The 57,671-nt window shown below is 68.0% G+C and carries 45 protein-coding genes, 1 pseudogene and 1 riboswitch; of the genes and pseudogenes, 10 read left to right on the top strand and 36 right to left on the bottom strand.

The genetic code is table 11. The features are described from left to right. Nucleotides 1-256: 256 nt before the first annotated feature. The 3 genes from ACFFGN_RS13660 to recA all read right to left on the bottom strand — a co-directional run bounded on the left by ACFFGN_RS13660 (nucleotide 257) and on the right by recA (nucleotide 3,411). Nucleotides 257-1,675, bottom strand: coding sequence for a MerR family transcriptional regulator (locus ACFFGN_RS13660; RefSeq protein WP_380047204.1), 1,419 nt, complete (start codon nucleotides 1,673-1,675; stop codon nucleotides 257-259). Nucleotides 1,676-1,742: 67 nt separating this feature from the next. Continuing rightward, complete coding sequence (locus ACFFGN_RS13655; protein WP_380047202.1) at nucleotides 1,743-2,237, bottom strand: regulatory protein RecX; 495 nt, start codon at nucleotides 2,235-2,237, stop codon at nucleotides 1,743-1,745. 106 nt (nucleotides 2,238-2,343) lie between these two features. Beyond that, nucleotides 2,344-3,411, bottom strand: a complete 1,068-nt coding sequence (recA, locus tag ACFFGN_RS13650; protein ID WP_380047200.1) for a recombinase RecA — start codon at nucleotides 3,409-3,411, stop codon at nucleotides 2,344-2,346. 304 nt (nucleotides 3,412-3,715) lie between these two features. On the opposite strand from recA, the gene ACFFGN_RS13645 reads away from it, so the two are divergent. Next, the gene (locus ACFFGN_RS13645) at nucleotides 3,716-4,540 is read left to right on the top strand and encodes a hypothetical protein (protein WP_380047198.1); all 825 of its coding nucleotides are present in this window, start codon (nucleotides 3,716-3,718) and stop codon (nucleotides 4,538-4,540) included. A 65-nt stretch (nucleotides 4,541-4,605) separates the two neighbouring features. Here ACFFGN_RS13645 and ACFFGN_RS13640 read toward each other — a convergent pair whose 3' ends face one another. Genes ACFFGN_RS13640 through ACFFGN_RS13630 form a run of 3 tightly spaced genes read right to left on the bottom strand, consistent with a single transcriptional unit; the run spans nucleotide 4,606 to nucleotide 6,909 of the window. After that, the gene (locus tag ACFFGN_RS13640; RefSeq protein ID WP_380047196.1) at nucleotides 4,606-4,800 is read right to left on the bottom strand and encodes a DUF3046 domain-containing protein; all 195 of its coding nucleotides are present in this window, start codon (nucleotides 4,798-4,800) and stop codon (nucleotides 4,606-4,608) included. A 7-nt stretch (nucleotides 4,801-4,807) separates the two neighbouring features. After that, on the bottom strand, nucleotides 4,808-5,791 hold the full coding sequence (gene rfbB / locus ACFFGN_RS13635) for a dTDP-glucose 4,6-dehydratase (protein WP_380047194.1): 984 nt from the start codon (nucleotides 5,789-5,791) through the stop codon (nucleotides 4,808-4,810). Nucleotides 5,792-5,799: 8 nt separating this feature from the next. Further along, a complete protein-coding gene (locus ACFFGN_RS13630; protein WP_380047191.1) occupies nucleotides 5,800-6,909 on the bottom strand; it encodes an LppM family (lipo)protein in 1,110 nt (369 codons plus the stop codon). Between the two features lie 77 nt (nucleotides 6,910-6,986). Here ACFFGN_RS13630 and ACFFGN_RS13625 point away from each other — a divergent pair, with 77 nt between their 5' ends. The 3 genes from ACFFGN_RS13625 (at nucleotide 6,987) to ACFFGN_RS13615 (ending at nucleotide 13,382) form a co-directional block, all read left to right on the top strand. After that, nucleotides 6,987-11,699, top strand: a complete 4,713-nt coding sequence (locus tag ACFFGN_RS13625) for an ATP-dependent helicase (protein WP_380047189.1) — start codon at nucleotides 6,987-6,989, stop codon at nucleotides 11,697-11,699. 204 nt (nucleotides 11,700-11,903) lie between these two features. Further along, on the top strand, nucleotides 11,904-12,692 hold the full coding sequence (locus ACFFGN_RS13620) for an Fpg/Nei family DNA glycosylase (RefSeq protein ID WP_380047187.1): 789 nt from the start codon (nucleotides 11,904-11,906) through the stop codon (nucleotides 12,690-12,692). Between the two features lie 240 nt (nucleotides 12,693-12,932). Continuing rightward, nucleotides 12,933-13,382 carry a DUF4262 domain-containing protein gene (locus ACFFGN_RS13615; RefSeq protein ID WP_380047185.1) on the top strand — a complete coding sequence of 150 codons (450 nt, stop codon included), beginning with the start codon at nucleotides 12,933-12,935 and terminating at the stop codon, nucleotides 13,380-13,382. Between the two features lie 359 nt (nucleotides 13,383-13,741). On the opposite strand, the gene ACFFGN_RS13610 is transcribed toward ACFFGN_RS13615, so the two are convergent. The 8 genes and pseudogenes from ACFFGN_RS13610 to ACFFGN_RS13575 all read right to left on the bottom strand — a co-directional run bounded on the left by ACFFGN_RS13610 (nucleotide 13,742) and on the right by ACFFGN_RS13575 (nucleotide 25,579). Then, entirely contained in the window at nucleotides 13,742-14,032 is a 291-nt protein-coding gene (locus tag ACFFGN_RS13610; RefSeq protein WP_380047183.1) for a helix-turn-helix domain-containing protein, read from the bottom strand. 151 nt (nucleotides 14,033-14,183) lie between these two features. After that, on the bottom strand, nucleotides 14,184-14,651 hold the full coding sequence (locus tag ACFFGN_RS13605) for a CinA family protein (RefSeq protein ID WP_380047181.1): 468 nt from the start codon (nucleotides 14,649-14,651) through the stop codon (nucleotides 14,184-14,186). 408 nt (nucleotides 14,652-15,059) lie between these two features. Next, the gene (gene pgsA, locus ACFFGN_RS13600) at nucleotides 15,060-15,680 is read right to left on the bottom strand and encodes a CDP-diacylglycerol--glycerol-3-phosphate 3-phosphatidyltransferase (RefSeq protein ID WP_380048726.1); all 621 of its coding nucleotides are present in this window, start codon (nucleotides 15,678-15,680) and stop codon (nucleotides 15,060-15,062) included. Nucleotides 15,681-15,916: 236 nt separating this feature from the next. After that, nucleotides 15,917-17,551, bottom strand: a pseudogene (locus ACFFGN_RS13595) (MiaB/RimO family radical SAM methylthiotransferase); the annotation flags it as partial. A gap of 550 nt (nucleotides 17,552-18,101) precedes the next feature. Further along, nucleotides 18,102-18,854 (bottom strand): helix-turn-helix domain-containing protein, encoded by a 753-nt coding sequence (locus tag ACFFGN_RS13590; protein ID WP_380047179.1) that lies wholly within the window; start codon nucleotides 18,852-18,854, stop codon nucleotides 18,102-18,104. 42 nt (nucleotides 18,855-18,896) lie between these two features. Next, the gene (locus tag ACFFGN_RS13585; protein ID WP_380047177.1) at nucleotides 18,897-19,424 is read right to left on the bottom strand and encodes a hypothetical protein; all 528 of its coding nucleotides are present in this window, start codon (nucleotides 19,422-19,424) and stop codon (nucleotides 18,897-18,899) included. Between the two features lie 58 nt (nucleotides 19,425-19,482). Continuing rightward, nucleotides 19,483-22,149 carry an FtsK/SpoIIIE family DNA translocase gene (locus ACFFGN_RS13580; protein WP_380047175.1) on the bottom strand — a complete coding sequence of 889 codons (2,667 nt, stop codon included), beginning with the start codon at nucleotides 22,147-22,149 and terminating at the stop codon, nucleotides 19,483-19,485. Nucleotides 22,150-22,222: 73 nt separating this feature from the next. Then, nucleotides 22,223-25,579 (bottom strand): glycoside hydrolase domain-containing protein, encoded by a 3,357-nt coding sequence (locus ACFFGN_RS13575; RefSeq protein ID WP_380047173.1) that lies wholly within the window; start codon nucleotides 25,577-25,579, stop codon nucleotides 22,223-22,225. A gap of 190 nt (nucleotides 25,580-25,769) precedes the next feature. Between ACFFGN_RS13575 and ACFFGN_RS13570 the strand changes: the two genes are divergently transcribed. After that, a complete protein-coding gene (locus tag ACFFGN_RS13570; protein WP_380047171.1) occupies nucleotides 25,770-26,552 on the top strand; it encodes an AraC family transcriptional regulator in 783 nt (260 codons plus the stop codon). Nucleotides 26,553-26,561: 9 nt separating this feature from the next. On the opposite strand, the gene ACFFGN_RS13565 is transcribed toward ACFFGN_RS13570, so the two are convergent. Continuing rightward, nucleotides 26,562-27,074, bottom strand: coding sequence for a MarR family winged helix-turn-helix transcriptional regulator (locus tag ACFFGN_RS13565; protein WP_380047169.1), 513 nt, complete (start codon nucleotides 27,072-27,074; stop codon nucleotides 26,562-26,564). A gap of 95 nt (nucleotides 27,075-27,169) precedes the next feature. Between ACFFGN_RS13565 and ACFFGN_RS13560 the strand changes: the two genes are divergently transcribed. Continuing rightward, nucleotides 27,170-28,102, top strand: coding sequence for an NADP-dependent oxidoreductase (locus ACFFGN_RS13560; protein ID WP_380047167.1), 933 nt, complete (start codon nucleotides 27,170-27,172; stop codon nucleotides 28,100-28,102). 12 nt (nucleotides 28,103-28,114) lie between these two features. Here ACFFGN_RS13560 and ACFFGN_RS13555 read toward each other — a convergent pair whose 3' ends face one another. After that, on the bottom strand, nucleotides 28,115-28,639 hold the full coding sequence (locus ACFFGN_RS13555; protein ID WP_380047165.1) for a DinB family protein: 525 nt from the start codon (nucleotides 28,637-28,639) through the stop codon (nucleotides 28,115-28,117). A gap of 140 nt (nucleotides 28,640-28,779) precedes the next feature. Next, nucleotides 28,780-28,893, top strand: a riboswitch (SAM riboswitch). 14 nt (nucleotides 28,894-28,907) lie between these two features. Here ACFFGN_RS13555 and ACFFGN_RS13550 point away from each other — a divergent pair. Next, entirely contained in the window at nucleotides 28,908-30,272 is a 1,365-nt protein-coding gene (locus ACFFGN_RS13550; protein ID WP_380047163.1) for an aminotransferase class V-fold PLP-dependent enzyme, read from the top strand. Nucleotides 30,273-30,342: 70 nt separating this feature from the next. Here the strand turns inward: ACFFGN_RS13550 and ACFFGN_RS13545 are convergent, their stop codons facing one another. Beyond that, nucleotides 30,343-32,430 carry a prolyl oligopeptidase family serine peptidase gene (locus ACFFGN_RS13545; protein ID WP_380047161.1) on the bottom strand — a complete coding sequence of 696 codons (2,088 nt, stop codon included), beginning with the start codon at nucleotides 32,428-32,430 and terminating at the stop codon, nucleotides 30,343-30,345. A gap of 60 nt (nucleotides 32,431-32,490) precedes the next feature. Next, nucleotides 32,491-34,023, bottom strand: a complete 1,533-nt coding sequence (locus ACFFGN_RS13540) for an alkaline phosphatase D family protein (protein ID WP_380047159.1) — start codon at nucleotides 34,021-34,023, stop codon at nucleotides 32,491-32,493. A gap of 131 nt (nucleotides 34,024-34,154) precedes the next feature. Here ACFFGN_RS13540 and ACFFGN_RS13535 point away from each other — a divergent pair, with 131 nt between their 5' ends. Beyond that, nucleotides 34,155-34,703, top strand: a complete 549-nt coding sequence (locus tag ACFFGN_RS13535; protein ID WP_380047157.1) for a hypothetical protein — start codon at nucleotides 34,155-34,157, stop codon at nucleotides 34,701-34,703. 24 nt (nucleotides 34,704-34,727) lie between these two features. Here ACFFGN_RS13535 and ACFFGN_RS13530 read toward each other — a convergent pair whose 3' ends face one another. From ACFFGN_RS13530 to paaA, 8 genes are all read right to left on the bottom strand, one after another. Beyond that, on the bottom strand, nucleotides 34,728-35,714 hold the full coding sequence (locus ACFFGN_RS13530; RefSeq protein WP_380047155.1) for a LacI family DNA-binding transcriptional regulator: 987 nt from the start codon (nucleotides 35,712-35,714) through the stop codon (nucleotides 34,728-34,730). 55 nt (nucleotides 35,715-35,769) lie between these two features. Next, the gene (locus ACFFGN_RS13525) at nucleotides 35,770-37,464 is read right to left on the bottom strand and encodes a ribonuclease J (RefSeq protein ID WP_380047153.1); all 1,695 of its coding nucleotides are present in this window, start codon (nucleotides 37,462-37,464) and stop codon (nucleotides 35,770-35,772) included. After that, nucleotides 37,461-38,375, bottom strand: a complete 915-nt coding sequence (dapA, locus tag ACFFGN_RS13520) for a 4-hydroxy-tetrahydrodipicolinate synthase (RefSeq protein WP_380047151.1) — start codon at nucleotides 38,373-38,375, stop codon at nucleotides 37,461-37,463. Before dapA ends, ACFFGN_RS13525 begins: the two co-directional genes overlap by 4 nt. A gap of 417 nt (nucleotides 38,376-38,792) precedes the next feature. Next, nucleotides 38,793-39,884, bottom strand: coding sequence for a 1,2-phenylacetyl-CoA epoxidase subunit PaaE (gene paaE, locus ACFFGN_RS13515; protein ID WP_380047149.1), 1,092 nt, complete (start codon nucleotides 39,882-39,884; stop codon nucleotides 38,793-38,795). Continuing rightward, nucleotides 39,884-40,375 (bottom strand): 1,2-phenylacetyl-CoA epoxidase subunit PaaD, encoded by a 492-nt coding sequence (gene paaD, locus ACFFGN_RS13510; RefSeq protein ID WP_380047147.1) that lies wholly within the window; start codon nucleotides 40,373-40,375, stop codon nucleotides 39,884-39,886. Before paaD ends, paaE begins: the two co-directional genes overlap by 1 nt. Continuing rightward, the gene (paaC, locus tag ACFFGN_RS13505; protein ID WP_380047145.1) at nucleotides 40,375-41,109 is read right to left on the bottom strand and encodes a 1,2-phenylacetyl-CoA epoxidase subunit PaaC; all 735 of its coding nucleotides are present in this window, start codon (nucleotides 41,107-41,109) and stop codon (nucleotides 40,375-40,377) included. Before paaC ends, paaD begins: the two co-directional genes overlap by 1 nt. Further along, on the bottom strand, nucleotides 41,106-41,384 hold the full coding sequence (gene paaB / locus ACFFGN_RS13500; protein WP_380047142.1) for a 1,2-phenylacetyl-CoA epoxidase subunit PaaB: 279 nt from the start codon (nucleotides 41,382-41,384) through the stop codon (nucleotides 41,106-41,108). The genes paaC and paaB overlap by 4 nt, the downstream gene beginning before the upstream one ends. Then, the gene (gene paaA, locus ACFFGN_RS13495) at nucleotides 41,381-42,349 is read right to left on the bottom strand and encodes a 1,2-phenylacetyl-CoA epoxidase subunit PaaA (protein ID WP_380047140.1); all 969 of its coding nucleotides are present in this window, start codon (nucleotides 42,347-42,349) and stop codon (nucleotides 41,381-41,383) included. The genes paaB and paaA overlap by 4 nt, the downstream gene beginning before the upstream one ends. A 182-nt stretch (nucleotides 42,350-42,531) precedes the next feature. Here paaA and ACFFGN_RS13490 point away from each other — a divergent pair, with 182 nt between their 5' ends. Further along, nucleotides 42,532-43,146 carry a GNAT family N-acetyltransferase gene (locus tag ACFFGN_RS13490; RefSeq protein WP_380047138.1) on the top strand — a complete coding sequence of 205 codons (615 nt, stop codon included), beginning with the start codon at nucleotides 42,532-42,534 and terminating at the stop codon, nucleotides 43,144-43,146. A gap of 317 nt (nucleotides 43,147-43,463) precedes the next feature. Next, nucleotides 43,464-45,188 (top strand): alpha/beta hydrolase, encoded by a 1,725-nt coding sequence (locus tag ACFFGN_RS13485; RefSeq protein WP_380047135.1) that lies wholly within the window; start codon nucleotides 43,464-43,466, stop codon nucleotides 45,186-45,188. Nucleotides 45,189-45,234: 46 nt separating this feature from the next. Here the strand turns inward: ACFFGN_RS13485 and ACFFGN_RS13480 are convergent, their stop codons facing one another. The 10 genes from ACFFGN_RS13480 to ACFFGN_RS13435 all read right to left on the bottom strand — a co-directional run bounded on the left by ACFFGN_RS13480 (nucleotide 45,235) and on the right by ACFFGN_RS13435 (nucleotide 56,711). Further along, entirely contained in the window at nucleotides 45,235-46,269 is a 1,035-nt protein-coding gene (locus ACFFGN_RS13480) for an acyltransferase family protein (protein ID WP_380047133.1), read from the bottom strand. A 427-nt stretch (nucleotides 46,270-46,696) separates the two neighbouring features. After that, nucleotides 46,697-49,159, bottom strand: coding sequence for an ATP-binding protein (locus ACFFGN_RS13475; protein WP_380047131.1), 2,463 nt, complete (start codon nucleotides 49,157-49,159; stop codon nucleotides 46,697-46,699). A gap of 123 nt (nucleotides 49,160-49,282) precedes the next feature. Continuing rightward, nucleotides 49,283-49,717, bottom strand: coding sequence for a tetratricopeptide repeat protein (locus ACFFGN_RS13470; RefSeq protein ID WP_380047129.1), 435 nt, complete (start codon nucleotides 49,715-49,717; stop codon nucleotides 49,283-49,285). 1 nt (nucleotide 49,718) lies between these two features. Continuing rightward, the gene (dapB, locus tag ACFFGN_RS13465; RefSeq protein ID WP_380047127.1) at nucleotides 49,719-50,477 is read right to left on the bottom strand and encodes a 4-hydroxy-tetrahydrodipicolinate reductase; all 759 of its coding nucleotides are present in this window, start codon (nucleotides 50,475-50,477) and stop codon (nucleotides 49,719-49,721) included. 252 nt (nucleotides 50,478-50,729) lie between these two features. Beyond that, entirely contained in the window at nucleotides 50,730-51,221 is a 492-nt protein-coding gene (locus tag ACFFGN_RS13460) for an NUDIX domain-containing protein (protein WP_380047125.1), read from the bottom strand. A gap of 83 nt (nucleotides 51,222-51,304) precedes the next feature. Further along, nucleotides 51,305-52,312, bottom strand: a complete 1,008-nt coding sequence (locus tag ACFFGN_RS13455; RefSeq protein ID WP_380047123.1) for an ABC transporter ATP-binding protein — start codon at nucleotides 52,310-52,312, stop codon at nucleotides 51,305-51,307. After that, nucleotides 52,309-53,325, bottom strand: coding sequence for an ABC transporter ATP-binding protein (locus ACFFGN_RS13450; protein WP_380047120.1), 1,017 nt, complete (start codon nucleotides 53,323-53,325; stop codon nucleotides 52,309-52,311). The genes ACFFGN_RS13455 and ACFFGN_RS13450 overlap by 4 nt, the downstream gene beginning before the upstream one ends. Further along, on the bottom strand, nucleotides 53,322-54,212 hold the full coding sequence (locus ACFFGN_RS13445) for an ABC transporter permease (protein WP_380047118.1): 891 nt from the start codon (nucleotides 54,210-54,212) through the stop codon (nucleotides 53,322-53,324). The genes ACFFGN_RS13450 and ACFFGN_RS13445 overlap by 4 nt, the downstream gene beginning before the upstream one ends. Then, nucleotides 54,205-55,131 (bottom strand): ABC transporter permease, encoded by a 927-nt coding sequence (locus tag ACFFGN_RS13440; RefSeq protein WP_380047115.1) that lies wholly within the window; start codon nucleotides 55,129-55,131, stop codon nucleotides 54,205-54,207. Before ACFFGN_RS13440 ends, ACFFGN_RS13445 begins: the two co-directional genes overlap by 8 nt. Further along, nucleotides 55,128-56,711, bottom strand: coding sequence for a peptide ABC transporter substrate-binding protein (locus ACFFGN_RS13435; RefSeq protein ID WP_380047113.1), 1,584 nt, complete (start codon nucleotides 56,709-56,711; stop codon nucleotides 55,128-55,130). The genes ACFFGN_RS13440 and ACFFGN_RS13435 overlap by 4 nt, the downstream gene beginning before the upstream one ends. Nucleotides 56,712-57,671 lie beyond the last annotated feature (960 nt).

Raw genomic sequence — 57,671 nt, 5'->3', positions numbered from 1 at the left:
CCTTACTCATCACCCACCACCACTCACCCCGCAGTGGCTCCGAGGCGCAGCCCGACGACTCGAATACCACTACCCGCGCCGGAACCGCCGCGATGCCTTTGGCCTCCGCGGGACGCCGATCGCCCCTCAGGGCGGACACCCCGGTACGCCCAGGGCGGTTTCGCAGTCCGCGACTTCACCGACTCCGCATGGCGAGAACCATGGGCACGACCTGCAGCGCAGCCGTCGGCCGCAATTCACTGCCCGCTGCTTCGAACTACAAACGGGCGCGAATGCCGTCGATAGCCCAATTCAGTGTCGGCGCGAGAGATTCCGGCGGAGACCAGCCGTTCACGACGGCGAGCAATTCGAGATAACGCTCGCGCCGTGGATCTCTCGCCGCCAGCAGGCGATCCACCAGCGCATTCGCTTGATCCCGCTGAACCTTTCGTCCTCGCGGATCCTCGCCCTCGACCGCCAGAACGTCTCCACCGTGCATGGCGGACGGTCCGCCGTTCGTGGCGGACAGCCCAGCGTTCGTGGCGGAAGGTCCGAGACTCTTGGCGGACGGTGCCGGGTTCTTGGCAAACGGTCCGGCGTTGCTGGCGGAAGAACCGGCGTTGCTCGAGGACAAACCGTCGTTGTTGGCGGACGAACCGGCGCTCGTGAACGAACCGGCGTTATCGGTGGGCCGCCCGGCGAAGTCGCGCTCGTACGCGGTCAACAACGTCGCCACGACACCATCAGCAGCAGGCGAGGCGGGATCCATGCCGTCCTGCAACGCCGGCCGAACCAGATCGCGCACCGTCGCGACGAGGTCCCGCCGGATCCAGGACTTCAGTCCACCTCCACGCCCTCGAAGTCGCACACCACCGAGACCGAGACCGACGTCGTTGCCGCCGTCGCTGTGACTGTGGCTATCGCTGTCAGGCTCGGACGCCGATTCATGCTTGGAGTCAGCCTGGTACTGGCGGGCCAGCTCCTGCAGGGAGGCCCGAAAGTCCAAGTCGAACGTGAGCTCGGCAAGTTCGATCCAGGCTTCGACCTGCTCCGGTGAAGGGTCATCCGGCAGCTCAGGCGTCATCGAACGCCGAGCCGCCGCCCACTCCAACTCAGGAGCCCCGGGACCGGAAGCCGACCCTCCGAAGCTGGAGCCGTCACCGGAGTCGGTGCTGGAGTCGGTGCCGGAGTCGGTGCCGAAGCCGGCGTGCGAGAAGGAGCCCCGCTCGGTGTCGGAGAACGTGAGAGGGTCCGTGTCGGACTGGCCGAAGATGCTGTCGAGGAAGTTCTCGATCAGGCGGTGGCGGTCTTGTTCGGAGAGCTTGGCGAACTTGTGCATCAGGTCCATCTCCTCTGGGGTAGACCCGCGCTTGGCCACTGCCGTGAGCACCGCGCGTCGTCTCGCCAGGATGCGGAGCTGCACCGCGAGCGCCTCGGCGTGCGCGGTGGCGACCTCGGCCAGCGAAAGCTCGCGGTCGAGCACCTTTTGAATGGTGGCGAGGTCGAGTCCGAGTTCGCGCAACGTACGCACGAGGTCGAGGCGAGCGACGGCGTCGGTGCCGTAGCGGCGGTAGCCGGCCGGGCTGCGGTCGAGCGGTTCCACGATGCCTCGATCGGAGTAGAACCGCACGGTCTTCACCGTCAGCCCGGTACGCCGAGCCAGTTCACCGATCGAGTAGAGCGTGTCGCCGTTCATGCCCTCACCTTCACGTCTCCCCCAACTGGAGACTCAAGCCCGGCGCGCGTACGACGTACAGGACCAGCTATTCGGCTTCGAGGCCGGAGTCGTTGAGGAGAGGTAGTTCCTCGTCGGAGGCGGCCATCTCCTCCTTGATGATCGACATCGCCAGACCACCGGGATATCCCTTGCGAGCGAGCATGCCGAGTAGGCGGCGCATCGCGACCTGGCGCTCCAGGTTCCGCATCGACGGCAGCTTGCGCCGAACCAGCGCCCGGGCGGTATCGGCCTCTTGCTCCGGCTCCAACTCACCCAGCGCATCACGAGCGAGATCGTCGTCGACACCCTTGCGGCGAAGTTCCTGCGCCAAAGCCCGACGGGCCAACCCACGGCCACGGTGGCGGGATTCGACCCAGGCGCTGGCGAACGCGGCATCGTCGATCAGGCCGACCTCCCCGAAACGGTCCAGCACCTTGGCGGCAACCTCGTCCGGGATGTCCCGCGCCGCGAGGAAGTCCGCAAGCTCCGCCCGCGTGCGTGGCTGGGCGGAGAGCTTGTCGAGCAGGATTGTGCGGGCCACCGACTCCGGATCCGAAGGTCCGTCGAGGGCCGGATCCACTGGCTCGCGCCGGGGAGCCGGGCCGGACCCGAACCGGCGTTGCCGCCGGCCCGAGCCCCTCAGGCCGTCAGAAGTCGACATCGACCGGCTCAGCGGCGGCGGCCGGCTGGTCCACCACCGGCCCGATGCCCATCTTCTCCTTGATCTTCTTCTCCAGCTCGTTGGCCAGATCGGGGTTGTCGCGCAGGAAGTTCCGCGCGTTCTCCCGGCCCTGGCCGAGCTGGTCGCTGTCATACGTGAACCAGGCACCGGCCTTGCGCACGAAGCCCTGCTCGACACCGAGGTCCAGCAGGCTGCCCTCGCGGCTGATGCCCTGGCCGTAGATGATGTCGAACTCGGCCTGCTTGAACGGCGGGGCCACCTTGTTCTTCACGACCTTCACCCGGGTCCGGTTGCCAACGAAGTCGGTACCGTCCTTGAGCGACTCGATACGGCGCACGTCCAGCCGGACCGACGCGTAGAACTTCAGCGCCTTACCACCGGTGGTGGTCTCCGGCGAACCGAACATCACGCCGATCTTCTCGCGCAGCTGGTTGATGAAGATCGCGGTCGTGTTGGTCCCGCTGACCGCACCGGTCATCTTTCGCAGCGCCTGGCTCATCAGCCGGGCCTGCAGACCGACGTGGCTGTCACCCATCTCGCCCTCGATCTCGGCGCGGGGCACCAGCGCGGCCACCGAGTCGATCACGACGATGTCGATCGCGCCGGAGCGGATCAGCATGTCGGCGATCTCCAGCGCCTGCTCACCGGAGTCCGGCTGCGAGACCAGCAGGGCGTCGGTGTCGACACCCAGCTTCTGCGCGTAGTCGGGGTCGAGCGCGTGCTCCGCGTCGATGAACGCGGCGATACCGCCGGCCCGCTGGGCGTTGGCGACCGCGTGCAACGCGACCGTTGTCTTACCGGAGGATTCCGGCCCGTAGATCTCGACCACCCGGCCGCGGGGCAGACCGCCGATACCGAGCGCCACGTCCAGGGCGATCGAACCGGTCGGGATCACGTCGATCGGTGCGCGGCCGTGCTCGCCGAGCCGCATGACCGCGCCCTTGCCGCACTGACGCTCGATCTGCGTCAGCGCCGTCGCCAGAGCCTTCTCGCGGTCCGCGGCCGCCCGCTCCGCCTTCGCTGCACCAGCCATCTGACTGCCACCTAACCCATCTGAATCGGGGCCACCGTCGCAGCGACCCGGAGGAATTCTTTGTCACCGGAGAGGTTATGAGCCCGCACCGACATTTTCCGGCTCGGTGGCGAATCTGTGGAGAACCGGACCGAGTGGGACCTGAACCTCTGACTCACAAACTATCCCGAACACCTGTTCGAATCACAAATGACACGCCGGGATCAGCCGAATCCGGATCCAGGTCCGGCGGAGCAGGCTCACGCCATCACCCGTACCGCGCCGCGAGGGCCGCTGGGACCCCGGACACAATACGCTGACGCCCGTGACCGACCGTCCTGACATTCCCGATTCCGCCGTCGTACTGGCGCTCAGCAAGGTGGAGTTCGGCCTCGACGCCGTACTCGACTCGCTGCGAACGCAAGACCCGTTCGGCATCCGCACCACCCTCGCCGAGTACTCCGCCCAGGAGCGGCCCAATCTGGCCGAGAAGGGCCTGATCCTCGCGATCGACCGGTTGCTGCGGATGCGGGTCCCCGGCCACGCCGAATGGCCGACGCTGCCGCTGGCTGAGCGCTGCGACTGGTGGGTCGACCGGCTGGGTGGATTCGCCGCGGTGATCGCCGGCCTGCCGCGGATCAGCGGTGCCGCCGCGGACCGGCTGCCGATTCAGGACACCCTGGGCGCCACCGTCCAGGCGATGGTGATCGGCGCGATCTGCCGGGAGTACGGCGTGGAGGCGCACGCCGATCGCACGGCCGTGATCGCCCGCGTACTGACCAACCGGCCCATCACCCCGGACATCGTGCTCGAGTTCGACGACCCGACCGCCGCCGGCAAGAACGTCGCCAAGGAACTCGGCCTCGGTCAGAAGACCGACGACGAGGGCGGCCTACGGCACGGCATCAAGTTGATCTGGCGGATCAGCAAGATGTTCGGCGGGATCAGCGAGCTGTTCGAGGACCGCCCCCGCGGCAGCCTGGGCGCCCGCGCGCTCGGCAAACTCCCTGGCGTCGGGATGGTGGGTGGCTTCTTCGACGAACGCAAGGGCATCCGTAAGGCCGCCTACGCCGCCGCGGACCTGCTCACCACCGGGGCTTTCCGAGGCCCTCAGCCGCCAGTGACGGGTACGCCGCCGCAGACGGTCTGACCAGTACGACGATGCGCCCGGGCCTTCCAGCGAAGGCCCGGGCGCATCGTCGTACAGAGATCAGGTCAGCGGTCGCGCGGCGGTAGTTGCAGATGTGCCCAGACGGCTCGCCAAACCGTTTTGGCGTGCTCGCCGGAAGCGAGCGCCTCCTGGACCGTCTGGCCGTTCAACTCGGGCAGTGCCTGGGTCTCCGCCCAGGTGCGCGAGTAGGCCGGACCGAGGTGACGGTCCATTCGGTCCCAGAATTCGGTGAGCCTCATACCTTCCTCAGGATTGCGGGTACTTCAGGGGGCGCCACCAGTCCTCGTTCGCACGGAACCAGGCGATGGTGTCGGCCAGACCCGACTCGAAGTCGTGGCGCGGCTGGTAGCCCAGTTCGTCGCGGATCTTGCTCCAGTCCACCGAGTAGCGCCGATCATGGCCCTTGCGGTCCTCGACGTAGCGAATGCTCTCCTCGCCCTTGCCGAAGGCCCCGACCAGGCGGTCCGTCAGCTCGCGGTTGGTGAGTTCGGTACCACCGCCGATGTTGTAGACCTCACCCGCACGTCCACCGCGCAGGACCTTCTCGATGCCCTGGCAGTGGTCGTCGACGTGCAGCCAGTCGCGCACGTTCAGGCCGTCGCCGTACAGCGGGACCTGCTCGCCCTCGACCAGGTTGGTGACGAAGAGCGGGATGACCTTCTCCGGGTACTGGTACGGCCCGTAATTGTTCGAGCAGCGCGTGACCCGCACGTCCAGCCCGTGGGTCCGGTGGTACGACAGCGCCACCAGATCGCTCGAGGCCTTCGAGGCAGCGTACGGCGAGTTGGGCTGCAGAGGATCCGTCTCGGGCCAGGAGCCTTCGGCGATCGAACCGTAGACCTCATCGGTCGAGACGTGCACAAACGGCCCGACGCCGTGCCGCAGCGCGGCCTCGAGCAGCACCTGGGTACCGAGCACGTTCGTCACCACGAACTGGGTGGCGCCCGAGATCGAGCGGTCCACGTGGGACTCGGCCGCGAAGTGCACGACCGCGTCGTGGCCCGCCATCGTGGCGTTGACCTGGTCCAGATCGGTGATGTCGCCCTTGACGAACTCGAAGCCCGGCTGGTCCTTCACCGGGTCGAGGTTCGCCAGATTACCCGCGTACGTGAGCGAGTCGAACACCGTGACGGCCACGTCCGCGCCCAGCTCGGGATCCCCCCCGGACAGCGCCGTACGGACGAAGTGGGAGCCGATGAAACCGGCACCACCGGTGACGAAGATCTTCACACCGCTCCTCAGGACTGCTGGCCGGGACCGTCAGAGCCGGGACCCTGCGGCGGCTGGGTCCACTGACCGGGCTGGCCCTGCGGCGGCTGACCGGGCTGACCGTACTGCCCCGGCTGACCTTGCGGCGGCTGACCCCACTGGCCGGGCTGCGGCTGGCCGGACTGGCCGGGACCGGGCTGACCCCACTGACCAGGCTGGCCCTGCGGCGGCTGGCCCTGGCCGGGCTGACCGTACTGCCCCGGCTGACCCGGGTACGGCTGGCCGGGCTGGCCCTGCTGCCCCGGACCGGGCTGACCCCACTGGCCGGGCTGACCCTGCTGCGGCTGGCCCTGCTGGCCCGGGTACTGACCAGGGCCCTGCTGACCCGGACCCGGCTGACCCGGGTACTGCCCAGGCTGACCGTACTGACCGGGCCCAGGCTGTCCGTACTGCTGCTGGCCCCACTGGCCCTGCGGGTACTGCTGGCCCGGGAACGGCTGGTTGCCACCGCTGCGACGGCCCTTGAGCAGGAAGAACGCAACCGCGCCGATGGCCGCGAGAACCACCAGGACCAGCAGGATGATCAGCCAGACCGGGAAGCCGCCGTCGGCGGTGGAGACCAGACGCACGGAGTTCAGCTTGGAGGCGTCGGTGTAGGTCGCCGTCCGGCCGCTCACCTCGGCGCCGTCGTCGTGCTCGGTGATCTTGCCCGGCATGGTGATCTTGAACTTCACGTCCGGCGTGCTGCCCGGCGGGATCTGAGTGTCCTTGCCGCTCGAGGTGACGACGAAGTTCTCGCCCTCTTTCTTGAACTCCACGCCACCGACGGAGCTGCTCGACATCTTGTCGAACGGCACGTTGTCCAGGCTGCACTCGGTGCCGATGTACTTGTCGTCGTCATAGGCCTTGCACTCGACGCCCTCGGTCGCCGTCTGTTTCAGCGACTTCTCGATCTCTTTCCGGGCCGTTTCCAGCGACTGACCGGTGGATTGCAGTAGCTGTTTGTCGACACCCAGCAACATCTTGCCGGAGATCGTCTCGTTCGAATTGACCTTGAGGTCGGCATCGACCTTCATGCAGCCGGTCAGGGCGACTACGCAAGCGACCACCAAGAGGGTGGCCCGGGCACGGATCTTCATGCCGCAGATCATCGCAGACGGTGGGGACCAAAATCGCTTCGCCTCACTTTGTCGGTGGCGACGTGCAAGATGGATCCGTGACCAGATCCAGCGCGCTCGACCGATTCTCGCCCGCCGCCCGGGCGTGGTTCGGCGACGTCTTCGACTCCGCGACCCCGGCTCAGCTCGGCGCCTGGGACGCGATCAGCGCCGGCCGGGACGCGCTCGTGGTCGCCCCGACCGGCTCCGGCAAGACGCTGGCGGCGTTCCTGTGGGCGCTGGACCGGCTGGCCACGACACCACCGCCCGACGACCCGAAACTGCGCTGCCGGGTGCTGTACGTGTCGCCGCTGAAGGCGCTCGCGGTCGACGTCGAGCGCAACCTGCGCGCGCCGCTGATCGGGATCCGCGAGACCGCCCGGCGGCTGGGTGAGGCGCCGATGGACGTGGAGGTGGCCGTTCGCTCGGGCGACACGCCGGCTGCGGAGCGGCGGCGGTTCGCGACCAAACCGGCCGATGTGCTGATCACCACGCCCGAGTCGTTGTTCCTGCTGCTCACCTCGCAGGCGCGCGACTCGCTGCGCGGGGTGGAGACCGTGATCGTGGACGAGGTGCACGCCGTCGCCGGGACCAAGCGTGGCGCCCATCTCGCCCTGACGCTCGAGCGGCTGGACGCGCTGCTGCCCAAACCGGCGCAACGAATCGGCCTGTCCGCGACCGTGCGGCCGGTGGAGGAGGTCGCGCGCTTCCTCGGCGGCGAGCACCCGGTCGACGTGGTTCAGCCCGCGTTCGAGAAGCAGTGGGATTTGAGCGTTGTCGTGCCGGTGGAGGACATGGCCGCGCTCGGCGATACCGAGATCCAGGTTTCCGGCTCGGCCGCGGGCCCACCTCGGCACGCGTCGATCTGGCCGCATGTCGAGGAGCACGTCGCCGATCTCATCGCGGCGCACAACTCCACCATCGTGTTCGCCAACTCGCGCCGCCTGGCCGAGCGCCTCACCGCCCGGCTGAACGAGATCGCCGCCGAGCGGGCCGGCCTCGACCTGCCCGACGAGGGCTCACCCGCACAGGTGATGGCTCAGTCCGGCGCCTCCCTGGCCGCTCCCCCGCTGGTCGCGAAGGCGCACCACGGCTCGGTCAGCAAGGAGCAACGCGCCCTGATCGAGGCCGACCTGAAGTCCGGGCGGCTGCCGTGCGTCGTGGCGACCAGCAGCCTTGAGCTCGGCATCGACATGGGCGCGGTCGACCTGGTCATCCAGGTGGAGGCGCCGCCCTCGGTGGCGAGCGGCCTGCAACGGGTTGGCCGCGCCGGGCACCAGGTCGGCGCGATCTCGAGAGGTGTGCTGTTCCCGAAGTTCCGGGGCGACCTGATCGACACGGCCGTGGTCGTGCAGCGGATGCGCGACGGCCAGATCGAGAGCCTGCACATCCCGGCCAACCCGCTGGACGTGCTGGCCCAGCAGATCGTCTCGATCGTGAGCCTCGAGGCGATCGACGTCGAGCAGCTCTTCACGTTGGTACGGCGTGCCGCGCCGTTCACCGCCTTGCCGCGATCGGCCTTCGACGGGGTGCTCGACATGCTGTCCGGGCGGTATCCGTCCGACGAGTTCGCCGAGCTCCGGCCGCGGATCGTGTTCGACCGGGTCAGCGGCGAGATCACAGGTCGGCCCGGAGCCCAGCGCCTCGCCGTGACAAGCGGCGGCACGATCCCCGACCGAGGCCTGTTCGGCGTGTTCCTGGTGGGCGAATCGACCAATCACCGAGTCGGCGAGCTGGACGAGGAGATGGTCTACGAATCACGCGTCGGTGACGTTTTCACACTCGGCGCCTCCAGCTGGCGGATCGAGGACATCACCCACGACCGAGTGCTCGTCTCCCCCGCTCCCGGCCAGCCCGGGCGGCTACCGTTCTGGAAGGGCGACGCCGTCGGCAGACCGGCCGAGCTCGGCGCGGCGACCGGCGCCTTCGTGCGCACGATGGCCGCGCTGCCGAAAGCGAAGGCGATCAAACGCGCGCGCGACGGCGGTCTGGACGAGTTCGCCGCCGACAACCTGGTTTCGTATCTGGCCGAGCAACGTGAAGCCACCGGGCGCGTGCCGGACGACGTCACCATCGTGGTCGAGCGCTTCCGCGACGAACTCGGCGACTGGCGCGTCTGCGTGCACTCGCCGTACGGCGGCCAGGTGCACGGGCCATGGGCCCTCGCGATCGCGGCGCGCCTACGCGAGCGGTATGGCATGGACGCCCAATCCGTCTCGGGTGATGACGGCATCGTGCTGCGCCTGCCCGAGACCGATGAGGCGCCACCCGGGGCCGAGCTGGTGTTGTTCGACCCGGCGGAGATCGAGGACCTGATCACCACGGAGGTGGGTGGTTCGGCCTTGTTCGCCTCGCGTTTCCGGGAGTGCGCGGCGCGGGCGTTGCTACTGCCACGGCGTAACCCGGGCCGACGTTCACCCTTGTGGCAGCAACGGCAACGATCCGCCCAGCTGCTCAGTGTCGCCTCGAAGTACGGGTCCTTCCCGATCGTGCTGGAGGCGTTGCGGGAGTGCCTGCAGGACGTCTACGACATCAACGCGCTGAAGGACCTGCTCACCGGGATCGGCGAGCGCCGGATCTCCGTGGTCGAGGTCGAAACCCCGGAGGCGTCGCCGTTCGCGAAGTCCCTGCTGTTCGGATATGTCGGCGCCTTTATGTACGAAGGCGATACGCCGTTGGCGGAGAAGCGCGCGGCGGCCTTGTCTTTGGACCAGTCGTTGCTCGCGGAACTGCTCGGCCGGACGGAACTGCGCGAACTGCTCGACGCAGAGGTGGTGCTGCGGACCGAGGCCGAGCTGCAACGGCTTGCGGAGGACCGTCGCGCCCGCGACGCGGAAGGCCTGTTCGACGTACTGCGCCTGGTGGGGCCTTTGTCCGTGGAAGCAGCGTCGCAGCGATCGGTGGACGGTTCGGACGCGGAGGCGTGGCTGACGGAACTGGCCGCGGCGCGTCGGGTGGTCCGGATACGGATGGCCGGCGAGCACCGATGGGCCGTCGTCGAGGATGTCGCGCGGTTGCGGGACGGCCTTGGCGTTCCGGTTCCACCAGGGGTGGCGGAGGCCCACGCGGAGCCGGTGGCCGATCCGCTCGGCGACCTCGTCTCGCGGTATGCCCGCACGCATGGCCCGTTCCGCGCGGCGGATCTCGCCACGCATCTCGGTACGGGTGTCGCGGTGGTTTCGGAGACCCTGCGCCGGCTGGCTGCCGCGGGGCGTGTGGTCGAGGGCGAGTTCCTGCCTGGCGGTGTGGCGATGGAGTGGTGCGACAGCGAGGTGCTGCGCCTGCTGCGACGCCGTTCGCTCGCGGCGCTGCGCAAGGAGGTCGAGCCGGTCGACCCGAGCGCGCTGGCGAGGTTCCTGCCCGCGTGGCAAGGGATTACCAGCAGCCGCGGCCGGGGGTACGACGTACTGCTCGCCGCGGTGGAACAGCTCGCGGGGTGTGCCGTGCCGGCGTCGGCCCTGGAGTCGATCGTGCTGCCTTCGCGTGTCCCTGGGTACAACCCCGCCATGCTGGATGAGCTGACCGCCACGGGCGAGATCGTGTGGTCCGGGGCCGGGTCGTTGCCGGGCACGGATGGCTGGGTGTCCCTGCATCTTGCGGACAACTGCGAGCTGACCTTGCCTGACGTGGATCCGGCCTTCGAGATAGGCGAGACCCATCAGGCGGTGCTCGACGCGCTTGGTGGAGGTGGCGCGTTCTTCTTCCGGCAGCTGAGCGATGCGGTGGGATCGTCCGTCGGGGTGGTGGATGACCAGACGCTGACGACAGTCCTTTGGGACCTGGTCTGGGCCGGTCTGCTGACGAACGACACCCTCGCGCCGGTCCGTGCGCTCGTCGGGGCCGGTCGTGGTTCGCATCGCACGCGTCGACCGGCGCCACGCGCTCGTCCCGGCCGTCCAGGTCGTGCGGCCATGCCCGCGCGGAGCGGTCCACCGACGGCTGGCGGGCGATGGTCGCTGCTGCCCGAGCGGAGTACGGACGCGACCCGCCGGGCTCACGCAGCGGCAGAGACCCTGCTCGATCGGTACGGCATCGTCACGCGTGGGTCGGTCATGACCGAGCGGACTCCGGGCGGTTTCGCCGCCGTGTACAAGGTGCTGAGCGCGTTCGAGGAGTCTGGGCGCTGCCGCCGCGGGTACTTCGTAGCCGGTCTGGGCGCGGCGCAGTTCGCCCTGCCGGGCGCGGTGGATCGCCTTCGCGCGCTGGCGGATATCCCGGATGCGCCGATCATCTCGCAATCCCAGCCAGGCCCGAGCATGCCTGGCTCAGGCTCCTTGTCGGGCTACGGATCCGCTGGCGGTTTCCCATCTAGCGCGGGTGGGGTTGCCGGGCCCGGCCCGGGTGGGCCGCGAGCGGGTGGAGGGCGCACGCGATCGGGAGCCGCCCGCAGGGACGAGGTGACGGCTCGGGCGATCGTGCTCGCGGCGACAGACCCCGCCAACCCGTACGGCGCTGCCCTGCCCTGGCCCGACCGTGAGAACGCGGGCGGCCATCGGCCAGGGCGGAAGGCCGGTGCCTTGGTGATGCTGGTCGACGGCAAACTCGTGGTGTACGTCGAACGCGGCGGCCGGACCGTCCTCAGCTTCACCGACGACCCGGACCTGCTTCAACCGGCCGTGGATGCCCTCGCATTGGCGATCCGCGACGGTCATCTCGGCAAACTGAGCGTGGAAACGGCAGACGGCGAGCAGGTCCGCCATACGGCCTTCGGCGACGCGCTCGCCAAAGCCGGATTCCACGCCACCCCTCGCGGCCTCCGGCTCCGCGCATGATCGCCATCGCGACCACGGCCCTCCCATCTTGCCTCTCGTCGTCCGTCGCGCGTGTGCCGCTGTCCATGAGGCACGTCCCGACGCCGATCGGCCGCGTGCCGACGTCCCCCAGACACCTTCCCGCGTCCACCCAGCGCGGGATGCCGTCTATGGGGCACGTGGCGGCGACCGTTGGGCGCGTGGCGGCGGGTGGGAGGTGGTTGGGTGCCTGAGGGCGACACTGTTTGGCGGGCCACTAAGCACCTGCACCAGGCTCTTGCCGGACAGGTGCTGGAGCAGACGGATTTCCGCGTGCCCAGCCTGGCGACGACCGACTTCAGCGGCCAGACGGTCGAGGAGGTCGTACCGCGCGGCAAACATCTGCTGATGCGTCTCTCCGGCGGCGTGACGATTCACAGCCATCTCCGGATGGACGGTTCGTGGCATCTCTACCGCCCTGGCGAGAAGTGGCGCGGAGGGCCGGACTTCCAGGTTCGGGTCGTGCTCGTGACGGCCAAATGGGTCGCCGTTGGCTATCGCTTGCCTGTGCTGGAAGTGGTCCCCACCGCGGCTGAGGACAGCGTGGTCGGTCATCTTGGGCCGGATCTGCTCTCACGGGATTTCGATCGAGCTCAGGCGATCGCCAATCTCGAGGCACAACCGGAACGCACGATCAGCGAGGCCCTGCTGGACCAACGCAATCTCGCCGGCATCGGCAACATCTACCGAACCGAGGTCTGCTTCCTGCTCGGCCTCCACCCCTGGCGCCCGGCTGGAACGGTGGACCTCGGAGCAGCCGTCGACCTCAGCCGCCGAATGCTGAAGGCCAACCTGCGCAACGTCGCCCAGGTCACCACCGGTATAGACCGCCCAGGCAAACGCACCTGGGTCTTCGAACGCGCCGGACGCCCCTGCCTCCGCTGCGGCACAATCATCCGCACGGCCCCCATCGGCGAACCACCCCGCGAACGCATCAGCTACTGGTGCCCCACCTGCCAACCCGAACTCCCGTAACCCGCCAGTTGCCAACCGCAACAGCCCGCCGACCGGCTGCGTAAGCGACACCCGGCTAGACGTGCACTTCTCATGCTGGCGGCGATGTAGCGCCCTCGTACCGGCGCAGGTCACGCCGAACCATCCAGTTCGGTGTTGAACCGGAAAAATCCTTGTGGACAACGGCGAATCGAGGTCCAGAAAGCCGTATCTTCTCCGGCGAGTCGAACATTAGTTCGAACGCGAGCCAAGGAGGAGTCGATGTGCGGAATGTGTGGCGGGGAGAAGATCGCGGCGACCTGGCGGCGGATCTGTGACGGGATCCTGAGCGTCGGCTGGTCGCTGGTGACGGTGTCCGGAAATGGCATCCGGGAACCGTCATTCGCCTACACGATGGGGCTCAGCGAGTGCGGCCATCCCGAGTTCATCGTGTTCGGACTCGGAGACTTCGAGAGCCACGCCGCGATCGCGCCACTTGCACAGGCGGCGCTGGGCGGCGCCTGCTTCGACGAGGGTGACAACCTCACGGACTTGTATCCACCGGGCGTTTCACCGCCTCGACTCTTACGGTTTCCGGACTCCACCACACACCTGCTTTGGGCCAACGACATGTACCGGGGAGCCGACGACCTACCGATCCCCGCGCTACAAGTCGTCTGGATCTCCGAGTCGGACGACCCGGGCCGGAGGTTGATCCGATGCTTGCCCTAGCTCACCCCGTAGCTGGCGCCGGGCAGGTCTATCTCAGGCCTCACGCGGCGCGCCACCGAAGCGCCGCTGTTGGACAGCCGCGGTCCGAGGCCGCAGCCCCCGATGGAAGCTATGTGGTCACGGCGGTTATCGGGCGGGATGAAGGGCGCGCCGAGGCGACCCGGCCGCGTCGGAGACGTGCCCGCGCTCTACTCGCCGCCACCCTCCGCAGCCTCCTCGGCCGGACCGGCGTCGAATCCCTGTCCAGATGGCGGCTCAGGCTGGCGGCACGACTGCTTCGTTCGCCATGGAGCGAGTGCGCGGCGGTGGTAGCAGGGCTGGTCGCGAAGCTGCGTACCAGTCCTGCTGGGATCGGCGGGTTAGGCCGCGGAGGCGACAACCTCGGACTCGATGGCGGGGTGCGCCAGGACCAGCGCCTCTTCGCGAGCCAGGTCTTCGCTGACCTCGGCGAAGATCGCGGACAGCGGCACGTCGAGGGCGGTGCAGATGGCGGCGAGCAGTTCGCTCGAGGCCTCTTTCTGGCCACGTTCGACCTCAGAGAGGTACCCGAGGCTCACCCGGGCGTCGGCGGACACCTCGCGCAGCGTACGTCCCTGCCGCAGGCGTCGACGCCGCAATACGTCGCCGAGCAGGCCACGAACCAGCACCATGAGGTTTCTCCCTTCCGCCTGTCGCACCGAACCTACTCGAACGGTAGACCCAGCGTGGCCACCAACGGTACCCGTTGCCGGGTCACTACTTATCGCAACGTCCAAGAACGGTGTGCCGCGCCGTGTCGGACTCCCTGTCTCCATGGTGGTCCTAACGCGCGGACGGCTCCGGTTCTTCCTCCAACAGTTCTACCGCGAGGGAGAGTACCGCCTCCACACTGCCCCGCCGAACAGCCAGTCTGTCTCCCGCGAGTGACAGGCGCTGGACCTTCACCTCGGCCGGACCCGCGACCGCGACATAGACCGTGCCGGCCTGGATCCCGTCCTGTGGGTCGGGCCCCGCCACACCGGTCGTCGCCAGCCCGTAGGTGGCGCCTAAGCGTTCGCGGACGCCCTTGGCCATCGCGACTGCGGTATTGGCGTGTACCGGCCCGTCAGCAGTCAGCTGATCGGCCGGTACGGCGGCCAGGGTGGACTTCAGGTCGGTCGCGTACACGATGACGCCGCCTCGATAGACGGCAGAAACGCCCGCGATATCGGTGAAAGCCGCGCCGACGAGCCCACCTGTCAGCGACTCAGCCGTGGCCACGGTCGCTCCCGCGTCCCGGAGCAACTTCACCAACTGCTCGACCGCAGGCGACGTTTCCCCCTGCTGCGACCCACCAACGACCTGACCGGTCAACTCTGCCTGCCTCTCAGCCTCACCCGACTACACCCTTGCAAGAACAACTCGCCGGCCACGCTGTGGCCGCCGGCTACAGCGTTCGACCGCCGTCCCCTCGGCACCGTACGCCTGTCCGGCGCGCCCGGTGCCCATTCCCCCGCTACCTACACCAGCTTCGACGACATCACGCCTATCCCCGCGGCGCCAGCCCCTGCACCGTGGCCGACAACACTTCCGTCTCCCTAGAACTTCGCCCCGAAGTCACCAGCCCTGCCATGGACGACCCGGCGGTCCCCGCGGGACCGACCTTTCCTGCGATGGCCAAGGGCGCCTCGGCGGGAGGCAGCGTGATCATGGGCCGCGTCAGGGGATCGGGTGTTTGGCCGCGGCGCGGAGGCGGACGGCACGGCCTACGTAGTCGAGGCCGGTCACGACTGTCACCAGGACGGCGATACCCATCACGATGACGGCGGTCCAGTGCAGGAGCGCGAAGGACTGCCACGGAAGGAGGTACAACCCCAGTGCGATGGCCTGCAGCACCGTTTTCAACTTGCCGCCACGGCTCGCGGGCATCACGCCGTGCCGGATCACCCAGAACCGCAGGACCGTCACGCCCCACTCACGGACGAGCACGACCACGGTCACCCACCAAGGGAGGTCCCCCAGTATGGACAGACCGATGAACGCCGCACCCGTGAGCGCCTTGTCCGCGATCGGGTCCGCGATTTTGCCGAAGTCGGTGACGAGGTTCCAGCGCCGGGCGATGTCGCCGTCGAACCGGTCGGTGATGATCGCGACGAGGAACACCCCGCCCGCGAGCAGCCTGGTGCCCGTCTCGGCGCCGGCGTCGCGAAGCAGCAACCAAACGAACAGCGGCACCATCAGGAGCCGGAGCACGGTCAGCGCGTTCGCCACGTTCCACGCACTGGGCGCACTGATCTGGCCGGCACCGGCGGTACGCGGTACCGGGTTCGTCGGGGGCATCGTCACGCGGTCAGGTTAGCGGCCACAGGCGCACCCGTCGCCGCCTCGCCGACCGTTGAGTTCGCCACGCCACGCGGGGCGGGTCCAGCCGAGTCGCGCGCAGACGACTCAGCCACGTCCGACGCAGAGGTACCGGTCGCATTCTGCGCGGAGGCACCGGTCGCGTCGGCCGGGGTCGACGTGGTGAGAGGACTAGACGGTGCGGGACGGGTTGGCGCCGTGACAGCGGTGAACTCGGCGATCAGATCGACGCCCTCGGTGTCGACGACCGTGGCGGTGACGAGGTCGCCGATGGCAACGGTGTCCGGGATGCCGGTGAGCGTGGTGCTGCCGTCGACCTCCGGGCCCTGGTGGGCGGCGCGGCCTTCGGCGGTGCCGTCGTCGTCGAGGGACTCGATGAGGACCTCAACGGTCTCCCCCAGGCGCGCCTCGGCACGCTCAGCGGTGACCTCCTCGGCCAGCCGGCTGACCCGGTCGAGCCGGGCGGCGATGGTGTCCTCGTCAAGCTTGTTCTCGTAGGTCTCGGCCTCGGTGCCGTCCTCGTCGGAGTAGCCGAACACGCCAATGGCGTCGAGGCCCGCCCGGGTGAGGAAGTCGCAGAGGATCTCGACGTCTTCCTCGGTCTCGCCCGGGAATCCGACGATGACGTTGCTGCGGATACCCGCGGTCGGGGCCGCGGCACGGACCTGCGCGATCAGTTCGAGGAAGCGTTCGGCGTCACCGAAACGGCGCATCCGGCGCAGCAAGGGGCCGGATGCGTGCTGGAAGGAGAGATCGAAGTACGGAACGACGCCCGGTGTCGTGGTCATCGCCTTGATCAGGGTGGGGCGCATTTCAGCCGGCTGCAGGTACGAGACACGCACCCGGGTCAGACCTGGCACGCTCGCGATCTCGCCGATCAAGGTTTCCAGTAGGCGGAGGTCGCCGAGGTCCTTGCCGTAGGAGGTCGAGTTCTCGCTGACCAGGAAAACTTCGCGGACGCCGTTCTCACCCAGCCAGACGGCCTCGCCGAGCACCTCAGTCGGTCGCCGGGACACGAAGGCGCCACGGAAGGCCGGGATCGCGCAGAACGCGCAGCGGCGGTCACAACCCGAGGCCAGCTTGAGCGGTGCGACGGGACCGCCGTCGAGCCTGCGACGTACCACTCGCGGGCCGGAGGCGGGCGCCTTCAGGAGATCCGGGGCCTCGATGGTGAGATCGGCCCGGGCGTTGGCAAGAAGGGCCTCGCGGGCCTCCTGGGAGCTGCTCTCCTCGCTCGTCAGGGGCATCGCCTTGCCCTGACCCGGCGACACGTCACCAGCCGTCACGGCGGACGCGGCGGCGGTGGCCCCCGACTGCGCAGCGGCCGTCGTGGAGCCGTCGGCCGTGGCGTTGGCGTTGGCGTCAGGAGCGTGCGGGTTTCCGTGGCCGGGAATGGCTACGCCTGCAGCGCCCGCGCGGTCGGCAGGGGCCAGCGGGAGGAGCTTGCGGCGGTCGCGCGGCGCGTGGGAGACGTGCTGCTCGCCGGCCAGGATCGACCGGAGCCGGTCGGAGATGTCGGCATAGTCGTCGAAACCCAGTACCGCGTCGGTCTCGGGCAGGGCCTCGGCCAACTGCTCGCCGTACCGCTCCGCGAGGCAGCCGACCGCGACGACGGCCTGGGTGCGGCCGCCGTTCTTGTAGTCGGAGGCCGCGAGCAGGGTGTCGACGGAGTCCTTCTTCGCGGCCTCGACGAAGCCGCAGGTGTTGACCACCACGGTGTCGGCATCGGCGGCGTCGTCGACGAGCTGGAAACCGCCCGCCTCCAGGCGGCCGGCCAGTTCCTCGGAGTCGACGTCATTACGGGCACAGCCCAGCGTGACCAGGGCGACGGTGGTGGGAGTGGTAGTCATCGCTCCCGAGTATGACTGCTCACGCTCCGCCAGCCCAACCCGAACGACCCCAACGGCACACCCCGTGACCCCACGGCGCGCCCGGATAACACGCCCGCGCCCGCGGGCACACGCAGACCCGACCACTCGCGACCCCCGCGCCCGCCCGCGCACACGTACGCGCGCTCAACCCCGACCACTCGTGGCAGAGCCGAACCCGGGCACCGACAAGTCGGCGACACGACCCTGTACGCCGGCCGACGTACAGGGGCACGAGATCGCGAGGACCAGCACCAACGAGTAGCGGCGCTCGACGCAAGGCCCGAAGACCGGCGCGAGTGTCGAGGTGGCTACAGGTGGAAGCGCGGACGAGCGTCGAGAGGCGACAGGTAGACGAGGCTGGGCTGGACGCGTCCTGCGGTGGCGGGCCCAGCTTGGCGACAGGGCTGTCTCGGCGACTGGCCAACTCGGTGCTGGGGCCGGCTCCCAACTCGGTGGTGGGGCCGGCTCTGTGACGGAGCCGACTCGGTGAAAGGCCTGGGTGATGGGTCTGGGTGGTGGCCTGGGGTGGTTAAGGGCGGGCTTCGATTTTGCCGGTCAGGGTTACCAGGTAGCGGGGAACTTTGGGGTTTACCAGGCGGCCGTTGACGTAGACGCGCACGTTTTTGGGGAGGGCGATGTCTACGCGGATGGCGCCGCCGTACGTCATCGACTGGGTTGAGCCCGAGCGCAGGATGCCGTCGAAGAGGCGTCCCTTCTTGATGTTGCGCAGTGAGACGTAACTGCCCTCGCCCATTCCGGTCAGCGTCACCCGCACGGTCTTGGGCGCGACCGGCTTGGTCGCGGTCTTGCGGACCGTCGGCTTCGTGACCGGCTTTTTCGGGATCACCTTCGTCACCACGGCCGGACCAGGCGTGTTCTTGGAGGCGTTGGCCTCGACGTCGTTCGGCAGCGTGAACAAGCGGACCATGCCCCAGCCGAGCAGGCCGACCAGGATGGCGCCGAGTACGACGGCCCAGCGCGGGCGGGCCGGATGCACCGTGGGCGGCTTGGCGTCGGCGCGTTCCTCGCGGCGGCTGCGATCCACCTCCGGCTCGGCCTGTTGCGCGTTGAACGACTCGATCAGCGGCGCGGGATCCGTGTTGAGCACCTTGGCGATCGACCGGATGTGCCCGCGGGCGTAGAAGTTGCCGCCGCAGCGGACGAAGTCGTCCGCCTCCATGGCGGTGAGCAGACCGGGTCTGATCCGCGTTGCCGCGCTCAGCTCCTCGATCGTCAGCCCAGCCCGTACGCGGGCCGCCGTGAGCTCCTCACCGACGCTCACGTCCCCACCTTCCTCTCCACCGTCAGGACGGTGTGCCCCCGCTCAGAGCTGCTCCCTGATCGGGCAGCGGCCATCGGCCAGGTGGCGCAGAACCGCGAGCACGTCCCCGTCCGACGGCCTAGCCGTCAGACCGAACGGTACCGCGAGTGACGATCCGGTCAACCGACGGTTAGCATCCGCGAGCTTGTGGGCCCTGCCGGTGAAGCCCGCCACGACCGGTCCCGGGTCCTCCAGATGCAGCGCGATCCGGCCGTCGTCGAGCACATTGCGGCGCGGCAGCACGGTCACTTCCTCAAGTTCCTCCCAGCGTGCGCCGATCCACTGGTCACCGGCGCGCAGGCGGATGCCGACCTCGTCCGCGACCAGCAGCGCGCTCACCAGCAAGGCACGGCCGGCGACCAGCGCGAGCGCCGCGAAGGCCGCCGCCGCGATCCAGCGCAGTACGCCGCCGGGAGTGGCAGAGGCGGTCATGACGAACCCGATGGTGACCAGGACGCCGCCACCCGCGATCAGCCCGTGCAGCAGGTACGACGAGCGCACGGTGAACTCGTACGCCGTGGGCTCGGCCACGGGTACACCCGGGGAAGGGATCGCGACCGGACTGGAAGTAGGAGCGGACATCACAGCATCACATCCCTCGCAGAGTGGCGATGAAATCCTCTAACTCGTCCGGCTTGACCAGTACGTCGCGGGCCTTGGAGCCTTCGCTCGGCCCGACCACGCCCCGGCTTTCCAGAATGTCCATCAGCCGCCCGGCCTTCGCGAAGCCGACCCGGAGCTTGCGCTGCAGCATCGAGGTTGAGCCGAACTGCGTCGACACGATCAGCTCGGCCGCCTGGCAGACCAGGTCGAGATCGTCGCCGATCTCGTCGTCCAGTTCCTTGGCCGGGCCCGTCGGCGCCGTCAGGTCCTCGCGGTAGGTCGGCTGCAGTTGTTCCTTGCAGTGCTCGACGACCGCGCGGATCTCGTTCTCGGTGACCCAGGCGCCCTGGATACGCATCGGCTTGCTCGCGCCCATCGGCAGGAACAAACCGTCACCCTGGCCGACCAGCTTCTCCGCGCCCGGCTGGTCCAGGATGACCCGGCTGTCGGCCAGCGACGAGGTGGCGAACGCCAGTCGCGACGGCACGTTGGCCTTGATCAGGCCGGTGACCACGTCGACCGAGGGTCGCTGGGTGGCCAGCACCAGGTGGATACCGGCGGCCCGGGCCAGCTGGGTGATACGCACGATCGAGTCCTCGACGTCGCGCGGCGCGACCATCATCAGGTCGGCCAGCTCGTCCACGATCACCAGCAGATACGGATACGGCGTGAGCACGCGCTCGCTGCCCGCGGGCGGATGCACCTTGCCGCCGCGCACCGCCTTGTTGAAGTCGTCGACGTGCCGGAATCCGAAGGCCGCGAGGTCGTCGTACCGCATGTCCATCTCGCGCACGACCCACTGCAGCGCCTCGGCCGCCTTCTTGGCGCTGGTGATGATCGGCGTGATCAGGTGCGGAATGCCCTCGTAGTTGTTGAGCTCCACCCGCTTGGGGTCGACCAGCACCATCCGGACCTCGTCCGGCGTGGCCCGCATCAGGATCGAGGTGATCAGCGAGTTCACGAACGACGACTTACCCGAGCCGGTGGCACCGGCGACGAGCAGGTGCGGCATCTTCGCCATGTTCGCGACGACAAAACCGCCTTCGACGTCCTTGCCCAGCCCGGCCACCATCGGGTGGTGGTCATTGCGCGCCGTTGCGCTGCGAATGACGTCGCCGAGGCTGACGATCTCCTTGTCGGTGTTCGGGATCTCGATACCGATCGCGGACTTGCCTGGGATCGGCGACAGGATCCGCACATCGGCCGAGGCGACCGCGTACGCGATGTTCTTGCTGAGCGCGGTGACCTTCTCGACCTTGACCGCGGAGCCCAGCTCGACCTCGTACCGGGTGACTGTCGGGCCACGGGTGTACGCCGTGACCTGCGCGTCGATGCCGAACTGCTCGAACACCTCGCTCAGCTTGCCCACGACGGCGTCCGACGCCTTGGTCCGCGGCTTGTGCACCGAACCCGGCTTCAGCATCTGGCCGTCGGGCAGCGTGTAGGTGATGTCGCCGGACAGGCTGAGCTGCTCGACCCGCTGCGGCAACGGCGTATGCGGCGGCGGCTCGGCCTTCGCCGAGTCCTTCTTGCCGCCGGAGCCGCCGGAGCCGCCCGAGCCACTCGCACCGCCGAAAGGTGCCGAGCCGATCGGCCCAGAGCCCATCGGGTTGATCTCGGTATCCGCGTCCAGGTCGTCGGCCAGCGGCTCGATCGGCTCGGCCGCCGCCTTGGACTTCTTGCCGCGCTTGAAGATCTCGCGACCCTCCAGCACCGGCGACTCGTACGGCTTGTCGCCAACGAACTCGTCGTCCTCGTCGAGCTTCGCCCGCTTGGACTTCCGGCTGGGCTTGCCCGTCTCGGCCCGCTCCGCCTCGTCCGCGGCGAGTGTCTCGGCTGGGATCTCGGTCCGGCCGAGCAGTACGTCCATCGCGGCGCGGACGCGCAACGGAATGGCGTGCACGGGAGTGCCTACCACCACCAGCGTGCCGAAGATCGTCAGTAGAACCAGCAGCGGCGCCGCGACGTACTGCGTGAGCAGGTCGGACAGGAAGGACGAGACGAAGTACCCGATGCCGCCACCGGCCTCGGCGAGCGTGCCCTCGGAACTCGGCGCGCCAGGGCGGGGAATGCCGTTGGCGATGTGGACCAGCCCGAGCACGCCCAGCGAGACCGACACCCAGCCGATCACCTGGCGGCCGGCGGGCCCGTTCCGGTCGGGATGGCGCAGCGTGCGCCACGCGACCAAGACCAGCATCAGCGGAATGGCCCAGCCGAGCAGGCCGACGCTGCCGCTGACCACGGTCCGGATCACGTCGCCGACCTTGCCCGGCAGTTCCCACCAGACGGAGGCGGCGACCACCACGGCCAGGCCGATCAGGGTCAGGCCGACGCCATCGCGGCGGTGCGCGGGATCGAGGTCACGGGCGCCTTGGCCGACGCCGCGCACGATGCCACCGATCAGATGCGCAAAACCGAGCCAGCAGCGGATCAGGAACCGGCCCAGGCCGAGCATCGCGGCCGCGAAGGGACCTGCGCCGGACTTGGGCGCGGCCGTACGCGCGGCAGGGGTACTACCGCGCTTCGAGCTCTGCCCACGCTTCTGGGCGCCGGACGGTCGAGCGCGTCCACCAGCGGCCGCTGTCCCGGTGGTACTCGGGCGCCGAGCCGTCGACTTCCGCGCCCGCGCCGGGGAAGACGTGCGGGTCGCCATGTCTAGCAGGCTACCCCGACAACCACTGCAGTCCCATGTGTCACACGCCGATCACACGGTCCCATCCGTACCGTCACGACGCCGCAGCAGCGCGTACCTGCAGCTCCGACAGGCCCACGTTGGCGCCTCTCCCGTCGGTCACCTGGAACCGCATCCAGCTGACCGTCTTGGCGGGGAACTTCACGCTCAAGCCGTCCCCGTCGGCCGGTATCCCCGTCACCGGGACCGAGGTGCCGTCACTGAAAGTCAGCGTGCCCGCCCGCGCGTCGTCGAACGGGTTGTTCCGGTCGAACAGCACCACCTCGCCGATGGTCCGCGCGGCCGGCCAGTCCAGCCGCACCCACGGGTTGGATTCACCCTTCGAGGCCCATTCGCCGTTCTGCCACTCGTTGGTAACGTCGTCCCTTACCTTGGCGGCCGCGTACTGCGCGGAGTATTCGGACGAGGCGCTGGCGGTTGCGTCCTTCGCGAGATTGCCCGTCAGCTGGGTGAACTTCAGCCAGTTGACGTTCATCGAGCCGGTGTAGCGGACGTAGACCTTGTGTACGCCGGCGGGAGCCGTCAGCGTCACTCGGTTGGTCGCGAACGTCTGCCAGCCACCGGTATTCGCAGCAGCCACCGAAGCGAGCACGGGTCCCGTCGGGCTATCGAGTCGCAGCTCGACGCCAGTTCCGTTCCAGACGGTTCCCGCCCGCAGATCGAAGCGGACCGAGCCACCGGCGCCGAAGTCCACACGGTCGTAGGAGATCTCGTCGCCGATACCGCCGCCACCAACGTGCTGCCCCCGGCCGAGGTCGCTGGTGTCCTCACGCCAGACTCCACGCTGGCTACTGAAGTTCTCCGCCTCGATCGTGTCGTAAGCGCTGATGGTCTTGTCGGCGACTGCCTGGCCTGCGGCGGCCCTGACGAGCTGGTCGTGCTTGTCCGCGAGGTACGACGTATCCACGGGCGGGTTACCGGCGACCCGGTCCTGGGCGGCATCACCGGCCGTCGGCGCCACCGCTTCCACGAGCTTCGCCGCTAGCGCGGGATCGCGCTTCTTGAGGATGGCCAGCAGTTCGTACTCCTCGGCACCGTCGCGCATCGCGTCGTGCCGCAGGGTTCCGATGAAGGTGTTGTTGGCCGCGTCGGGATAGACCACTGAGGTGTCCCCCGGCGTCGCCCACTCCGCAACCGGCTCTTTCCAGTTGCTGTACGCCCAATAGAGGGTGCCCGTCACGCCGTTGGCGAAGTTGAACCAGTTCATGAAGCGCATGCGCGGCAGCGGCATGTCGATGAACCTGTTGTAGAACTGCCCGCGCGGAACCGTGCAGATGTACGTCCACACCTCGTCCCCCTTGGCCTGCCGGCCCTGGTAGAACTCGCGGTCGGCGACGTACTGGTTGAGCACCGGTACGTAGACGTTGAGCCGGTCTTCGAAGGTCCCGGTGGACAGGCTCGGCGGGTAGTTCAGCGTGGTCGTGATCTTCACCCCTGCCAGGTGGACCTTCACCAGCTCGTCGTACGCCCTGCGCCAGGTGTCGTACATGCCCGTCGTATCGGGTTCATCGCTCATCGTCTGGTACCACCGGCTCAGCCAGCCCTTCTCGACCAGGTGAGCCCGCAACGCGGTGAGGTACTGCCTGCTGAAGTTCTTCGCCTCAGCCGTCTCGTAGTCCAGGATCTGCTTCACGGTCGTACCACCGGAGTTGCGAAGGCCCCAGATCCCGTAGCGGCCTCCACCCGGCTTGAGCAATAGGTTCTCGCCGATGAGCGTTTTGACCACTCCTGCATCCAGGAGCATCTGAACGACCTCATCGAACCTTTCCCAGCGGAAAGTCACCGTGCCGTCTGCGGCGACCTTGGAGCCGCCATCCGACAACAAGTCGATAGTCGGGATCCACTGGCCGTTGGTTCGGTGCTCTTTCAGATCGGCCAGGAACTTCTGCATCAAGGCACGCCATTCAGGGCTGTACTGGACGACGCCTGGGTAGTACATCGGGATCTGGTCACCGGTGCCTTCGAAACCGAACAACTGGGTGTAGTTCGCATAGGTGAGCGCCGAGTCGGCTGGCTCGGGCAGAGTCACGTCTGCGACCTCAACCCGAATCGGCACCCGTACGTCGCCTGCGCTGGTCGAAACCGTCGCGGTGCCCTGGTAGATCCCGGGCGCGGTCTCGGCCGGCACGAATACCGTGACCGAGATGGCCTGCGTGGTGTTGCCGGGAACGGCCCGACTGCGATCGTTCAGCAGGAACTCTGGGAAGTACCCGGGCGCCTGGCGGCTCGGATTCGCGGTGTAGTGCGAGTTATGGGTCAGATAGATGTAGTCGACGAACTTCGAGCGCAGGTTGGCGGCCGCGATTCGCTGGCTACCGGCCACGAGGTCGGGCAGGGTCACCGACTGGATGTCGAAGGCACCGGCCGAGCGCATCGCGATCTGGCCGAACTCGTACTCGTTGCGCGCCGCAACAAGATTGATCGCCCGGCCCGATTGCGGGGTCGCGGTCGAGTCCTTGAAAACACTCGCCATCGATCCCTCGGTCCAGGTTGCGGGTAGCCCGGGCGCGAGCGCCACCAGGCTCAGGTCGTCGCCGTAGGCCGTGTTGCCCACCGAATGCTTGAAGAAATAGATGATCGCCGAGGTCGAGGCCGGACCGGTCGTGAAAATGACGTCACCGCGGGTGTATTCGGCCGAGGTGAACTTCGTGTTCGCCTCGGTTCCACCGTAATTCTTGACGCCGATCCATACCTCTTGGGCATCCGTTTTGGCATAACCGCTCAGCCGGTATTTGGTGTTCGCGCGCAAACCGGTCACCGTCTGCTCGAACGTACCCTCGCCGCCACTGATGCGGGCCGCCTTCGCGCCCGACCTGGCATTGCCGGCGACCACGTCCGAGTTGTTGGTACCCCACCCGTCGATGCCGTTCTCGAAACCACCGTTCGTGGCGAGCTCGTCCGGGCGCGGCTGGCTCTGCACGAGCTCGAAGTCGTCCCCATAGGCGGTGTTGCCGGTCGTCGCCTTGAAGAAGTAGACGATCGCCGTCCGCTGGCCGTCGCCCGTGGTGAAGGTGACGCCGCCGCGGCTGTACGACGCGGACGTCATCCGGGCGTTGACCTCCGGCCTTCCCGCGCCGTAGTTCTTCACGCCCAGCCACGCCTCCTGCGAGTCCGTCTTCACATAGCCGGAGAACACGTAGGTGGTATTGGGCAGCAGGTCGTAGACCACCTGCTCGAACCCGGCTTCACCGCCGGCGAGACGGGCCGCCTTCGTACCGCTCCGGGCGTTGCCCTGTTCGACCGTGCCGTTGAACGTCGACCAGGTGAGCGCACCGGACTCGAATCCGCCGTTACGGACCGCGGCACCGCTCGGCACCGCGACCGCCGTGGGGCCAGGCATGAGCAGGAGGCACAGCAACAGCGCGAGCAGCAGGGCTAGGAACCGTTTCATGGCAAGGACTCCGGTCTGGCGGATGGCGAGTGCTACGAGCATTGCCGGGGCCGAGCCACTGAACTAGCAGCGCATCATCGTGTACTTGTAAATTCTTGATGTGACCATCGCCCTGCGTTACGAATTGACATCGTTCGGGCGGCCTTTCCACGCAGCTCGAAACTGGTACGGCCCACACGCAAGGGATTCCGTGCCCCACACGCACGCGAATTTCCACGAACTGATGGGTGTCACCGGCGGCCGCGGCAAGCACCTTCTCGGCGCTGGCAAGGCCGTTCCACTGGAACGCGGCGACATCGTCCTGGTCCGGTCCCGGGACAGCCACAGCCACACCGGGGCGGGTTCGGAAGGCCTCGAGTTCGTCAATGTGTCGTTCCCGAGTTCGGTTTGGCACGGCTTTCTCGACCTGACCCGGACGGACCCGACGGGCTCCTGGGAAGCAGCGCCGGAACCGGTCATGTGGCGTGCCCTGGTCGGCCGCGAGGAACAGGCCCTTGGGTTGTTCGAGACTTTGGTGGAGCGGTTCGACGAGCTGCCGACGACGTACGACCTGCTGCGGTTCTGGATCGACCTCCTCCCCCTGCTGGCGCAATCAGGTGTGCCTGAACGAGGTGGTGACGACACCACCCGGCCTGCCTGGCTCGTCAGTACCTGCGCCGCGATGCGCAGCGAGGCCAACCTGCGCGGCGGCGTACCGAGAATGCTGGAGCTGGCCAACGTCAGCCCGGCGCACCTGTCCCGGTCGATGCGGTCGCACTACCAGACAACGCCGGTGAAGTTCGTCGCAGCTCTCCGGATGGAGCACGCGGCGGCCCTGCTCCGGACCACCTCCGCCCCGGTCGCGGCGATCGCCGAACGTTGCGGATTCGCCAGCCAGTCGTACTTCGCGAAGGTCTTCGCCGAGACCCACTTCGTCTCACCCCGCGAGTTCCGCCGCCTGGCGCAACTCCCCGGCGTCCCCGGCCCCGGCTGAACCCGCGGCCTAGCCGGAGGCCCGCGCTGTACGGGATGAACGCGGCGCCGCGGATCGTGGCGGCGCCGCGCGCATGCCGTCGCGGACGCGACCCAGCACCTCGGTGAGTACGGCGAGATCGTCGGCCGACAAGTGGTCCAGGAACAGCTCGCGCACCACATCGATATGCCCAGGCAGGACCCGGAGCAGCAGCGCCCGGCCCTCTTCGGTGATGGTCACGGTGGTACTGCGCTCGTCATCCGTGGAAGGACTCCGGCTGACCAACCCGGCTTTCTCCAGCACGCCCGCCTGATACGTGAGACCACTGCGGCTGTACACAACACCATCCGCCAGATCGGTCATCCGCTGCTGCCCGCCGGGTGCGTCGTTCAGCCTTGCCAGGATCTGGAACTGCACCCAGCTCAGCCCGCCGTCCACGCGCAAGTGCTGCTCGACGGCGTGCTGCAACAGGCTGCTGACCTCCATCAGGGCGAAGTACCCGGCCAGCTGAGCCGGATCCAGCGGTCCGCCTTTGCGCGTCATGACCAGCACCCTACTTGCTTCGAATTCAAAGCGTGCTACCGTCGTTCATGTGCTTCGAATTCGAAGCAACTTCCGCCAAGCAAGGAGACCGCATCATGAAGGCAGTGCGCTACCACCAGTACGGCGACAGCGAGGTCCTGCGATACGAAGAGGCCGACCGGCCGACGCCTGGACCGGGCCAGGTGCTGATCCAGGTCGCCGGGATGGCGTTCAACCCGGTCGATGCGGGCATTCGCGGCGGTTACCTGCGGCAGGTGTTCCCGCTGGAGTTCCCGCACATCCCCGGTCACGACGTGGCGGGCACGATCGCGGAGCTCGGCCCGGGCGTCGTGGGATACCGGGTCGGCGATCCGGTCATCGGGTTCCTCCCGATGACCGCGAGCGGCGCCGCCGCCGAGTTCGCGCTAGCCCAAGTCGAGGCGTTGACCGCCGCGCCGGGCAAGGTCGATCTCGCGGACGCCGCGGCCCTGCCGTCTACCGGATTGACCGCATGGCAGGCGCTGTTCGAGCACGCGGGACTGCAGGCGGGACAACGGATCCTCATCAACGGCGCGAGTGGAGCAGTCGGCGGCTTCGCCGTACAGCTGGCCAAACAGGCGGGCGCGGTCGTCATCGCGACGGCAGGCCCGCGCGGCCTCGAGAAGGCCCGCGCCCATGGTGCCGACGAGGTCCTCGACTACACCTCGGCGTCGGTACCGGCCGCGATCACCGAACCGGTCGACGCCGTTCTCAATCTGGCACGGCTCGACCAACCGCAGCTACACGAACTCCTGGATCGCGTGCGTCCTGGCGGCGTTTTCGTCACGACGGTTCCGCCCGGGCTGGAGAGCGTCGAGGGCGACGTTCGCGCGGTGACCATGTTCGTTCGCAGCGACGTCGGTCAGCTCGCCGGGCTGGTCGCGAAGGTCGACGCGGGCGAGCTACGGATCGACGTCAGCGCGCGCTACCCGCTGGCCGAACTCGCCAGGGTGCACCAGCTGAGCGACGCGGGCAAGCTCCCCGGCAAGGTCGTCGTCACACCTGCCTAGACCCTGAATGCATTAAGCCCCGGTGACGCCGTCGAGGCGCTCGCGGACCATGTCGGCGTGGCCGCAGTGGCGGGCGTACTCCCCGATCATGTGCAGGTAGATCATCCGCAGCGACGCCTCCTCCCCCTTCAGGTCGAAGCGCTCGTCCAGGTCATATCCCGCCGCGGCCTCGTCCGACAGCCGCCATTCTTCGATCAACTGCTCGTACTCGGCTTGGGCGCGGGACGCGTCGAGCAGTTCGAAGTCCGCATCCTTGCCGAGTTCCGGGTCGAACAGCGGCTCGGCCGGCTCGAATCGCCCGGCGGCGAAGTTGCGGCGGAACCAGATTCGCTCCACCTTCGCGAGGTGCCGGATCAGGCCCAGCAGCGACAACGTCGACGGCGACGCGGGTCGCTCGGCCAGCTGTTCGGCCGTCAGCCCGGCGCATTTGTAGAGCAACGTCGTGCGGTAGAAGTCGAGATAACCCGCCATCAGCTCGCGCTCCCCCGCGACGAGGGAGCCTTCCGGCCGGGTGATTTCGGGCGCTGTCCAGGTCATCCGCGCATCCTCTCCGCCACGTCGAGCCGGCGCCAGCGAGATTCGCCCGCACGCGTGACGTCTCACGATACGGAGGTAAATCCCAACTAGTGAGATTGTCACTGGCGCGATCCCGGGGCGATTCGTTACCGTCTTCGGCAGGTCATGAGCGCCAGCGTCAAGCCCCGGCTCGCTGGCCGGCAACCCTCCTCCGCGGTGGGGTGCCCCGGGTGAGGACCAGGCCGTCCGGACACCCCGGTCGGCAAGCGCGGACCACCGGGAGGTCTCCATGTCCATCCTCTCCATCCTCGAACCGTCGCAGACCGCTGCGGCCCGTCCGGCCGTCACCCGCCGCTTCACCGGCGGCATTCCCGCCACGGTCGCGACGGATCTGCTCGTGCCGCTGGCCGACGGCCGCGTCACGGATTACGCGAACTTCGACCATGGCGCGAGTGCCCCCTGTCTGGAGTCGGTGCGAGCCGCGGTCGAGGCAGCCCTGCCGTCGTACGCGTCGGTGCATCGCGGCAACGGCTACGCCTCGCGCATCACCACCCAGTGGTACGAGCGCGCCCGCGCCGAGGTACATGCGTTTGTCGGCGCCCGGTCCGACGACCAGGTGGTGTTCACGCGGCAGACCACCGACGCCCTGAACCTGCTGGCGCGATGCCTGCCGAGCAACGCCACGGTGATCGTGTTCGAGACCGAGCACCACGCGGCGCTGCTGCCCTGGCCGGCCGAGCGTACGGTCCGACTGGCCGCGCCGGACTCCCCCGCTTCCGCGGTCAGCGCCGTCGCCAACGCCCTTCGCGAGGCGCCGGAGGGTCCCCGGCTTGTAGTCGTCACAGGCGCCTCGAACGTGACCGGCGAGATCTTCCCGGTAGCCGAGATCGCCGCCGTCGCGAAGGCCCATGGCGCGCGGATCTGCCTCGACGCGGCGCAGCTGGCTCCGCACCGCGTAGTGGACATTGCCGCGCTTGAGGTCGATTGGGTCGCACTGTCCGGTCACAAGCTCTACGCCCCGTACGGCGCTGGCGCCCTCGTCGGCCGGGCCGACTGGCTCAACGCGGCCAACCCGTACCTGGCGGGTGGCGGCGCCACCTCGGCCGTTACGGGCGACACGACCGTTTGGAACGAAGGGCCGTCCCGCCACGAGGGTGGCTCGCCCAACGTCATCGGCGCGATCGCGCTCGCTGCAGCGTGTGCGGCGATCTCGAAGCACCGCGACGCGATCGAGCAGCACGAGCAGTTCTTGCTCGGCCGGTTGCGCGACGGCCTTGCCAACATCCCAGGCGTCAAGACCTACTCGCTGTTCGGGCACGACGCCGACCGCGTCGGAACGGTCACCTTCACGATCGAAGGCCTGACGTCCACTCTGGTGTCGGCAGCGCTCTCCGCGGAGTACGGGATCGGCGTACGGGACGGCAAGTTCTGCGCCCATCTCCTGACGGGCCACCTGCTCGCAGGTGATCCGACAAGTTCCACGGCCGTTCGCGCCAGCCTCGGCCTCGGTGTCACCCGCGAGCACGTCGAGCGCCTTATCGAGGCGATTCGCACCCTTGCCACGAAGGGCCCGAAGTCGGCGTACCTGGAGTCGGCGGAAGGCTGTCAGCCCGTCACCGACCCGCGCGATCTCACCGCCCCGCAGATCTGGTAAGTCCCGCTACCGCCTTCGCCGCAGACTCGACCTCAATCGTGCGCGCGGGGAAGACCGCGCGGGAACCGCGTTAGGCCTCCGTCGGCCGCAGACCCGTATAACCAGCCGCGAAGGCCAAGAGGTCTGCCCACTCGGAAGCAACCATCGCCAGCGGTTTGCCCATGCCATGTCCGGCGTCGACCTCGATGCGCGCGATCACCGGGTTGTCGCCGGCTTGGGCGTGCTGTAGCGCCGCGGTGAACTTGTGGCTGTGCAGCGGCACCACGCGATCATCGTGGTCCGCTGTCATCACCAGCGTCGGTGGGTACGACGTACCGGGCTCAAGATTGTGCAGCGGCGAGTAGGCCAGCGCCGTACGGAAATCCGCCTCGTCGTCGGGCCGGCCGTAGTCGGATGCCCAGGCCGCTCCGATCGTGAATTTGTGGAAGCGCAGCAGGTCCATCACCCCCACGCACGGCAGGGCCGCCGCGAACAACTCGGGCCGCTGCGTCATCACCGCGCCCACGAGCAGGCCACCGTTGCTGCGACCATGAATCGCCAACTGGGCGGCGGTGGTGACACCTGTGCGCTGCAGCTCCTCGGCTACACCGATGAAGTCGTCGAAGACGTTCTGCTTCCGGTCGAGCCTGCCCGCGTCGTACCACTCGCTGCCGAACTCACCGCCTCCCCGCAGGTTGGCCAGGACGAGCACACCACCTGCGGCAAGCCAGGCGGACCAGCCCGGGCGGTAGTCCGGGACCAGCGGGACCTTGAACCCGCCATAGCCGTACAAGAGCGTCGGCCGCGGCTCGGCGTAGTCCAGGTCGGCCCGAGTCACCAGGAAGTACGGGACGGGCGTGCCGTCCTTGCTCGGCGCCGACGCCCTCGTGACGGTGATCTCGGGTGGTACGAAGTCGGTCGAGGTGGTCGGCACCAGCTCGGGCAACCGCCTCACCTCGCCAGTGGTCGCGCTAACGACCGAGGCCTCTACCGGCGCCGTGAGCGACGACAGGCCGACGAAGACCTCGTCCACACCAGGCTTGGCGTTGATGCCGACCAGCGCCCCGCCCGCTACGTCGATCCGGCGGCTGTTCGAACCGTCCAGCGCATGCAATTCCACCACCGGCAGAGCGTCATCGAGTGACACGGTGACCAGGCCGTCCCCGGCGCCGAGCGCGAACTGCAACTGGCTCTCCCCTTCCGGCACCACCTGCTCGAATACCACCGGGCCGTCGGTGATCAGGCACGACACCAACCGCCTGCGCGGCGCGTCCAGATCGGTGCTGAGAATGGCGCGACCCCCAGCCATGCGGACAAAGGTCGTCTCCGCAACGGGCTCGTCGATCGTCTTCACCGGCTCACCGAGCGAGCTACGGCCGTTCACCGTCGTAATCGGGTAGAACCACAGCCGGTTGCTGTGCGCGGTTCCTTCGGCGATGTGCACCACGACGTACCGATCGTCGTCCGAGACCTTCGGAAACATCACCAGCTGAGGGTTCTCCGGGAACTCCAGAACGAGCTCATCGTCCGCCTGCGGCGTTCCAACGCGGTGCAGCTTCAGTTGCGCGCCGGACAGCTTCGAGGTGTCCGTGCCTTCCGCAAGACCCGTGGTCGGGTAGTACAGGTACAAGTAGGACGAGCTGTCCGGAAGCCAGGTGGCCGCGCTGAACTTCGTCTCGGTGATCTTGTCGTCCAACTCGTCACCAGTCGTCAGATCGACCAGCTGCAGCCTGTTCCAGTCGCTACCACTCTCGCTGATTCCGTAGACCACGTAGCGCCCGTCGTCGCTGACCGAGTAGCTGCTGAGTGAATCGGTTCCATCCTCCGACAACTCGTTCGGGTCGATCAGGACCCGTCCACCGGCCAGAAGTTCCTCCAGCGACTCCGCGACGTACAAGGTGTCCTGGGCCTTCGTGCCGTCGTTGCGGCTGACGAAGTACCAGCCCGCCTTGTACGCCGGTACGCCCGCGCGAGGGCGGCTCACGATGGCCGACATGGCCTGATGGAACCACTCGCGCGCGGGCAGTTTCGCCAGCACTGCCGAGGAAAACTCGTTCTGGCGGCGGACCCAGTCCCGGGTCTCGTCCGAGTCCGGATCCTCCAGCCAGCGGTACGGATCGGCGATCTTGTGACCGTGTAGGTCCTCGACTACATCAGCGCGGCGGCTCTCCGGGTACATGGTCCTAACTTAGTGGTCTGCACAATGAGCGCCGAAGAAATTACGGCGCAGACCACTTAGTCACCGGGAGGGTTGCAGGTCCTTCTGCCAGAGCACGGCGCCGGCCATGTCCCGCAGTGAGGCCTGGAACACCTTGCTGTACGGGTCGATCCGCACGTGCCCGAAGAACTGACGGCCGTCGCTCGGCGGCTGGTTCGCGTACTCGGCGGCCCGGACGAACTCCACCTTCGGCCCGAAGGTCGGGTCGAGCTGGTTCGGCCCGAAGGTGCCTGCGTTGATCGGACCGGCCACAAGTTCCCAGAACGGGTCGAACGCCGTGTACGCGGCCCGGGCCGGGTCGTAATGGTGTGCCGCGCAGTAGTGCACATCCGCCGTCAGCCAGACGGTGTTCCGTACGTGCCGGCGCTGGAACTGCGTAAGCACCCAGGCGATCTCGGTCTCGCGCCCACCGGGTGAACCACCTAGACCGTTCGCAACGCCCTCGATCTCCGTGCCGTCCGGGACGAGCAGTCCGATCGGCATATCGCTCGCGATGACCTTCCAGGTGGCCCGGGATCGCGAGACCTCGCGTACGAGCCACTCGGCCTGCTCGGCGCCAAGGATCGGAGTAGCGCCTGCAGTCGGCGACGGGTTCTTCTCGCGGTACGTGCGCATGTCGAGGCAGAACACGTCCAGCAGCGGGCCGTAGCTCACCTTGCGGTAAAGGCGGTTCCGCCCGGCCGAGTGGTCGATCGGCAGGTACTCGTCGAACGCCTGCCTCGCCCGGGTGGCAAGCACATCCACCCGCTTCTCGGTGTAACGCGGGTCAGTGAGGATCTCGCCCGGGTACCAGTTGTTGGTGGTCTCGTGATCGTCCCACTGGCTGACGATCGGCACCTCGGCGTTCATCGCCCGTACGTTCTCGTCCAGCAGGTTGTAGCGGTAGCGGCCGCGGTACTCGTTGAGGGTTTCGGCCACCTTCGAGACCTCTTCGGTCACCAGGTTCCGCCAGACAGTGCCGTCGGACAAAGGCACTTCGGCCTGGATCGGGCCGTCGGCGTAGATGTTGTCGCCGGAGTGCAGGAAGAAGTCGGGCGCGGTGCGATGCATCGTCCGGTACGCCGTCATGCCACCGCGATCCGGGTTGATCCCCCAGCCCTGGCCGGCGGTGTCCCCGGTCCAGACGAAGCTCACGGGCCGGCGCGGACCGGGCGTCTGGAAGTGGCCCTCGACAAGTTCGCCCCGGCGGCCCCGCTCGTCCTCGAAAGCGATCCGGAAGTCGTACCGCTGGCCGGCCCGCAGACCCCGCAATGGCAACTGGGCGGTGAAATCGGCGTTCGGCCCGGTCACAGGGCCACGCAGGCGAATCGCCCGGTCGAACCGCCCGTGGCTGGTCAGGTCCACCAGCATTCGCGCCCGCCGATCGGTGCGCGACCACAACACCGCCGAGTGCGGCGTCACATCACCTGATGCCACGCCGAACGGCACACGGGGCAGATCCCGTCGTACGACGGCAGCGGTCCTCGCAACCGCACCGGCGGTGAGGCAAGGAACGGTCAGGGCGGCACCAAGGGCGGCGGATCCGGTCAGCAACCGGCGGCGACTCAAGTTCATGACCAAAACCTGACCCGTCAGCATGACCACCGGGTGAACAGCGATCGACCTTTGCGCTGGTAACACTGCCCACCGGGACACGCTGGCCGAAGCACGGAAACACACGGCGGAATTCGCTACGCTGAGTGATTGTGACGATCGAAGCCGTGACCACTCCGGAGACCACCCGAAGCCCCGAGCAACTGGCTCGCGACGAGATGGTGGGCGACCTGGTCAAGCTGGCCTACCGGATGCATACCCGCCGTCCCGGCAGCCTCGGACAACGCCTGGCCGTTCGCAAGTTCCGCCGCAAGCTGCGGGTGGCGATGGTGCGGATGCAGTTCGCCGAGCGGCCCGAAATGGTTCAGGCGGTTCGGGCCCAGCTCGACGCGCTCTACCGCTGCGTGCACGGCACCAGCGAAACGGCCGTCGCCAAGATCCAGGTCTGGCCTCGGCCGCAACGTCCTCTCGACTCGGTGCAGGTGACCCGGTCGCGCAAGCGCGTCACACGTCGCGTTCGCAGTGACCAGGAGGTCCTCGACCAGTACGGCGAGCAGCTGCTCAACGAACTACGCGAGTCCGGCACGTTGAGCCGCTACCGCGTCGAGAAGGTCTGCCAGGTCACCCACCGCCAGGCCGAACGCGTCCGCACCTCGGTCCGCGCCAAGCTGCTGCTCCAGGACTCCGAACAACTCGTCTGAAGGTCAGCCAGGCGCGGAGCCGCTTCAGGCGGGCGGGGGGATCTCGCCGGAGCCGCGGATGGTCAGTTTGACCGGGACACGAACGGTACGGCTGGGGCGGTGCGGTTCGGGTAGACGCTCGGTCATCAGCTGGATCGCCGTACGCGCCATCACGTCGGCCGACTGGGCCACCGCGGTCAGGCCCGGGCTGAGCAGATCGCCGAGAGCCAGGTCATCGAAGGACACCAGGGCGACCTGATCGCGACGCCCGGCCAGACCGCGCAGAACCTCGGCCGTGGTCATGTTGTTCGCGCTCAGGATGGCCGTCGCCGGTTCCGGCCGGTCGAGTACGGCGGACAGGGTGATGCCGATGCCCTCGGTGGTCGGCTCGGACAGGTGGACCAGGTCCTCGTCGACGTCGATCCGGTGCCGGGCCATCGCCGCGCGATAGGCCACCACCCGCTCGCGGGCGGTGAAGATGCGCTCGTCGTCACCGAGGTACGCGATCCGCCGGTGGCCCTGCCGGACCAGGTGGTCGATCGCCTGGTCGATACCGCCCGCGTTGTCCGCGAGTACGGCGTCGGCCTCGATGCCGTGCGCGGGCCGGTCGATCGTGACCACGGCCATACCGGCGTCGACGTGCGGCGCGAGGTACTCCTGGGTCTCACCGATCGGCGCCATGATCAACGCGTCGGGCCGCCGCGCCACAAATTCCAGGCAGACGTCACGCTCGCGCTCGGGGTCTTCGTCGGTGAGGCCGATCATCACCACCGAACCACTGCCCCGGGCCCACATCTCGACGGCCCGGCCGAGCGAGGCGAAAAACGGGTCGCCGATATCGCGAATCACCACCGCGATCGTGCCGGTCCGCCCACGCCGCAGCATCCGGGCGCTCTCGTTCGGCGTGTAGTTGAGCTCCTTGATCGCGGCCTGCACCTTGGCGGTCAGCTCCGGGCTGACGTTCGGCTCCTCGTTGACCACGCGCGAGACGGTCTTGAGGGCCACGCCGGCCCGGGCCGCGACCTCTTTCATGGTGGGCCGACGTTGCCCCGCCACCCCGTTCGGTCCACCCATGCTCATGGCGCCCTCAGCTCTCTACGACAACCGGGATGATCATCGGACGGCGGCGGTGGGTATCACTGACCCACTTGCCGACAACCCGCCGAATCAACTGCTGCAACTGGTACATGTCGTCCACGCCGGTACCGATGGCGCGCTCGATCTCGGCCTCGATCCGCGGCTTGAGGCCATCGAAGATCGCGTCGTCCTCGGCGAAGCCGCGAGCATGGATCTCCGGTCCCGCGGCCAGTTTGCCGGTCACGGAGTCCATCACCGCGATGACCGAGATGAAACCCTCGTCACCGAGAATGCGGCGGTCCTTCAGCGAACTCTCGGTGATGTCACCGACGCTGGAGCCGTCCACGAACACGTAACCGCAGTCGACCTTGCCGGCCACCACGGCCGTGCCGTCGACCAGGTCGACCACCACGCCGTCCTCGACCACGACCACGTTCTCCGCCGGTACGCCGGTCTGCCGGGCGAGCTCGGCGTTCGCATGCAGGTGCCGGATCTCACCGTGCACGGGCATCACGTTGCGCGGCTTGACGATGTTGTAGCAGTACAGCAACTCCCCCGCGCTCGCGTGCCCGGAGACGTGCACAAGCGCGTTGCCCTTGTGTACGACGTGCGCGCCGTGGCGGGTGAGGCCGTTGATGACGCGGTAGACCGAGTTCTCGTTACCGGGGATCAGTGAGGACGCCAGCACGATGGTGTCGCCCTTCTGGATCTCCACCACGTGATGGTCCTTCGCCGCGATCCGCGACAGCGCGGACATCGGCTCGCCCTGGGACCCGGTCGAAACCAGTACAACCTGGTTCGGCGGATAGTTCTCCAGGTCGCGCATGTCGATCAACGTATCGCCCGGGACATGCAGATATCCGAGGTCACGAGCGACGCCCATGTTGCGAACCATCGAGCGGCCGACATACGCCACCTTGCGGCGGTGTTTCACCGCGGCGTCCAGCACCTGCTGGACCCGGTGCACGTGCGAGGCGAAACAGGCCACGATGATGCGCTGGTTCTTGGCGGTGGTGAAGACCCGGTCCAGCACCGGCGCGATATCGCGCTCATGGGTGGTGAAACCCGGCACCTCGGAGTTCGTCGAGTCGGTCATGAACAGGTCGACACCCTCCTCCCCCAACCGGGCGAAGGCGCGCAGATCGGTGATCCGGTTGTCCAGCGGCAACTGGTCCATCTTGAAGTCGCCGGTGTGCAGCACCATGCCCGCGGGCGTGCGGATCGCGACCGCCAGCGCGTCCGGGATCGAGTGGTTCACCGCGACGAACTCGCACTCGAACGGCCCGAACCGCACGATCTCGTTCTCGACGACCACCTGCTGCGGCACATTGCGGTGGCGGTGCTCCTTGAGCTTGCCCTCCAGCAGTGCCAGCGTCAGCTTCGAGCCGACCACCGGGATGTCGCCGCGCTCCCGCAGCAGGTACGGCAGACCGCCGATGTGGTCCTCGTGCCCGTGGGTGAGCACAACGGCCTCGATGTCGTCGAGACGATCCCGGATCGGCTGGAAGTCCGGCAGGATCAGGTCCACACCGGGCTGGTTCTCGTCCGGGAACAGCACACCGCAGTCCACGATCAGCAACTTGCCGTCGAACTCGAAGACGGTCATGTTGCGGCCGACCTCACCGAGGCCGCCGAGCGGAATGACACGCAGGCCGTTCGGCGCCAGCGGTCCGGGTTCGCTCAGTTCGGGATGCGGGTGGCTCATGCAATCAGTCCTGCCGTTTTGAGGTCGGTGGTCAGCCAGTTGATCTGCTCGTCGGTCGCCTCGATCAGCGGCGCGCGCAAGCTGGAGTGCTCGAGTACGCCCTGCAGCTTCAGCGCCGCCTTCACCATGATGGCGCCCTGGGTGCGGGTCATGATGGCGTCCACGGCGGGGATCAGCCGCCGGTCGATCTCGCGCGCCTTCGCCAGGTCGCCGGCGTCCACCGCCGCGATCATCTCGGCGTACTGCGCGGCGGCGACGTGGCCGACCACGCTGGCGATACCGATCGCGCCGATCGACAGCCAGGCCAGGTTCAGCTCGTCGGCACCGCAGTAGTAGTAGAGATCGGTGTTGGCCAGCACCTTCGTGGTGGCGGCGACGTCGTACTTCGCGTCCTTCACGGCGACGATGCGCGGGTGCTCCGCGAGGGCCAGCAACGTATCGGTCTCGATCGGTACGCCGGCGCGGCCGGGAATGTCGTACGCCATCACGGGCAGGCCGGTGGCGTCGGCGATCGCGGTGAAGTGCGCCTTGATCCCGGCCTGCGGCGGCTTGTTGTAGTACGGCGTGACGACCAGCAGGCCATCCGCGCCGGCGGCCTCGGCGGCCCGGGCCGATTCGATGCTGTGCGCGGTGTTGTTCGATCCGGCGCCGGCCACGATCTTCGCGCGATCCCCGACCGCGGCCACGACCGCACGCAGCAACTCGGCCTTCTCGGCATCGCTGGTGGTCGGCGCTTCACCGGTGGTACCGCTGATGATCAGGCCGTCGTTGCCCTGGTCGACCAGGTGGTTCGCGACCTTCTGCGCAGCGTCGAGATCGAGCGAGCCGTCGGGCCGGAACGGGGTGATCATCGCCGTCGTCACCCGGCCGAATGGCGGGCTCGCTGGGGCGGAAGTTGCTGCAGAGGACATAGGCGAAGGTTACCGCTCCACGGCCTCGGGAAATGAGTAGGCCTGGTAGCTGTCCGCTCGGGGGTCCGGGCAGCTACCAGGCTCACTCGTCCTATCGGGACAGCCCCCAGAGGCGTTACAGCTTCAGAGAAAAAAGTTTGAAATTTCTCCGACTTTCACAATGGGTGATCGACTGCTCACATCTGGTGGGGAAAGTGGTGATCGCGTCAGCTATCGCCTGTGGGATCGGCGGGGTGCTCGTGTCCCGAGGACCCGACTGGTCGTTCAGCCGGACCGGCTGGTCGTTGAGCCGGCCCGGCTGCCGGGTTTTGGTAGGGCTACCTGGTTGCAACCGGGTAGTGGTCAAACAACTCGGTAGTGGACGTGCCGAAACCCGGCAGTCGCGCGAAAAGCCGGGAGTCGTACGGCGCGGCGAGGTCAGGCGTCGAAGTCGAGGGTGACCTTGGGGGTGGTCGGGTGGGACTGGCAGGTCAGGACGTAGCCGGCGCGGATCTCGTCTTGTTCGAGGGCCCAGTTCGTGTCCATCCGGACCTCGCCGTCGATGACCTTGGCTCGGCAGGTACCGCAGACGCCGCCCTTGCAAGCGAACGGCGCGTCGGTGCGTACGGCCAAGGTGGCGTCCAGGACGGGGCGGTCGTGCTCGGCCAGAGCGAAGGTGGAACGCCGGCCGTCGAGAATGACCGTCACCTCAGCGGCATCCTCGTCGACGACCTTCTCCTCGATCCGGGCGACGGGCGCCTCGTCGCCGACGTGGAAGAGCTCGGCGTGGATCTGGTCACGGGGTACGCCCTGGTTCAGCAGTAGCTCCTGCGCGCCGACGACCATCGCGTACGGACCGCAGAGGAACCACTCGTCGACCGACTGGACCGGCAGGATCGTCTTCAGCATGCGCTCAAGGCGTTCGGCGTCGATGCGGCCACTGAACAGTTCTACCTCGGTCGACTCGCGGGAGAGCACGTGTACGAGGTGGAAGCGCTCGGCGTACCGGTCTTTGAGGTCGGCGAGTTCCTCCGCGAACATCACCGAGGTGGCGGTGCGGTTGCCGTACAGCAGGGTGACGCGGCTCGACGGCTCGACCGCGAGGGTGGTCGAGACCAGCGAAAGCACCGGCGTGATGCCGCTGCCCGCCGCGACAAACGCATAGTGCTTGGCGTTGGCCGAATCCAGCGGGGTGCTGAACCGCCCGAGCGGCGTCATCACCTCCACCGTGTCGCCGACGGCCAGACTCTCCGCGGCGTACGACGAGAACTCCCCGCCGGGGATCCGCTTGACCGCGATGCGCAGTACGCCGGAACCGGCCGGCGAGCAGATCGAGTAGCTGCGGCGGACGTCCTCCCCCGGTCGCCGTACGGTCAGGTGCTGCCCGGCGGTGAACGCGTACTCCTCGGCGAGCTCGAGCGGCACCGCGAAGGTGATCGCGACCGAGTCGTCCGTGATCAGCTCGATCGCCGCGACCTTGAGCGGGTGGAACGTCGCCCGCCGCCGAGGTGCCGTCGTGGTGGTCGTCATCAGATCGCCTTGAAGTGGTCGAACGGCTCGCGGCAGGCGTTGCAACGCCAAAGCGACTTGCAGGAGGTCGAGCCGAACCGGCTCAGCTCGGTGGTGTCCGGCGAACCGCACAACGGGCAGCGCAGCGTCAGCGACAGCAGCACCGGACCGCCAACGGCCTGCCGCCCGGTTGGCGGCGCGATGCCGTACTCCACCAGCTTCTGCTTGCCGGAATCGCTCATCCAGTCGGTCGTCCAGGCCGGGGACAGCACGGTCTCGACCCGGTGGTTCGCGATCTCGAGGCGGTCCAGCGCCTGGCCGATCTCGGTACGGATCATGTCCATCGCGGGACAGCCCGAGTACGTCGGCGTGATCACCACCACGACCTCGTCATCGTCCAGCCGTACGTCGCGCAGTACGCCGAGGTCCTCGATCGTCAGCACCGGCACCTCCGGGTCCGGCACCTCGCCCACGACCCGGCGGATCTCGCTGACGTCCGGCTTGACGGCCATCACCAGGACGCTCCCGGGTGAGACCTCGCGACGTGCTGCAGTTCGGCCAGCAGGTAGCCGAGGTGCTCGGTGTGACGGCCTTCGCGACCGCCGGAGTGCTGGTACGACGACTCCGGCCGGGTGCAGGTGGACGCGTCGATGACCTCGGTCACCCGGCGCAGCCACTCCTGCTCCAGCGTCGCCGGATCCACTGCCACGGGCAGTCGCTTGACCAGGTCGTCCGAGGCGAACATCTCCGCCGTGTACGGCCAGAGCGCGTCGAGGGCCGCCTGCATCCGGCGATGGCTCTCGTCGGTACCGTCGCCGAGGCGCAAGACCCACTGGCTGGCGTGGTCGACGTGGTACGCGACCTCCTTCACGGCCTTACCGGCGACACCCGCGAGGGTCTCGTCGGACGACTCGCGCAGTACGTCGTACAGCAGGTGCTGGTAGGTCGCGAAGTACAGCAACCGGGCCATCGCGTGGGCGAAATCGCCATTCGGCAGTTCGCACAGCTGCAGGTTGGTGAACTCGCGCTCGTCGCGGAAGTACGCCAGGTCGTCCTCGGTCTTGCCGACCAGGGAACCGGCGTAGGCCAGCAGCGTGCGGGCCTGCCCGAGCTGGTCGAGGCCGATGTTGCCGAGGGCAACGTCTTCCTCGAGCTGGGGAGCCGCCGCGATCCACTCGGCGGTGCGCTGCGCCGCGATCAGCGCGTCGTCGCCGAGGCGCAGCACGTACGCGTAGAGGTCACTCACAGGTGCTCCACACCATCGGGAATGTCGTAGAAGGTCGGGTGGCGGTAGACCTTGTCACCGGCCGGGTCGAAGAACTCGTCCTTCTCGTCCGGGCTGGAAGCGGTGATGGTCGAGGCCGGTACGACCCAGATCGAGACACCCTCCTGCCTGCGGGTGTAGACATCGCGGGCATTGCGCAGGGCCATCTGCGCGTCGGGCGCGTGCAGGCTGCCGACGTGAACGTGGGACAGCCCGCGTCGCGAGCGGACGAAGACCTCCCAGAGCGGCTCGATCATGCTGCGCTTCCTTGCTGCTCGTCGCTCTTCTTATCCGACTGCTTCTGGGCCTGCTTCTCGGCGTACGCCGCGGCGGCCTCGCGGACCCAGGCGCCGTCCTCGTGCGCCTTCACGCGATGGGCCAGCCGCTCCTTGTTGCAGGGACCGTTGCCCTTGACCACCTCGTACAACTCGGTGAAGTCCGGCTCGGTGAAGACGTAGTGATCGCCTTCGTTACGCAACCCGTCATCCGGGATACGCAGGCCGAGGATGTCGGCCTGCGGCACGGTCATGTCCACGAAGCGCTGACGCAGTTCGTCGTTGCTGTGCCGCTTGATGCCCCACGCCATCGACTGGGCCGTGTTGGGCGAGTCGGCGTCGGGCGGGCCGAACATCATCAGGCTCGGCCACCACCAGCGATCCAGCGCGTCCTGCGCCATCGCCTTCTGGGCCTCGGTGCCGTTGCACAGCGTGTACAGGATCTCGAAGCCCTGGCGCTGGTGGAACGACTCCTCCTTGCAGACCCGGACCATGGCACGCGCATACGGCCCATAGGAACAGCGGCACAGCGGGACCTGGTTCACGATCGCGGCGCCGTCGACCAGCCAGCCGATCGCGCCGATATCGGCCCACGTCAGCGTCGGGTAGTTGAAGATGCTGGAGTACTTCTGGCGGCCGGTGTGCAGCAGGTCGAGCAGGTCCGCCCGGTCCACGCCGAGCGTCTCGGCCGCGGCATAGAGGTACAGCCCGTGGCCGGCCTCGTCCTGCACCTTCGCCATCAGGATCGCCTTGCGCCGCAACGAGGGGGCCCGGCTGATCCAGTTGCCCTCCGGCTGCATGCCGATGATCTCCGAGTGCGCGTGCTGCGCGATCTGCCGGATCAGCGTCTTGCGATAGCCCGCCGGCATGGCGTCGCGCGGCTCGATCCGCCCGTCGGCGTCGAGCGTGGCCTGAAAACCCGGTACCTCGCTGATTGCGCCAGTCATATCGCCAGCATAGCCCAGTTGTGACACTTCCTGTCCAGATCGACGATGAAGTGTCACAAGCCCGCCCGCTGAGCGGACACCGGCCCGGTCCCCGGTCGTCAGCTGAGCGGACATCAGCCCGGTTTCCGGGCCGCCGTGTGGGCGGTGGATGGGGTGGCGAAGGCCGGTGGAAGGATGAGCACATGAGCAGCGAGCACTCCCACCCGCACAACCCCGCCTCCGCCACCGGCCAGCCGGCCCAAGCGGGACCGGTCGCCGAGACCAGCGTGCGGCTGGCCGTGCCGAACGAGGCCGAGGGCATCGCGGAGGTCCAGGTCGCGGCCTGGCGCCGCAGCTACCGCGGCCTCCTGCCGAACGAGCTGCTGGACCAACTCGAGCCCGAGCAGTTCGCGGCGCAGTGGCGGCAGTCGCTGCTCTCGCCCGGCGAAGCGCGGAACCGGGTCCTGGTAGCCCTGGCCGGCAGGCACCTCGTGGGCTTCGCCGCGCTCACTCCGTCGGACGACCCGGACGCGGATCCGGGCAAGGACGCGCTCGTCGCCGAGTTCTGCATCCACCCCGACGCCACCCGGCTGGGCCACGGCTCGCGCCTGTTGCACGCCATCGTCGACACGATCCAGGCCGACCGCTTCGAGCGCGTGACCTACTGGGTCAACGCCAAGGACGACATCACCCGCGCCTTCTTCACCGACGCCGGCTGGGCCCCCGACGGCGCCTTCCGCGAAATGGGCGAAAACGCCGAAACCCCCGTCCGCATCAAACAGATCCGCCTCCACACCGCCCCCACCCCCACCACCTGACCACACCTGGCGGGCCGCGCCCAGCCTTGCGTTGATTCATCTGAATCCGCTCGCCCCTGACCGCGGCGGATCAGCCATCGGGCAACACAGGCGGGCGAATTCGGACGACTCAACGCCACCCTCCACCCATTCCCACCCGGGCGGTTCGCTGCCCGGGTTGGCGTACGTCTTTAGGGGTTGGGGAACTGAAATGGCGACGGGCCGGGGTGGAAGTGGACCTGGGGCGGTGGGGCGTGACAGATTGCGACGGACCAATCACGCAGTACCGGCAGCCGCACCCTGCATCGGATCCTGCAAGGCCGTCCGTTGGAGGATGTATGAAGTTCCGTGCCCTGGCTGGAAGCCTCGGTGCCGGCGCTCTCGCGCTCACGTTCATTCCGGGTCCGGGTGCCACCGCGGCGTCCGCCGACCTGATCGTCACCGTCCAGCCGACGCGGACCGTGGTGGCCGAACGTTATCTGGAGCAGGAGCCGACCTGGAAGAAGTGCGGGGAGCCGGGCCTGCGTACGCAGTGCGCGATGGTGACCGTGCCCCGCGACTGGAACAACCAGGGCGCCGGCGTCGATCTGGAGGTCGCGGTCAGCCGGGTCGCGCCGAAGAAGGGCAAGCCGAGCCGGATCGTGGTCGGCAATCCCGGTGGTCCCGGCGCGCCCGGCCTGGGCATGGCGCCGTTCCTGGCCAGCCGGCCCGCGCTGGCGAAGGGCCATCTCGCGGTCGGGTTCGACCCGCGTGGCACCGGCAACAGCAGCAACGTCACCTGTGACGGTTCGCCGATGTTCACCATGGACGCGCGCGATCGCGACGAGGAGAACCTCGACCTGATCGCGGATGCGGCGGAACTGACCAGCACGTACTGCGAGCGGCAGTCGCGCGACCTGCTGCCGTTCGTCACCACCGAGCAGACCGTGAAGGACCTCGACCTGATCCGGGAGCTGCTCGGGTTCGACCACCTGGACTTCGTCGGGTACTCCGGTGGCACCTGGCTCGGCGCGTACTACCAGACGTACTTCCCCGAGCACGTCGGCCGGTTCGTGCTCGACTCGAACACCGACTTCACCCAGCCGTGGCAGACGACGTTCGAGGCGCAGCCCGAGGCCTTCGAGCGCCGCTTCCGCGAGGACTTCGCCGGCTGGGCCGCGAAGTACCACGGCCGGCTGCAGCTCGGGCGCACCCCCGCGCAGGTCGTCGCGTACTACGAACGCCTGCGCGCGAAGCTGAAGGCGGAGCCCGCGATCGAGTCGTTCCTCGACGGCATGATCGTCGTGCGCTACGACCAGAACACGCTCGACGGCATGATCGCGAACTCGATGTACTCCAAGCAGGACTTCCAGTCGCTGGCCGAGGACCTGAGGTTCATCAACGACCTGCGCGACACGATGGCCAAGAAGGGCGCGAAGGCCGCTCAGCGCAAGGTGGACGCACTACCGGCTGCCGTGAAGCTGGCACATGCGAAGCGCGGCAAGCAGGCGATGCAGCGCCGGCTCGGTTTCGGGCTGCCGTTGTCCGACGACGCGTCGAACTCGACCTTCTTCGCCATCACCTGCAACGACACGGAGTGGCCACGCGGCCAGGGTTACGCCGACGACCTCTCGGCCGAGCTCGGTCCGCGCTATCCCCTGCTCGGCTGGAGCGCCAACCAGAATCCCTGCTACTACTGGGATCGCCCGAGCCTCGACATGCCCGTGCCGACCGGCGAGGGCCTGCCGACGACGTTGATGGTGCAGTCCGATCACGACCCGGCCACCAACGTGTCACTGGCGATGGACGCCCACGAGCAGTACGCCGGCTCCCGCCTGGTCCGCGTCGCCGGTGAAGGTGACCACGGCATCTACGGCGGTATCAACCAGTGCGTGGACAAGGTGGTCGACGCCTTCCTGACCACCGGCCGCTCCCCCGCGATGGACGTCGTCTGCCAGGGCGAGGGTATTCCCGCGCCGCGTCAGCGTGAGCCGGAACCGGCCACCGCGATGAGTGCGACCGCCAGCACGGGTAGCCCGCTGGCGCGTATCGCGCGGTACAACAAGACCCTCAGCGGCTTCTGACCTCCCGCCTCCGTCCGAAGCTCCTCCAGCTTCGGACGGAGGCGTCTCACGTCCCAACCCGGACCGGCTCAACCGCCCGCCTCGGCAGGTCGAACAGCACGTCGGGCAGGAACCGCCGCAGGTTCAGGCAAAGCCAAACCAGGTACGCCGTCAGTACGACGGGCTCGAACAGCGCGACAACACCCTGTACTCCCGGGCTCGCCGCCGACAGCGGGCCGATCAGCAACGCGTGCGTCAACGCCAGCAACGGCATGTGCAACACGTAGATCGGCAAAGTCCTCCGACCGAGATTCGCCAGGCCGTCCGTCAGCACGGCCGATCGCGTAATCAGGCCGGCCGCGGTCACGCCCAGCCCCACCGCGACCACACTCGCCAACGGCCAAATCCCGAACCAGGTCTTCGCGTCGTACGCCTCGATCACCCCGAGCAGTACGGCGTACGGAACACCTACGAGAGCCAGCCGGGTCCAGCTCGCGTTCGCCGCCAGCCGCTCGATCAGGGCCTTGCCGTAAAGCCCGCCGAGAAAGAACACCAGGTTCTGGTAGACGCCACCCCGATTACCCGGTACCTCGAGTAGTCCAGCGGCCGCGATCGCCGACAACCCGAAGGCGGCTGCCAAAATCAGTGCGGGTGGTATACCCCGAACCAGCTTGGCGATCAGGAAGTACAACGCCAGCGCGTAGAGGTACCAAAGATTCGGCGGCGTGATCGTCAGCTGGGCCAGGAATTCCAGTACGTTACCGGCCCGCTCCGTACCGAAATCGGGCACCGCCGCGAGAACAATCGTATGAATGACCAGCCAGAGCGCATACAGATAACCGAATTTCGCCACCCGGGTCCGGAGCAGGTCCGGCCACGAACGCCGTACGGCGTTGACCGCGAAGAGGCCCGAGATCGTGAAGAACAAGGGCATTCGCAACGGCAGCAGCAGCTCGCTGAGCTTGCCCCAGGCACCTGGTACCGGAGACGAGATCCGCCAGTCGATCTGCAGGTAATGCTTCATGATCACGTGCCAGAGCACGACCAGCAGAATGCAGACGCCTTTTGCGACGTCCGCCCAGGCCACGCGCCGTTCCGTCATCACTCGCCCCGTTTTCCGTCCGCCGGCTCGAACTCTTCGAAGCGTAGGAACGCGCCCCATCCCGACGGCCGCCGTCAGGTATCAATTGGGACTCGCCCGGGCCGCAATCAAGCCGCCGATAACAGCGCAGCAGAAACGGGCGATCACACACCGCTACCGGAAATTCCGGACCTTCGTTGTCAGATCCGGGTTGTCAGGGCAATGTCAGGGTTACGTCCCTGGGAGCAAAGCGCGCCGCCTAGAAGCATTAAGACATCGCGGGAGCGCCAGACGCCGTAGGGGAGGGCCCGACGTCAGGGGCAACGCAGACGAGGTGCGGCCGGTTGTGCGTGGGGGGACTGCCTGGGGGGTCAGACAGGCACAACCGGCCGAGACCCGTTGATGGGGGCATCGACGGGTTCGGTTAAGGCGGTACGGGGCTCCGGCGTCACTGATCGGGCGGATCGGTAGACGCTGGATACCCGTCCGCGACCGAATGAAGAGGCACGGCCCGGCCGGCCGCACGCGCGGTGGCCAGGTCACCTGGATCGAGCTCAGCTTCGACCGCGGCCCGCGTGGCGGCGAGATCGGCCTGTTCGACCAACGGAACCGGAGCCCGGATCACTTCCCGGAGACCACCCGCGGCACCCAGCAGGAAAGCGGCGTACGACGGCCGCCCACGCTGCCTGGCCACCGTGGCGAGTTCCTCCAGAACACTCGCGGAGCGCCAGCGATCCCCCAGGTCCTGGTGCTCCGCGAGGCTTTCGTCCAGCAGGTGCACGGCCCGTTCGGTCCGGCCGCGCCGCCGTTCGACGATGCCGAGCTGGTTCAGCGACCACGCGACACCTTCGCGATAGCCCAGCCGCTGCGACAACGCCAGGCTCTCCCGCAGCAAGGTCTCCGCCCCGGCCAGATCACCCCCGTACTGCGCGATCGCGCCGAGGCTGATCAGCGACCAGGCCAGGCCTTCACCGTCACCGAGGGAGCGGAAGGTCTCCCGCGCCTGCCGGCACCACTCGGCGCCTACGGCCAGATCCCCGCGCAACCAGGCCACGAAGCCCAAGTGGTTCTGGGCCCAGGCCTCGGCCGATCGATCCCCCAGGCTTTCCGCGAGCGTGAGGCTCTGCCGGTGCAACACCTCGGCTTGCTCGTAGTCGCCGCGCTCCCGGGCTACTCCCCCGAGCCGCTGCAGCACCAGCGCCGTACCGGCCTCGTCCGCCAGGTCGCGGTACAACGCGAGCGCGGTCTCCAGCCGTTCCGTCGCCACGTCGTACTCGCACTGAAGGAACGCGAGCATGCCCGCGCCGACCAGCGCCTTGGCCTTGGACGGCGTGAGGTCCTTCTCGTCGCCGGCCTGTTCGGCCAGCTTGAGGGCCTGCTCCAGCCACTCGGCACCTTCGGCGTAGTACCCGCGCAGGTAGCAGAACAGCCAGAGACCGCCCGCGAGCCGCATCGCCTCGGCGGTCGCGCCGGTTCGCAATGCCCAGGTGATCGCGACGCGCAGGTTGTCGAGATCGAGGTCGAGCCGGTTCAGCCAGTCGCCCTGGTTCGGACCGCGCAGATGCGCCTCGGCCTGTTCGACCAGCGCCACGTGGAACGCGGCATGGCGGCGGGCCACCTCGTCGTACCGGCCGGACTGTTCGAGCTGGGACATCGCGAACTCGCGGATCACCGCGAGCATGTCGTACCGCGCGGTGCCGCCGTCGCGGTTGACCCGGACGAGCGACTTGTCGACCAGTCGGCTGGTCAGATCGAGGATCTCGGCGCGCGGCATCGGCCCGGGCTCGGTCTGCCCGGTCGCGACGGCGGCGAGCGCGGCCAGGGTCCACCCACCCGAGAAGGCCGCGCCGGTGGCGAACAGCTCCCGCTCGGGTGGCGTCAGCAGATCGTGGCTCCAGGCGATTGCCGCTCGCAACGACTGCTGGCGTGGCAACGCCGTACTGGAACCACCGGTGAGGATCGCGAAGGAGTCCTCCAGCTCGGAGGCCAACTCGTCAACGGTCAGCACGTTCGTCCGGGCGGCGGCCAGCTCGATCGCGAGCGGCATGCCTTCCAGTCGGCGAACGACCCGGGCGACCTGGCTGAACCGGTCGAGGCCGGGCTGGCCCCGCGCGGCGGCCCGTTCCAGGAACAACTGCACCGCGGGCGAATCCGCCAGGCGTTCCTCGGGCCAGTCCTGCCGCGGGAGCGCGAGCGGCGGTACGACGTGCACCGTCTCGCCCGGGATGCGCAGTAGCTCGCGGCTGGTGGCGAGGATGCTGACGTTCGGGCAGCACTCCAGCAGGGTCGCGCCGGCCAACGCGACCTCGGTCAGGAGGTGCTCGCAGTTGTCGAGTACCAGCAGGAGGTTCCGGCGGCTGAGGTGCTCGGCGGCCTCCTCGATCGCGCGCTCGCCCTCCAATGGCGGCAGGCCGAGCGCGGCGCCGATGGCCGCGACCACGTTCGTCAGGGAGGCCAGCGGAATCCAGCACACGCCTTCCTCGAACCGCGCTGCGACCGCCGCCGCGGTCGCGAGCGCCAGCCGGGTCTTGCCGATGCCGCCCGGGCCGGTGAGCGTGAGCAGCCGCGTTCCGCCTTCACCCAGCAGCCTGCTGGCTTGCGCCAGGTCTGCCGTCCGGCCGACGAGCTCCCCGGCGGGGACAGGCATGGGTCGCAAGGCGGGCCGCTGGCCTTCGCCCTGGCGGTGTGCCACCGAGGTGAGCTGTGCGCGGTCCAGCGGATCGAGGCCCAAGGCATCGAACAGCAGTCGCAGGGTGTGGGCGCGGGGCGCCCGGCGGCGGCCGCGTTCCAGCGCGGCGATCGCATCAACACTCAGCCCGGCTCGCTCGGCAAGCCCCTCCTGCGACAACCCAGCGTCACGCCGGTGCCGTCGGAGCAGATCACCGAACGTCGCGCCATGGGCGTCGTCCATGCCGCGCCGAGACCCGTCTGCCTGCAAGGGAAGGCTCCAGATGTGTCTTAAGACAAACCCAACTCCGAAACCGTAACCCGCACCGCCCCGGTTGTCAGGCGATCCAGCGCGGCGGAGCCTGGATCAGGCGTGTTTGGCGATGGCGGTGCGCATGGCGGAACGGGCCCGCTTACGATCACCGGCCGCGTCGTACGCCGTGGCGAGGCGGAACCACACCCGCCAGTCCTCCGGTGCCGCCTCGGCCTCTTCCTTGTACCGGACGAAGGCCTCATCGGCGGCAGCCCGCACGATCCGGCCGGACGGCCGGCGCGGTAGATCGTCCACCGGCAGACCGCCGGACGCCTCCAGCTCGCCCGCGAGGCGCTCGGTCGCCCGGCCGAACTGGTACTCCCGCCAAACCAGGTAGGCGCCGATGACCGGGATCACCAGTACGGCGAGGCCGAGCAGGATCCCGACCGGTTCGCCGGTTCCGATCAGCAGGATGCCCCGATAGCCGAGCAGCCCCGCGTAAATGAGGAAGACCGCGGCCAGGACAAGAACGACGCGCTTGGCGGTCACGTCAGCGCGCCGCATCCAGGTCGAGGAAGTGCTCGAGGCCCACGGTCAGCCCCTGCGTGCCGCCGATCCGCCGGACGCCGAGCAGGACCCCGGCCATGAACGACTCCCGGTGCAGCGAGTCGTGCCGGATCGTCAGGGTCTCCCCCGTGTCGCCGAACAAGACTTCCTGGTGGGCGATCAACCCGCGCAGCCGCACACCGTGCACGCGAATGCCCTCCACCTCGGCGCCACGCGCGCCAGGCAGTTCCTGGGTGGTGGCGTCCGGCACGGGCGGGCTCCCGGCAATGCGGCGGGCCTCCGCCACCAGTTCCGCCGTACGGCGGGCCGTGCCCGAGGGGGCGTCGACCTTGTCCGGGTGGTGCAGCTCGATGATCTCTACCGACTCGTAGAACCGGGCGGCCTGGGCGGCGAACCGCATCATCAGCACCGCGCCGATGGAGAAGTTGGCCGCGATCAGCACACCGACATCCGGGTTCGACGCGAGCCGGCCGCGCAACGTGTCGAGGCGCTGCTCGTCGAAACCGGTGGTGCCGACGACCGCGGAAATGCCGTGCCCGATGCAGAACTCGAGGTTGTCCATCACAACCTCGGGCCGGGTGAAGTCGACCACCACCTGCGCGCCCGCGTCGACCAGCTGCTGCAGCTCGTCGCCCTGATCCAGCGCGGCGACCAGCTCACAGTCCGCCGCGGCCTCGACCGCCTGGCAGGTCTGGGACCCCATCTTGCCCTTGGCCCCGAGCACGCCCACCTTGATCGTCATTCGCTCCCTCTCCGGCTGACATCGAACCCCCAGTGGGGTGTGTTTGAGGTTATTTGACGGTGAGCGCCGCCAACCGTTGAAGAACCTCAGACCCCCCTACAATCTCACCCGCGAAAAATCCTTGATCAACGGGAGTAGGGCTGGCATCGGCGGGGTAGACCTGATGCCAGGTGGGACTCTCCGGTCGCCTGGTGGCCGAGGGTCCCACCGCCATGCCCGCGTAGGCGTGGTCTTGGCTGCCGCCCGGGTGGATCAGTCGAACGGCAGGGTGTGGGTGTCGTCCAGGTAGAGGGTCTGGCCGGTGGCCCGGGCCTGCAGGGCGGCCTCGAGGCGGAGCTGACCGCGGAACGCATGCCGGCGGATCGCCTCGGCCGGGGGCAGCCAGAAGGTCTCGGTGATCTCGCCCGGCTGGAGCACCAGCGGCGTGTTGCTCGGAATCGGGTCGGTGTCGAAGACATAGAGCGTCACGGCCGGCTGGAACGGATCGGTCCGGTGGTGAACGGCCAGCAGCCGGGTCACGCACACGACCAGGCCAAGCTCCTCCCGGACCTCGCGCTCGGCCGCCTGCGCGGGCGACTCGTCGAACTCGATACCGCCCCCCGGCAGCACCAGGCCCTCACGGTACGGGTTCGAGACCATCAGGATCCGGCCGTGCTCGTCGGTCAGCAGCACGCCGGCGGCGGACAGCGGCCCCGTGACCGAACTGCTCGGTAACGGCTCGACGGTGAAGCGGCTCTGCGTCATCTTCTGTTCATCCCCAGGTAAACAACGATCGGTGCGTCCGTAGATCCCAACGACGGACATCTACCGATGGTTGCATCCCGGCGTCAGATTCTTGCCATCGCCGTGTATCGGGCTTGTGAATCTTCGGCGAAATGACACGCAACCTGCTGACCTGACGGAATCACCCGCAATTCCGGTACCTCGGTCGAACAACGGGCTTCGGCCCGGAGACATCGGGTGTGGAACCGGCAGCCCGGCGGCGGCGCGACCGGCGAAGGCGGATCCCCCGCCAGCACGATCCGGCGACGGCCTGCCCGCGCCAAACCCGGCTCGGCGCTGAGGAGGGCCTGCGTGTACGGATGCGCCGGTACGTCGTACACCTGGGTATCGGCACCAAGCTCCGCCACCCGGCCGAGGTACATCACCGCCACCCGGTCCGACACGTGCCGAACGACGGACAGGTCGTGCGCCACGAAGATGATGCTCAACCCGAGCTCCCGCTGCAGGCGCATCAACAGGTTCACCACCTGCGCCTGCACCGAAAGGTCGAGCGCCGAGACCGGCTCGTCGCACAGCAGCACGTCCGGGTTCAGCGCGATCGCCCGGGCGATACCGATCCGCTGGCGCTGACCACCGGAGAACTGATGCGGGAAACGCGTCTCGTCCTCGGCGCGCAGGCCTACCAATTCGAGTAACTCGCGCACCCGGTTACGAATCTTCAGGCCCTTGGAGACCTCGGGGTGAACCTCCAGCGGTTCGGCCACGATCTCGCCGATCCGCATTCGCGGGTTGAGGCTGGAGTACGGGTCCTGGAACACGACCTGGATCCGGCGCCGCCATTGCCGCAAGGCCTTCGCGCGCAGCTTGTTCACGTCGACGCCGTCGAAGTGCAGTTCGCCGGCGGTCGGCCGTTCCAGCGCGGACAACAGCCGGACCAGGGTGGACTTGCCGCAACCGGACTCGCCCACGATGCCAAGGGATTCGCCCTTGCGCAGGGTCAGATCCACCCCGTCGACGGCCCGGACCACGGTCTTGCGCCCGAACGAGAACGACTCGCTGATGTCGTAGTGCTTGACCAGATTCGTTGCCACCAGCAACTCTTCGCCGCTCATATCGTCTCCTCGACTCTCGGCTCCGGCAAGGACGTACGACGGATACAGGCCGCCTCGCGCCCGGGCGCCACCGCCAGCAGGGGTGGCTGCTCGTCCGCGCACTCGTCGATCGCCAGCGGACACCGCGGGCGGAACGCACAACCCGACGGCATCGCGTGCAACGAAGGCGGCGTACCGGGAATGGTCGGCAACTCCTGCCCCTTCAGCTCGGCCGACGGCATCGAACCGAGCAGGCCCTCGGTGTACGGATGCACCGGCCGTTCGAGCGCCTCGGTCGTCGGAGCCCGCTCGACCACGTGGCCGGCGTACATCACCACGACGTTGTCGGCGACATCCGCGACCACGCCAAGGTCGTGCGTGATCAGCACAACGCCCATCTGCCGTTCGGCCTGCAACTCCGCGATCAGCTCGAGGATCTGCGCCTGCACGGTGACGTCCAGCGCGGTCGTCGGCTCGTCCGCGATCAATACGTCGGGATCGAGCGCGAGGGCCATCGCCAGCATCACCCGCTGGCGCATTCCGCCAGAGAACTCGTGCGGGTAGTCGTTCACCCGCTTGGCCGCCGCCGGAATCCGGACCCGGTCGAGCATCTCGGCCGCGCGCTTCATCGCGTCGCGCTTCGATATGCCCCGGTGGACCTGATAGCACTCGGCAATCTGCCGGCCGACGGACTGAACCGGATTCAGCGCGGACAACGAGTCCTGGAAGACCATCGTGATCCGGTCGCCGACGATCTTGCGCCGCTCCCGCACCGACATCGCGATCAGGTCGTCACCGCGATACTCGGCGGTGCCCGATACGATCCGCCCGGGCGGCATCTCCAGAATCCCGGTCAGCGCCTGGGTCGAAACGCTCTTGCCCGAGCCCGACTCCCCCAAGATCGCGAGCGTCTCACCCGCGCGGACCTGCCAGGACACGTCGTCGACGGCCCGGACCACGCCGCGCGGAGTGTCGAACTCCACGCTCAGGTTGTCCACCTTGAGCAGCACTTCACCTATCGAGGCGGTAGTCATCGCAGCAGCTTCGGGTCGAGGGCGTCGCGGATCGAGTCGCCGATGATCATGAACGAGATCGTCATCGTCGAGATGAACAGCGCCGGCCAGATGAACAGATGCGGGGTGTCGCGGTACGACGCGGCGACACCGAACTGGCTGCCCCACGAGATCGTCGGCGGCTGCAGTCCGACGCCGAGGAAGGTCAGTACCGCCTCCAGGCCGACCATGCCGCCGATGCCGAGCGTGGTCATCGCCAGCAGCGGCGCCATCGCGTTCGGAAAGACGTGCTTGCGCAGGATCCGCAACGGCGGCACTCCGATCGAGCGCGCGGCCAGCACGAACTCCCGGTTCCGCACCGAGAACACGGTGGATCGCATCAGCCGCATGCCATGCGGCCAGCCGATCAGCAGGATGACGCCGACGATCACCCAGATACTGCGGTTCGGCACCGAATTCAGGATCACGATCAGTACGACGATGCCCGGTACGGAGAACAGCACGTCCGCGGTGCGCGAGATCAGGCTGTCCACGAAGCCCGGGAAGTACCCGGCCAGCAGGCCGAGCACCGCCGCGAGTACGAAGACGCCGAAACTGGCGACGATGCTGACCAGCACCGACGGCCGCGCGCCGTACACGACATTGGCGAAGTAGTCGCAGCCCTGGATGTCGAACCCGAACAGATGCCCGGGCTCGCGACCGGCCCGGCTCTTCGACAGGTCGCAGCTGCGCGGATCGACCGAGGTGAACAACCTCGGCACGGCCGCCATCGTGAAGAACACCAGCAACAACAGGCTGCACAGCACGAACTGCGGCTTGCGCAACAGCGCGCGCAGCAAGTCCTTGTTGGACAGCGTTCCGCCGACGTCCTGCGCCTCGGCCCCGACCACCGCCTGAACGTCAGACATGGCGCACCCGCGGATCCAGAATGCCGTACAACGCGTCCACCAAAAGGTTGATCAGGATGAAGGTGACAAAGGCCAGCGTCGACAGCAGTACCACCACACCACCCTCCTTCAGCTTGATCGCCTGGAACATGAACTGGCCGAGCCCGGGCAGGTTGAAGATGCTCTCGGTCAGGATCGCGCCACCGAACATGCCGGCCAGGTCGAGCCCGATGAAGGTGACGACCGGCAGCATCGCGTTCGGCAGGATGTGCCGCCACAACACCCGCTGCTCCCCCAGGCCCTTGGCCCGGGCCGTTTTCACGAAGTCGGCGTTCACCGTTTCCACGATCGACGTACGCATCAACCGGGCCAGCCCGGCAAACCCGAGCAGGCCGATCAGCAAAGCGGGCAGCAGGTACGACATCGGGAACCCGTCCGCCGTCCCCGACACCGGGAACCACTTGAGCTGTACGCCGAACAGGAACTGGCCCGCGAAGAACACCACCAGACCGGGTACGGCGAGAATGACGAGGGTGGCCAGCAACAAGGACCGATCGACCAGGCCGTTGCGCTTGAACCCGGCGTAGATCCCGAACAACAGACCCGCGCCCCACTGGAACACGTTTGACAGCAGGGCCAGTTGCAGCGTCACCGGGATGCGCATCTCCAACTGCTGGGCGATATCCGCGCCGGCGAACGTCGTACCGAAGTTGCCGGTGAAGATGTCGCGCATGGTCAGCAGGTACTGCACGATGAACGGCTCGTCCAGGTGGTACTGCGCCCGCATGGCCGCCATCACCGACTCCGGAATCGGCTTGTCACCGGCGAGTTCCCGCAGGGGGTCTCCGGGCATGGCGAACACCAGCGCGAAGACCCCCAGCGTGACGACGATGCCGATCGGAATCGCGGCCAGCACCCGCCGGAGAATGAAACGGATCACTTGAAGGTCGAGTAGAGCGGCTGCACCCCGAGGAACTTCGAGTTCCGCGGCTGGATCCGCTCCGAGTGCAGGTAGGCGTTCTGCCCGTGCCACAAGGGAATCAGCGGCAGGTCCTGCAGCGCGAGGTCTTCGGCCTGCTGGTAGATCTTGATCGCCTTTTCCTGGTCCGGCTCGGCGTCACCCTTGGCCAGCAGGTCGTCCAGCTTCGGGTTCTTGTAGCCGGCGAAGTTCGCGTCACCGGTCGACTTGAGCATCGGCGTCAGGTAGTCCTCGATCGACGGGTAGTCGTGACCCCAGCCGGACAGGCGCATACCGTCGAGCTTGCGGTCGTCGGCCAGCTTGGTGATCTCCGAGCCCTGCTTGCCGACGTACTTGACCTCGATGCCGAGGTTCTGCCGGATCATGTTGCCGAGCGCCTCGGCGAAGATCTGGCCGGTGGCGCGGGTGGTGTTGTAGTAGATCGACAGCGGGCCGTTGAAACCGCCGGCCTCGGCGAGCAGCCGCTTGGCCTCTGCGACGTCCAGCTTGCAGGTCTTGCAGGCGCCGGGCCGGGCGCCGTTGATGTCGGGCGCGATCAGACCGGTGGCCGGGGTGGCGATACCGACCAGCTTGGCGAACGCCTCCCGGTCGATGGCCATCGAGAAGGCGTGCCGCAGCTTCGGGTTCGCGAAGCGCGGGTCCCAGGTCGGGAAAGCCCAGTAGTTGTTACCGGAGCTCTCGCTCAGCATCCAGCGATCCGGCGCGTCGGTCTTGAACGTCTGGATCTTGGTCGCCGGCACCGAAACGAAGTCGACCGTACCGGCCAGGAACTCGTTGTACGCGGTGTCCTCGTTCGGAATGAACCGGAAGGTGATCGAGTCGGCCTCGGGCGCGTTCGGGCCCTTGTAGCCGTCCCACTTCACCAGCTTGATGTCCTCGCCGGCCTTCCACTCGCCGGTAGCGAGCTTGTACGGGCCGTTGCCGATCTGCTTGCGCTCGTAGGCCTTCGGGTCCTTACGAACCTCCTCGGCCAGCGGCGCGAGTCCCATGTACTGCAGGGTGAGCCCAAACTGCGAGAACGGGTACTTCAGCTTCACCGAGAAGGTGTGCTCGTCCACCAGCTTCAGGCCCGTCATCGCCTTCACCGCGGTCGGCTTGGGCGTCGCGCCCTCGGCGGTCTCCGGGTTCAGCGCGTCGTAGCCCTCGACCTTGGAGAAGAAGCCGTTGTTCTTCCAGGCGTTCGAACCCTGGGCGGTCAGGTTCCAGCTGTCGACGTAGTCCTTGGCGGTCAGCGGCTGACCGTTCTGGAAGGTGTTGCCCTTCTTCAGCTTGATCGTCCAGGTCTGGCTGGTGGCGTCCGGCGTGACCGATTCGGCCAGCACGTTCTGCAGCTTGCCGGTGCTCGCGTCGGTCGTCACCAGCGGCGCGAACATCGCCTGCGCCACCTGAATACCCGGGCTGCCGTTCTCGTTCAGCGGGTTGATCCACTCGATCGGCTCGGCCGACAGCGCGATGGTGACCCCCTTCGCACCGCCGGAGCCCTCACCCTCACCGGAACCGCCACCACAGGCGGTCAGAGCCAGGGCGAGTCCGAGGGTCACCCCCAACAAACGCGTGGAACGAGACAGACGCGGCATCACACACTCCCGAGATCGGCGGACCACCCCACGGGCGGAGTTGTCCGACATCGTGGCCGGTGCAAACTGCGCATGTCAACGTTGTCAGCCGGATTGAGCGTCCACTTAATCAACGCGTTACAAGCTCAGACCTCAGACCACGTCAGGACTTATCGTGGCCTCGGCGCCGCTGTCTGAGCGACGGCGGGGGAAGTTGTCCGATGTCCCAGGATGAAGCAAGCCCTCGATTCGCTGCGCAAAACTGCTCGCTCCACGCATCTAATTGGCGTTCGTCGGTCCGAATCCGCCCTCCAAGCCACTGCGGACCTTGTGCCGGCCGGCGACGGAGGAGGCGGATTCGGACCGAAAAACGCCAGGAACGGGTTTGCCCGGGCCCGTGTTTTGCGACGGGTTCATGCGTCTTCACTCGCGAGTCGGCACGAATGGTCACGAGTCGGCGCGAGTCGGCGCGAGTCGGCGCGAGTCGGCGCGAGTCGGCGCGAGTCGGCGCGAGTCGGCGCGAGTCGGCGCGAGTCGGCGCGAGTCGGCGCGAGTCGGCGCGAGTCGGCGAGTCGGCGAGTCGGCGCGGGCGAGTCGGCGCGGGCGAGTCGGCGCGTGTGGTCGCGTGTGCGCGTGGGGCCGGGGTTTTTCCGTGGTCACCCGTCCCCCTGAGGAGTCGCGAATTGTCAGGCCGGGTCGGCCCGCGTCAAGGGTTGAAAATCGCCTGCGGCGACGCGTGCGCGCCCTTGACCCGGTCCGACCCGGCCAAGGACAGCGGGCTATCAGGGGGACGGGTGAGGTATGGCCGGTCGCCCCGGGTGGTTCCGCACGCTCCGCGCCGGGTCGGCGTCATCGCACCGGGCTCACGCGGCGTGGTGCTGGGCTGGTCAAGTCCTTTGGAGTGGTGTACGACGGTTGGTCCTTCGTTGTTGTGTGTTAGGCGCT

Origin of the sequence: Kribbella deserti, from assembly GCF_042434725.1 — a bacterium.
GTDB lineage: Bacteria > Actinomycetota > Actinomycetes > Propionibacteriales > Kribbellaceae > Kribbella > Kribbella deserti.
This window is presented reverse-complemented; position numbering and strand designations above follow the sequence as displayed.

Excerpts from the sequence above, each read along its gene's own strand:
- ACFFGN_RS13545 (WP_380047161.1), bottom strand. The coding sequence starts at position 32,430 with ATGTACCCGGAGAGCCGCCGCGCTGATGTAGTCGAGGACCTACACGGT.
- ACFFGN_RS13610 (WP_380047183.1), bottom strand. The coding sequence starts at position 14,032 with ATGGTGCTGGTTCGTGGCCTGCTCGGCGACGTATTGCGGCGTCGACGC.
- ACFFGN_RS13445 (WP_380047118.1), bottom strand. The coding sequence starts at position 54,212 with ATGTCTGACGTTCAGGCGGTGGTCGGGGCCGAGGCGCAGGACGTCGGC.
- ACFFGN_RS13525 (WP_380047153.1), bottom strand. The coding sequence starts at position 37,464 with ATGAGCCACCCGCATCCCGAACTGAGCGAACCCGGACCGCTGGCGCCG.
- ACFFGN_RS13530 (WP_380047155.1), bottom strand. The coding sequence starts at position 35,714 with ATGAAAGAGGTCGCGGCCCGGGCCGGCGTGGCCCTCAAGACCGTCTCG.
- dapA (WP_380047151.1), bottom strand. The coding sequence starts at position 38,375 with ATGTCCTCTGCAGCAACTTCCGCCCCAGCGAGCCCGCCATTCGGCCGG.
- ACFFGN_RS13540 (WP_380047159.1), bottom strand. The coding sequence starts at position 34,023 with ATGAACTTGAGTCGCCGCCGGTTGCTGACCGGATCCGCCGCCCTTGGT.
- paaB (WP_380047142.1), bottom strand. The coding sequence starts at position 41,384 with ATGATCGAGCCGCTCTGGGAGGTCTTCGTCCGCTCGCGACGCGGGCTG.
- ACFFGN_RS13660 (WP_380047204.1), bottom strand. The coding sequence starts at position 1,675 with ATGAACGGCGACACGCTCTACTCGATCGGTGAACTGGCTCGGCGTACC.
- ACFFGN_RS13555 (WP_380047165.1), bottom strand. The coding sequence starts at position 28,639 with ATGACCTGGACAGCGCCCGAAATCACCCGGCCGGAAGGCTCCCTCGTC.
- ACFFGN_RS13550 (WP_380047163.1), top strand. The coding sequence starts at position 28,908 with ATGTCCATCCTCTCCATCCTCGAACCGTCGCAGACCGCTGCGGCCCGT.
- ACFFGN_RS13580 (WP_380047175.1), bottom strand. The coding sequence starts at position 22,149 with ATGGCGACCCGCACGTCTTCCCCGGCGCGGGCGCGGAAGTCGACGGCT.
- ACFFGN_RS13490 (WP_380047138.1), top strand. The coding sequence starts at position 42,532 with ATGAGCAGCGAGCACTCCCACCCGCACAACCCCGCCTCCGCCACCGGC.
- ACFFGN_RS13485 (WP_380047135.1), top strand. The coding sequence starts at position 43,464 with ATGAAGTTCCGTGCCCTGGCTGGAAGCCTCGGTGCCGGCGCTCTCGCG.
- recA (WP_380047200.1), bottom strand. The coding sequence starts at position 3,411 with ATGGCTGGTGCAGCGAAGGCGGAGCGGGCGGCCGCGGACCGCGAGAAG.
- ACFFGN_RS13640 (WP_380047196.1), bottom strand. The coding sequence starts at position 4,800 with ATGAGGCTCACCGAATTCTGGGACCGAATGGACCGTCACCTCGGTCCG.
- ACFFGN_RS13475 (WP_380047131.1), bottom strand. The coding sequence starts at position 49,159 with ATGGACGACGCCCATGGCGCGACGTTCGGTGATCTGCTCCGACGGCAC.
- ACFFGN_RS13565 (WP_380047169.1), bottom strand. The coding sequence starts at position 27,074 with ATGACGCGCAAAGGCGGACCGCTGGATCCGGCTCAGCTGGCCGGGTAC.
- ACFFGN_RS13630 (WP_380047191.1), bottom strand. The coding sequence starts at position 6,909 with ATGAAGATCCGTGCCCGGGCCACCCTCTTGGTGGTCGCTTGCGTAGTC.
- ACFFGN_RS13615 (WP_380047185.1), top strand. The coding sequence starts at position 12,933 with ATGTGCGGAATGTGTGGCGGGGAGAAGATCGCGGCGACCTGGCGGCGG.
- paaA (WP_380047140.1), bottom strand. The coding sequence starts at position 42,349 with ATGACTGGCGCAATCAGCGAGGTACCGGGTTTTCAGGCCACGCTCGAC.
- pgsA (WP_380048726.1), bottom strand. The coding sequence starts at position 15,680 with ATGCCCCCGACGAACCCGGTACCGCGTACCGCCGGTGCCGGCCAGATC.
- paaD (WP_380047147.1), bottom strand. The coding sequence starts at position 40,375 with ATGGCCGTCAAGCCGGACGTCAGCGAGATCCGCCGGGTCGTGGGCGAG.
- ACFFGN_RS13450 (WP_380047120.1), bottom strand. The coding sequence starts at position 53,325 with ATGACTACCGCCTCGATAGGTGAAGTGCTGCTCAAGGTGGACAACCTG.
- paaE (WP_380047149.1), bottom strand. The coding sequence starts at position 39,884 with ATGACGACCACCACGACGGCACCTCGGCGGCGGGCGACGTTCCACCCG.
- ACFFGN_RS13575 (WP_380047173.1), bottom strand. The coding sequence starts at position 25,579 with ATGAAACGGTTCCTAGCCCTGCTGCTCGCGCTGTTGCTGTGCCTCCTG.
- ACFFGN_RS13560 (WP_380047167.1), top strand. The coding sequence starts at position 27,170 with ATGAAGGCAGTGCGCTACCACCAGTACGGCGACAGCGAGGTCCTGCGA.
- ACFFGN_RS13455 (WP_380047123.1), bottom strand. The coding sequence starts at position 52,312 with ATGAGCGGCGAAGAGTTGCTGGTGGCAACGAATCTGGTCAAGCACTAC.
- ACFFGN_RS13460 (WP_380047125.1), bottom strand. The coding sequence starts at position 51,221 with ATGACGCAGAGCCGCTTCACCGTCGAGCCGTTACCGAGCAGTTCGGTC.
- dapB (WP_380047127.1), bottom strand. The coding sequence starts at position 50,477 with ATGACGATCAAGGTGGGCGTGCTCGGGGCCAAGGGCAAGATGGGGTCC.
- ACFFGN_RS13480 (WP_380047133.1), bottom strand. The coding sequence starts at position 46,269 with ATGACGGAACGGCGCGTGGCCTGGGCGGACGTCGCAAAAGGCGTCTGC.